Raw genomic sequence first — 56,818 nt, forward strand, 5'->3', positions numbered from 1 at the left:
GGACGCTCCTGGACGGGCCGGCACCACCACGTCACCCTGGTCACCGCCGCCCATGCATTCCTCACCGAACAGCGACTGGCCCCAAAAGCCGATACGGCGGACTCACCCTCTACCAGACCCTCGACGCCATCCAGGACCTGCTGAACTGCTGGACCGGCACCTGCACCACCTGCCACCAGCCCCTCCCCGCAGGAACACGCTCGACACCAAGATCCAGACGCACCTAACGGAGTCCTACGAGTACATCGCCCAGGAACCCCTGATCAAGATCGAGAGGATCGGCGACAGCGAGCCCGAGCCCCTCTCCAGCTCCACCGACCAGCCGCTCTCGGGCGTGCGCGCCCTGGGCATGGGCCACATCATCGCCGGCGCCGGAGTCGGCCGGGACCTCGCCCAGCACGGCGCCGACGTGCTGAACATCTGGCGCCCCGACGAGCTGGAACACGACGCCACGTACAACAGCGCCAACGTCGGCGTCCGCTCCGCCACCATCGACCCCTACGGCTCCGAGGGGCAGGCGAGAATCCGTGGGCTGCTGCGCGACGCCGACATCTTCTACGCCAACCGCCGCCCCGGTTACCTGGAGAAGATCGGCCTGAGCGCCGAGCAGGCCGCGGCCCTCCGGCCCGGCATCATCCACCTCAGCCTCTCACTCGCCGGTGAGACCGGCCCATGGGCACGCAGCGTCGGCTTCGACCAGACCGCGGGCGCGCTCAGCGGCATCATGCTGATGGAGGGCGAGGACGGTGTCGCGGCCGGGCCGACCAGCACACCGGCCCTGCCGTACATCAGCGTCGTCAACGACTACGTCCTCTCCTGGCTGGCCACCACCGGCGCCGTCACGGCCCTGATGCGCCGCGCCACCGACGGCGGCAGCTACCGCGTCACCCTCAACCTCACCCGCGTCGCCGCGTGGATCCTCAGCCTGGGCGTCTTCGACCGCGACTACGCCCACGAGACCGCCCTCGCCCCCGACCCCGACTCTCCGCACGCCTACCTGGACCCGGACACCTTCGCCGCCGAGACGCCCTGCGGCCACTACCAGGGCGTCACCGATCAGGTGATCATGTCCAGGACCCCCGGCCGCTTCCGCGACGTCCTGGTGCCCCGTGGCAGCAGCGCCCCCGTCTGGCTCCCCCGCCACAGCTGAGCGCCACCGGCAAGGGCCGGCCCGCTGAACGAGCGTGCGCCGACAGACCGCACCGAACGCCTTCGGCATCCCAGGCCCCCGGTCCGCTTCCGCGCCGGGGGGTCTTCGGCGTCACGGCAGCAGGCGCCGCTCCTTGGCCACCATCGGCGATCGGTCAACAGCCGGAACTCTGGTCCTGTCGGAGTTCCACCAGCATGAGGGCGGCCGAAACGCTCGTCGGGTCGTGGTCGAGGGGGCGCGGCAGCATGGTGCGGGCCTTGGCGAGGCGCCGGTCGATGGTGTTGCGGTGGGCGAACAACCGGTCGGCGGTTCTGGAGACGCTGTACCCCTCGGCGACGTACGTGCGCACCGTGCCCCGCAGGACCGGGTCCGCGGCCGCCAGATCGCCGAGCGTGCGGGCCACGAACTCCTCGGCCTGGCTCAGGTCGGCCGTGAGCAGGTCGACGAGGTGCACGTCCTCGTAGCGGACGACCTGCCGCGGTGATCCGACCCGGGCGAGAAGGCGCTGTGCCGCGGCGGCGTCCAGGTGGCTCTGCCGGAAACCCGGGAGGCCCGATCCGGGGCGGCCGAGCGTCGCGCGTACGCCGGGGGTCTTCTCCAGGACGTGCAGGACATCGGCCGTCGGCGGCACCTCGTCCACGGGCAGCCAGAGCCAGAGCGCGGACGTGCTCGGCGGCAGGGTCAGGCGTCGGGTCGCACCGCACGTCCACATGACGCTCTCGGCGGCTCGCTCCAGCTCATGCGCATCGGCCGGCGAATCGACCCACAGGATCGCCGCGACATGATGCCCCGCCAGCGGATAACCGAGCTGCTCCTCCGCACGGGCGCGGTTGATGCGTGCGCCCTGGAGCAGCAACCGGACCGTCGTGTGCCGCTGTGCCTGGGCGCCGAAGTCCGTTTCCGCGCGGATTTCGTCGGCGTAGGTTCCGACCGCGGCGATGGAGTCGTCGATGTAGGTCGTCAGCGAGTTGGCGGACACCTCTATCAGCTCGCGCAGTTCCTCGCGGTCGTCGGTCGCGGCGAAGCACTGGTCGACCCAGAGCCCCCACCCGACCCGCTGGGCGGCACGCCAGGAGCCGAGTTCGTTCAAGTCCATGCCGCGCAGCACCAGGTCCCTGGCGATGATCAGCATCTCGCGGTCCCTGGCCGGGGCCACCCGGCGACCGGGTTCCTGCATGTTGGACACCAGCCAATGCGTCATGTTGGCCTTGCAGAGGCGCCGGTCCGCCTCCGACAGCACAGGATCGTCGACGTACGCGCGCTGCCGCGCCTCGCGCTGCGATGCCCGCCACACCTGGTCGACGATCTCGTCCGGCACCGGAAGCCGGCTCTCGGCGACTTGTCGGATCAGCTCGCACACCCGCTCGGACGGGTTGGGCCACAGCATCTTCATGCACCGCGATCGTAGGCGTGGAAGGGAATGGGGCACAGTGCCCGGACCCAACCGGGTGCCGCAAGGTGCGAAATACACCACGTCCCCCTCGAACCCGCGCTGACGTGCCCTGGCCGGACGACGGTCCCAGCCATCAAGGTCAAGCAGAAGGAACCGTCCCGACCGGTCGGTCTGTGTTCCCCCGGTGGCGCCGTGACCCGTCGCCGTCGGTATGCGCGTCGCATCGCACCAGGTGGCCGCGCCGGCGTGCAGGACGCCGGCGACATGGGCCCGAGATGCGCGCGCCCCGCCGACCGGAAGTGACGAGCGACTTGGCAGCCATCGAGAGGAACGGGTTCATGGGCAGCACGAAGAAGTACGACGTTCTGGTCATCGGCTGCGGGCTGATGGGCTCCGCACTCGCGCGCACCCTCGCCGGACGGGGCTATTCCGTAGCCGCGTGGAACCGCTCGCCGGAACGGGCGCTCGCGCTCGCCGAGTCCGGCGTCTCGCCCGTGGATTCACCCGTCGAAGCGGTGCCCGCGGCGAGAATCTGCATCGCCTGCACCAACACCTACGAGAGCACGCGCTCGGCGCTCCAGCCGGTCACCGACTGGACCACCACCACGTTGGTCAACCTCGGCAGCGGGTCGGCCGACGAGGCCGAGGACATGGCGCGCTGGGCGGGCGAGCGAGGCGCCGCCTACCTCGACGGGTTCATCGGCTCCTACCCCAAGGACATCGGCTCCCCCCACGGAATGATCGCCGTGTCCGGCCCGGCCGCGCTCTGGGAGGAGCACCAGGACGTCTTCATGACCCTCGGGGGCGCCTCGCAGCACCTCTCCGACGAGGTGCGCGGCGCCGGAGTGCTGGAGGGGAGCATGGTCGGCACGTTCTACATCGCGGCCCTGAGCGCCTACGTCGAGGCGGCGACCTACGCGATCGACCAGGGCCTGACCCCGAGGGCGTTGGCCTCGACGACGGCGCAGGTGATCTCCCTGCTGGAGGCGATGGCGCCGGAGACGGCGGAGGCGATCGCACACGACTCCCACGAGACCGACCAGGCGACGCTGAAGACCTTCGCCGAGGGCGCCCGGGCCACGCTGACCGCCATGCGTGCCGCGGGCTACAGCGCCCGAGTGATCGGGGCGGTCGTCGAGAACCTCGAACTCGCCGAGCGGGCCGGGTTCGCCGGACTCGCGTTCTCCGCGCAGAGCAAGATCCTCACCGACACCCGGCAGGAGGCCAAGTGATGGCACGCCGAAGGCAGTTCCTTCCCAGGCGGTCGGTGACGCGCTTACGCACAGCGGCGGCGCCGCGGTGCACGGTGCACCACAGCCGTCCGCACCGGGAGCGGCCCTGCCGTGGCCGCGACGGAGTCCTGCCGCGCACCTCGGGACCCGCCCTCACACGCCGCCACCACCGGGCTCTGCCCGAGGCGACGGCTCTCATCTCGCACGGGAGTGAATCACGATGGCAAGAGCGAACGAGGCCGTGCTCAGCGCCGGAACGGGTGTCGCAGCTCCGTCCTCGGGCAAGCGGGTCGCACTGATCAGCGTCTCCGCGCTGCTGTGCACGGTGACCATCGCCGTCAACTTCATGCTGGGGCCTCTTCTGCCCCTGATGCAGAGGCAGTACTCCATCGACGTCTCGGCCGTGACCTGGGTCCTCACCGCGATGCTCCTGGGCAGCGGCGCCGGCTTCGTACTCATCCCGCGCCTGCAGGACATCGTCGACGACCGCACGATGCTCCTTCGGTCCGGCGCCGTTCTCACCGCGGGCGCGTTGATCCCCGCCGTCGTCGGCACATACCCGGCACTGCTCGTCGGTTCGGCCATGCTCGGCTTCGGCAGCGCGGCGCAGATGCTCCCGGTCGGCTTCCTCCGCCGCCACCTCTCCGGCGCCTCGGTGGCCACCGCGGTCAGCATCCTGATCATGGCCACCGGAACCGGGGTCGTCGTCGGCATGGTGGGCGGCGGACTGACGGTGAAGTACCTGTCGTTGTCGACGTTCTTCTACCTCCTGGCAGCGGCGTTCGCGGCAACCACGGCGGCGCTTGTGGCGGTGGTTCCGCGCTCGCACCCCGCCTCCTCCGCGCGGATCGGCGTGTGGGGCACGGCGTGGATGATCGCCTGGGTGACGCTGGTGCTGCTCGCGATGGCACAGATCAGCGACTGGGGCAACGTGTGCTATCTGCTGCTCACCGTCGGAGTCGTCGCCGGTGTCGCCTGGGTCCTGGCGCAGCGCCGGTCGGCCGCCCCGGTCTTCGACCTCGCGCTGCTGAAGCGGCCGTACGCCACGACGGCTTGCGTGGCGTCCTTCCTGTTCGGCGCCGTTGACGCGGCCTTCGTCCTGCTGGTCAGCTACTACACGCAGACCCCGTCCGAGGTCGGCTACGGCTTCGGCACCGACGCGCTCGGGACGAGCCTGCTCATGCTGCCGTTCGCGCTGACCATGTTCATCAGCGGCAAGGCGGCGGAACACGTGGTGCAGCAGGGACGCCCCGGCGCCGTACTGGCCGCGGGCGCGGCACTGTGCGGCCTCGGACTCGTGTGGCTCGCGTTCGCCCACGACCACACGTGGCAGTACCTCGTCGGCTCGGCCCTCGTCGGTCTCGGCAGCCGCGCCGGCTACAGCGGCTCGTTCGCGGTTCCGCAGCTGGTGGTGGACGAGGACCAGGCCGGGATGGCCGCCGGTATCCCGGCCACGACGATGATGATCGGCTCCGCTTTCGGCGCCGCCGTCACCACGACCGTCTTGTCCCTCGCGTACCTCCCCGAGGTCCCCGGCGTGCCGCAGTCCCACCTCTACACCGTGGGATACCTGATCGCAGCCGCCTTCCCGGCCGGCATCCTCGCCGCGACGGCGCTGTCCTCCACCCGCCACCCCGGCGCGTTCAAAGCCCTGATGAAGCAGGGCGCGTAGGTCCTCCCGACCACCGCACCGGCTCTGGCCGGCCCCGGTCTCACCCGCTGGACGGCAAGGCGAGCGACCCGCCCCGGGGAGGGGCGCTTTCACCCGAGGATCGGAGAACACACGATGAATCGACGAGGCAGGACGGCGGGCTTCGTTCTCGGTCTGGCGGCACTCGGCGTGGCCGGGCCCTCCGTCGCCGCCGCGACGGGCGGAGAGAGCCGTGCGGCCACCGCAACCGAGGCGCGCCCGGCCTGCACAGGCCCCCTCGACGTGCTCCTGACCAACGACGACGGCTGGTCGGCACCAGGCATCCAGGCGGTCTACAGAGCACTCAAGGCCGACGGCCACCGAGTGACGATGGTCGCCCCGCTGAAGAACCAGTCCGGCATGGGCGCCCGGATCGCGTACGACGGGGTGCTGGAGGTGTCCCGGCCGGTGGCACGGGACGACCGCATCCTCGCCGTCGACGGCACCCCTGCCGACGCGGTGGCGTTCGCACTCCACACGCTCCCCGCCGACCGGTACCCGGATGTCGTGGTGTCCGGCGCCAACTACGGGCAGAACACTTCCCGCGTGACCAACCACTCGGGAACGGTCGGCGCGGCCACCACCGCCATGGACCGCGGTGTCCCCTCGATCGCCGTCAGCTCCGAGTCTCCTTGGGACTACGCCGAGGACGCCACGCACCCGCCGGACTTCGAGGGCACATCGGCCTTCGTGGTCAAGCTCCTGCGCACCCTGCAGGAGTCGTCCGAGGACTGCCGGCGGCTCCTGCCCGAGGGCCTGGGCCTCAACGTCAACTACCCCTTCGACGGCCTCAAGGAGGCCAGGGCGGCGAAGTTCGACACCATCGACCCCTTCCCGACCACGTACACGCTCCGAAAGGACGGGGACTACGACATCTCCGCCGTCAACGCCGACTCGGACCGGAGCGACGTCGACCACCGCCTCCTGAGGGACGGCTACGCGACCATCACCCCGCTCGACGGCGATCTCTCGGCCGCACGCACCGGTCGGAGCCTCTCCTTCGTCTCGAAGTTGGTGAAAGACATGAACTGACCCGGCATGCCTGTCCTCCCGCCCGACCACGGCGCGGGCGCTCGCCCCCGGAAGTCTTCGGGGACGAGCGCCCGCGGTCGTCCTGCTCCGCTCTGCCCGACCGCCCTCGGGTCCGAGCAACGCTCCGCTCACCCGGCGCCGGTTCCGCACCTGTCGCCACGTCGTGGCGGTGCGGAGCGCGGTACCCGCCCCGGCCGTCCGGCCGCAGAGCCCGCCGGTGAACCCCGGGGCAGACCCCTGCCAAAAGTCGCACAGATGACTTAGTCTCACGACCACGCCTTATGGGCAAGGTCATGCCACGGTCCCCGCACAAGGAGCACTCCTGTGACTACTCCTCCCGGCAAGCTCTCGGCATCGTCTCCCGCCGCGGGCGGCAGCCCGGCCGGGCGAGGGCCCGTGAAGACCGGAGCGGACTCCCCACCCGGTTGGCGCGGGCTCCTCGACGCCGAATCGCTCAGGGCAGCCGACTTTCTGGCCGAGGTGCTTCCCCGGCCGTTGCACACCCTCGGGGTCGAGGGGGTGCGGAGGTTCACGGCCCCCCAGCCGCCGCCCCGGCTCACCCGGGTCGCATCCGTGGTCGACGAGCACGCGACCTGGACCGACCCGGCCGGGGTGAACCACTCGGTGCCGGTCCGGACGTATCGGCCGCACACGTCCCGCACGGAAAACGCCGGGCTGCCCTGCCTGCTCTACCTCCACGGCGGAGGCTTCACGGTCGGCAGCCTGGACGGAGTCGACGAGGTGTGCCGCCTCTTCAGCCTGCACGCCGAGTGCGTCGTGGTCTCCGTCGACTACCGACTGGCCCCCGAGCACCCGTTCCCCGCCGCCGTCGACGACACCAGGGCAGCTCATGCCTGGCTCGTCGAGAACGCGGCGGCGCTCGGCATCGACGGGCACCGCATCGCGGTCGGCGGCGATTCGGCCGGCGGCGGTCTGGCGGCGGCGCTCTGCCTGGACCTGCGCAGTCGCGGCCTGCCCCAGCCGGTACTCCAGATCCTCGCCTATCCGGCGGTGGACGACTCCTACGAACGCCCCTCCTGGACCGAGTTCGCAGACGCCCCCTTGCTGGGGACCGCCGACGCGCAATGGTTCCGGTGTCAGTACGTGGGCGACGGGGACGTTGCCCCCGACCCGCTCCTGACACCCCTCCGGGCAGCGACCCTGGCCGGTCTCGCCCCCGCCCTCGTCGTCACCGCGGAAGTGGACCCGTTGCGCGACGACGCGGAGGCGTACGCACGGCGGCTGGAGGAAGAAGGCGTCCCCGTACTGTGCCGCCGCTACCCAGGGGTGTTCCACGGGTTCTTCACCGAGGTCGGCACCTTCACCAAGGCCACCGACGCGGTCGTGGACGCGGCTGCCGGCCTCCGCGGCGTCTTCACGGGAGGAGTTCTCCCGAAGTGAGCGATCCCTCCCCGGGCTCGCACCGGTCCTCCGCCGCTGCGGACGCTTCCGCTCACACCTTCCCGGTCACCCGACTCGGCTGCGTCGGGGCCGACTCGGGTGACCGCGCCGTCCCGGCCGGAGACGTCGGGACCCGGCAGGGCCGAAACCGAAGCGGGGCTTCAATGGCCGGACATGCCGCCGTCGACGGCGAGCGTGCTTCCGGTGATGTACGACGAGGCCGGTGACGCCAGGAAGAGGACCGCCGCGTCCAGTTCGTGCTGCCGGCCCAGCCTGCCCAGAGGGCTGCGTTCCGTGATGAAGCCCTTCAGCAGGTCCTCGGGCACGGCGGCTGTCATCTCGCTGGCGAAGTAGCCGGGCGCCACGGCGTTGACCCGGATGCCCAGACGGCCCGCCCACTGCGCGGACAGGTCCCGGGTCAGGCCCATCAGTCCGGCTTTGCTGGCCGAGTACGCGGCTTGCGGGGCATAGGACGTGATGAAGCCCAGGGTGCTGGCGACGTTGACGATGCTGGAGCCGGGCTTCATGACCCTCGCACAGGCCTGGGCCGACCAGTAGGCGCCGTTGAGATTGAGGTCGATGACCTTGCGGAAGTCCTCCGGGCGCTCGCGCAACGCGGGGACGGCCGTGCCGACGCCCGCGTTGTTGACCAGTACGTCGATCCTGCCGAACTCGTCGAGGCCGGCCCCGACCATCACCTCGCACTGCTCGGGGTCGGTGACGTCGGTGGCGACGGTGACCGCACGCCTTCCTGTCGCCCGTACCTGTTCGGCGACGGCCTCCAGCTTGTCGGTGCGGCGCGCGGCGAGCACCAGGTCGGCGCCCGCCTGGGCCAGCGCGACGGCGAAGCCCGCGCCGAGTCCGGAGCTGGCGCCGGTGATGACGGCCGCTCTGCCGTCCAGGCGGAACAGGTCGAGGACGGGAGTGGTCACGGGTTCCTCCTGAGTACGTGCTGTCCGGCCGCGGCCAGGGGCGCGGGCTCGTCGCCCACGGTCTCGGGCCTGGAGCCGGGGGACAGGTCTTGGCGGTGGCGGGCGTGGACGCCTTCGGCGATCACCGCGATCCTGAAGCAGCCGAGGACGATGGAGCGGCCGAGGCCGCCCAGGCCGCGACCCTTCGCGGCGGCGTAACCCTCGGCCGGGTCGGCGGGGACGGGCGGGCGTGGGCCGGTCGAGGCGGCCCGGCCCGCGAGCACCGGCGCGAAGGCCGGGTCGGCGTGGACCGGGCGCGGGCCGAGGCCGGCGAGCGGATCGCCGCGGAAGCCGGGGACGTTCTCGGCGAAGAACCGTGGGAGCGCCCCCAGGGCCAGTCCGCCGAGGGTGCTCACCGGCCGGCCGTCCGCTCGTGGCGCCGTACCGTACGGCGGGCGATGGCCCAGCGATGCGTCTCCGACGGACCGTCATAGATCCGGAACGGGCGGACCTCACGCAGAAACCGCCCGAGCAGCACGTCTCCGGAGACTCCGAGCGAACCGCAGATCTGCAGCGAGCGGTCCACCACGCGGTGAATGGCCTCGGCGCAGAAGGTCTTGGCGATCGCCGTGGACTGCGCCGCCGAGCGGCCCTCGTCGAGCTCCCAGCACGCCTGGGTGATCAGCCCTCGCGAGGCGGCGATGTCGATCTCGTTGTCCGCGATCATCTGCTGGACCATGCCGAGATCGGCCAGCCGCGACCCGAACAGCCGCCGGTCCGCAGCGCGCGCCACAGCGATGTCCTGCGCGCGGCGAGCGATGCCGAGCCAGCGCATGCAATGCGTCATACGGGCCGGCCCGAGCCGTACCTGGGCGTAGGTGAACCCCTCGTCCACGGCGCCGAGCACCGCGTCGTCGGGCACGAAGCAGTCGTCGAAGACCAGCTCGATGTGGCCGCCGAACAGGCTCTCGTCGAGGGTCTCGATGTGCCGGACGGTCTTCATGCCCGGGTTGTCGGCGTCGACCAGGAACATCGTCGCGCCGCCCCGGTCCCCCGCCTCGCCGCTGGTGCGTGCCATGACGATGGCGAACCCGGCGCCGTCGGCCCCGGTGATGAACCACTTGTGGCCGTGGATCCGCCAGCCGCCCGGAACCCGCTCGGCTCGGGTCGACAGCGCGCTGGGGTCGGAACCCGCACCGGGCGCCGGCTCGGTCATGGCGAAGCACGAGCGGACCGCTCCGGTGGCGAGCGGGCGCAGATAACGCTCCTTCTGCTCCGGGGTCGCGATGGCCTCCAGCATGTGCATGTTGCCTTCGTCCGGCGCCGCGATGTTCAACGCCAACGGTCCGAGCAGCGAGTAGCCGGCCTCCTCGAAGACCGGCGCGCGCCCGCGCATGTCAAGGCCGTGGCCGCCGGATTCCGGGGCCACGTGAGGGGCGAAGACGCCTGCCTCCTTGGCCGCGGTCTGCAGCTGCGTCCGCACCGCATCCGAGCGGACGACACCGCGGTGCTCCTCCTCGACAGGAATCACCACCTCGCTGACGAACCGCGCCGTGCGGTGCGCCAGGTCCGCCACGCCGGGCTCGGGGGCAAGGTCGATGGCCATGCGTCCTCCAGTTGGCTAATGCTTGTTAGCCGACTCTAGGTGCAACTCAACCCCCCGGCAAGAGTCATCTGCTACTCTTCGTTAGCCATCTTTGGCGAGGGGTCGAAACAGTCGAGACAACAGAAGGCGGGCCCGTGTCCCGGACCGACGACATCCGTGCCGCCGCGCTGGAGCTGTTCACCGGCCGCGGATACGAATCCACGACCATGGCCGACATCGGCGCGGCCGTCGGCATCCGCGGCCCCAGCCTGTACAAGCACGTCGCGTCCAAGCAGGACGTGCTCGCACAGATCATGACCGGCACCATGCAGGCCCTGCTCGACCTGCACCACGAGGCCGTCGCCACGACCACCGACCCCACCGAGCGCCTGCGCAGAGCCACCGAGGCCCATGTGCGCTACCACGCCCGTCACCGTCTCGAGGCCTTCGTCGGCAACCGCGAGATCCGCAGCCTCGAAGAGCCGCACCTCAGCGAAGTCCTGGCCATGCGCGCCCGGTACGAGGCAGGCTTCCGCGCCCTGATCGACTCCGGTGTGGCCGCCGGCCGCTTCCGGGTGACCTCGGCCCGCCTGGCCTCGTACGCGGTCCTCGACCTCGGCATGGGCGTCGCCGTCTGGTTCCGCGAGGACGGCGAGATCACGGAGGATGCCGTGGTGTGGGAGTACGGCGAGTTCGCCCTGCGCCTTGTCGGCGCCAAGGGCTGAGGCGGGCCGGGACCTCCTCGCGGACGGCGGCGTCCCAAGACCGTCACCCGCCGAGCGCGAAGCGGGCCCCGGGGCCGTGTGCGGCGGTTCAGCCGCGCGCGCCCCCTCCCAGCTGACCCAGGACCTTCTCGAGGGCGTCGGCGGTGGCCTCGATGTCCCGCTGGCTGTGGGCGGTGCTGAGGAAGATCTTGCCGGAGGGCATGAACATCACGCCGCCTGCGAGCATCCCCTCCAGAATCCGCGGCCAGAGACCGCCGGCCCCGTGGAGGCTGGTGGTATCGCCGGCCTGGTCGAACTGCAGCAGGGAACCGACTCGCTTGAGGCGGGCGGCTTGAGGGGCGGAAGCCAGCAGGTCACCGATCACGAGCTCGAACCGGGCGGAGACGCTCTCCAGCGTGTGGTAGACGGCGGGGTCCGCGAGCACGCCCATGGTCGCCTGGACGGCGGCCAGCGCGATGGGATTTCCGTTGAACGTGCCGGCATGCACCACCCCGTCCGTGACCTGGTCGATCAGGTCCGCTCGACCGACGACGGCGCTCTGGGTGAAGCCGCCGGCCATGGCCTTGCCGAAGACGGACAGGTCGGGCCGCACCCCGAAGAACTCGGCCGCGCCGCCACGGGCGATCCGGAAGCCGGCGATCACCTCGTCGTAGATGAGCACCACGCCCTGCTGGTCACAGCGGGAACGCAAGGTCTGCAGGAAGTCCTGCGCGGGTGATTCGACACCGGCGTTGCTCATGATCGGGTCGATGAGCACCGCGGCGATGTCCCGTTCGACGGCCTCCGCGAGAATCCGGTCGATCATCTCCACGTCGTTGAACCGCGCCACCACCAGGTCGTCGAGCACGCTCGGACTCTGGCCCCTGCTGGCCGGCGCGACTGTCCCGCTCACGTCGGTGTCGCTCAAGCCCGCGTACACCGTGTCGTGCCAGCCGTGGTAGCTCTTGGCGAACTTCACGACCCGCCGGCGCCCCGTGGCCGCCCGCGCCAGGCGCAGCGCGACCTGGACCGCCTCGGTCCCGGTGTTGCTCCAGAGCAGGCGTTCGCCGTGCGGCACCGCCTCCAGCACGGCCTCGGCCGCCGCGTACTCGAGGACGTGGCCGGTGCCGACGACCTGCATGCGCGTGGCCACCTCGTGCACGGCGTCCACCACGCGGGGGTGGCCGTGTCCCAGGACGAGGGGGCCCCAGGCCATGACGTAGTCGATGTAGCGATCGCCGTCCAGGTCCCAGACATGGGCTCCCAGCGATCTGCTCACGAAGAGGGGGTGCGGTCGCATCGCCGCGCGCAGGCCCGAGCCCACGCCTCCTCCCACGCTGCGCCGGGCTCGCTCGAAGGCGATACGCGATGTCTCCAGGCCCATCCGACGTTCTTCCCTTCTCGGTTTCTCGGTCACCGGGAACGGCCGCCGAGGAGGGCAGCCGGTGCTCCGGCGGGTGTTCGGCGCCCGGTGCCGTCACCGGGCGATGCATGACGGGCTCCGAGGACGTTCTCGAACCCACCGGGCACTACGTCTTCGGTCAGGGACAAGGGCCTGACGTCGCCGGCGTCCCGCAGAGGGCCGGTGCAGGACCTTCTGCGGGACGCCACACCCTCAGGGCGTCGGTGACGGGGCCGCGTGGACTGATCGGCCGGCTCTCAGAGCTTGAGGTAGTCGCCCAGGTCGGCGTAGTCGACCTGCCACAGGCCGGGCGAGCCCGTGGGGTACTGGGAACGGAAGCCGAGCACACGCTGGACGCGCGGCGACAGCTGCCTGGCGATCTCCATGTCGACCAGGAACGGGTAGGCCTCCTCGCCGGTGAGATAGCCCGCGTTGAACGTGAAGGCCACAGCCCGCCGGTACTGGTCGTCGGTCTGGTTCGCCCCGCCGCCGTGCGCGGTCTTGCCGCTGATGAACAGGGCGTCTCCGGCGTTCATGACGGCGGGGATGGTCTGTTCCGGAGTGCCCCGGTCCTCGAAGTCGCTCCAGTGGTTGCTTCCGGGGATGACGCGGGTGGCGCCGTTCTCCTCGGTGAAGTCGGTCAGGGCGACCAGGAAGTTGATGGTGACCTCCGGGCCCTTGGGGCCCATGCCGATGAACGGGAACCAGTTCTCCAGGTCACGGTGGAGCATCTGCGCCTTGTTGCCGGGGCCGATCTCGATGACCTGTGCGGTGGTCATCCAGTACGTGCCCGACTCCTCGAGGAAGACCCGGTCGCTGATCTCGTGGACCAGGGGGTGGTCGATGATCTCGTTGCGGAACGTGGGGCTGTGCGTGACCAGGTTCGTGAGCCGCTTGGTGTTGCTGCCGTGGAACTCGGCCACGAGTTCGTTCTCGTGGGTCGAGCCCGGGCGAAGCGCCTGCAGGGGCGGGTCGATCTCGGCGTTGAAGCGGTCGATCTGGTCCCGCGTCAGGAGGCCCTTGATGATGACGCCGCCGTCGCGGGCCACGATCTTCAGGATCTCCTCGGCCGGCGTGTCGACCGCCACCGACGTCAGGGCCTGGTCCTTCTTCTGTGCTGTCATGTGAATCCTCTCCCTCAACTCGAACCCCGGTTGCCCGACCGTGCGGTCAACCGCGGGCGTTCCGGCTCTCCCGCCGGCTGTACATCGGGTGCGCATCGACTGCGCACCGACTGCACGACCGGTCAGGCCAGTTCGATCCAGGTCGTCTTCAAGGTCGTGAACTTCTCCAGGCCGTGGAGGCTCCGGTCCGCCCCGTGGCCGGAGAGTTTCCGGCCGCCGAACGGCACCGAGCTGTCGCCTTCCTCGTAGCAGTTGACCCAGACCAGGCCGGCCTGGATCTCCCGTGACAGCCGGTGGGCCCGGGCGAGGTCGCCGGTCCAGATCGCGGATCCGAGCCCGAAGTCGGAGTTGTTGGCGATCGCGACGGCCTCCGCGTCGTCACGGAACGTCGTGACCGCCAGGACGGGGCCGAAGATCTCGTGCTGGGCGAGGCGGCTGTCCTGGTCCACGTCCACGAAGACCACCGGATCCACGTACAGGCCGTCGGTCCTCTTCCGGCCCGACCCGAGGACGGGCCGGGCCCCCTCGGCGATGCCCTTGCGCACCTCGTCCAGGACGTCGTCACGGTGCCGCTCGTACGCCAGCGGCCCCATCGTGGTCTGCGGGTCCAGCGGGTCGCCGATCCTGTGCCGGCCGAGATGGTCCACGACCCTGGCGACCAGGTCGTCGTGGATGTCCTCGTGGACGAGCAGCCGCGAACCGGCCGTGCACATCTGCCCGCTGTTGAAGGAAACCGCCCAGGCGGCCATCCGCGCCGCCTCGTCGAGGTCCGGTGCGTCGGGGAACACGAGGTTGGGGGACTTGCCTCCCAGTTCCAGCCAGACCGGTTTCGCGTTGGACTGCCCGGCGTAGGTCAGCAGTTGCTTCCCGACCTCGGTGGAGCCGGTGAAGGTGACCGTGGCGACGTCGTCGTGCAGGGTCAGCGCCGAGCCGACCGTCGCACCGCTGCCCGTGAGCACCTGGAGCACGCCGGCGGGCAGGCCCGCCTCGGCGGAGAGCTCCGCCGCGCGCAGGAGCGAGAGGGGCGTCTGTGTGGCGGGCTTGACGACGACGCTGTTCCCCGAGACCAGGGCGGCGGGGATCTTGAACATCGACAGCGTCATCGGGAAGTTCCACGGCGTGATCGCGCCGACCACTCCCAGCGGCTCCCGCGTCACCAGGGCGACGGAGTTGTTGCGGCCCCGCGGGGACTCGTCCATCAGCTTGTCCGCGAGTTCGCCGTACCAGCGGACCGTGTTGATGGCGGTGCGCAGTTCGACGGACCAGGCCACCGTGACCGGCTTGCCCATCTCCAGGGCGACCAGCAGGGCCAGTTCGTCGCGGTGCTGGTCGAGCAGGTCGGCCCAGCGGATCAGCACGGCTCCGCGTTCGCGTGGCTCGAGGCCCGCCCAGACCCGGGACGAGAACGCCTCCTTGGCGCCTTGGACGGCCCGGTCCACGTCGTCGCCGTCCGCGCTGGGGACCTCCGCGAAGGGCAGTCCGTCGCGTGGGCTGATGACCTCGGCCGTCCGGCCCGTCCGCGATGCGGTCCATTCGCCGTCGACCCACATGCCGCGGGGCAGGCTCAGCCGGCTCTTGAGCGCGAGCCAGTCGTCCAGCGACCGCGCGGTGCCCGTCCGTTCCGTGTTCACCACGTCGCGCCTCCCTTCAGTGCGGGGCTGGGGGCGCTCGTCGCCGATACGGCGACGAGCCAGTCGAAGAGGGGGTCCGACGAGGCCATCCACTCGGGGTGCCACTGCACCCCCACCACCGGGCTGTCGTCGAGCTTGATGGCCTCGACGACGCCGTCCTCGGTGGTGCCCATGACGCTGAGTCCTCGGCCCAGGCGGTCGACGGCCTGGTGGTGCCAGGAGTTGACGACGCGCTGGGGCCCGTAGAGCGTGTGGGCGAGGGTTCCCGGCGTGAAGCTGACGGTGTGCTCGGCCTCGCCGTCGTCCGGTGCGTGGTTCTGGGAAGCGTGGACGATCCGGCCCTCTTCCAGGTGTTCGACGAGGGTGCCGCCGAGCACGACGTTGAGCAGCTGGTGGCCTCGGCAGACGCCGAGGATCGGCACGTTCGCCCGGAGCGCGGCCGTGATCAGGGCCGCCTCGTACTCGTCTCGTGCGAGGTCCGGCACATCGTGGTCCCACCGCGGGTCGGCCGTGGGGTCGACCCGGGCGCTGCCTCCCCATCGGGAGGGGTGGACGTCCTGCCCGCCGGTGACGACGAGTCCGTCGAGGCGTTCGACGACGGCTTCGGCCTCGGCCCGGAAGGGCAGGTTGACCGGGATCCCTCCCGCGGCGGCCACGTTGTCGCCGAACGCGCTGAAGTGCGAGTCGATGAACTGGTGCTGGAAGCGACGGGACGTCCGTTTCACCATGCCCAGGCTCAGCCGGCGGCCCGTTATTCCGATCAGCGGCTTCATGGTCACACCTCTCCGACCCGGGCGACGACGCGAATCTCCTGTCCGGACGCCAAGGCCTTGAATCCGTCGTTGATGGTGGCCAGGTCGCACCGGGCGGTGACGAGGTCGTCGAGCTGGAGCAGACCCACGCGGTTGAAGTGCGCGTACAGCGGGATGTCGACCTTGAAGTGGTTGGAGCCCATGAACGAGCCCTGGATGCGCTTCTCCTCCAGGAACAGCTCCGCCCCTCGGATCTGTACCGGCTGCGAGTCGGGGATCATGCCCATCACGGTGGCGGTGCCGCCCGGCCGGAGCATGGCGAACGCCTGCCCGGCCGTGGCGCCCGAGCCGACCGCCTCGAACGCGTGGTGCACGCCGGTGCCGGTGAGCTCCCGTACCGCCGCGACCGGGTCGGCTTCCCTCGCGTCGATGACGTGGGTCGCGCCGAACCGGACGGCCCGGTCCAGCTTGCCGGGCACGACGTCGATCCCGATGATCTGCGCCGCGCCGGCCAGTCGCGCGGCCTGGACGGCGGCGAAGCCGATCCCGCCGAGGCCGATCACGGCGACGGTCTGCCCGGTGTGCACCGAGGCGCTGTGCAGGACGGCGCCCATGCCCGTGGTGACGGCGCAGCCGAGCACGCTCGCCGTCTCCGGGCGGATGTCGTCCGGGACGGCGACCAGGGCGTTCTTGTGGACGAGGGCCATCTCCGCGAAGGCGCCGATGCCGGCGGTCGGCCGCACCGGCCGGCCGTCGGGCTTGGTCAACCGCGGCCGGGACCGCTCCTGCTGGAGCCGTGCGCGGTTCACGCACAGGGTCTGTCGCCCGGTCACGCAGTACGCGCAGGTGCCGCAGTGCACGGACAGGCACGTCACCACCGTGTCCCCGGAGGCGAACTCCGTGACGCCCCGTCCGACGGCCACGACCCGGCCGACCGCCTCGTGGCCGAGGACGATCGGCGGCTGCGACTCGAAGGTCCCGTCGATCTCGTGCAGGTCCGAGTGGCACAGACCGGCGTACGCCACCTTCACCAGGACCTCGTCCGGTCCGGGATCGTCGATCACGAGCTCCTCGATCTCGAGGGGGCCCGGCGCCGTGTTCAGGACGGCGGCTGCGATCCGGGTGCTCATGCCAGCTCGAAGTATCGGTTGCGCTCCCAGGGCGTGATCCCGCAGTCCGGGTCGCCCCCGCCCATGGTGTGGAAGGACATCCACTCCCAACGGCGCGTGCCGAGCCAGTAGTCGATGAACTCCTGGCCGAGCGCCTCGGGGAGGATCTTGTCGGCCTCCAGTGCGGCGGTGGCCTGGCTGATGCTCGCCGGGATCGTCTCCCCGTCGGGGAGGAACCAGGCCATGCCGGTGAAGGGGGCGGGCGGTTCGAGTTCGTTGCGGACCCCGAAGAGGCCGGCGCCGAGGACGGCCGCGCTGACCAGGTACATGTTGGCGTCCGAACCGGGCACGCGGTACTCGACCCGGGACTGCTTCGGGTGGCCCACGACGGCGCGCACCGCGGTCGTCTTGTTGCCGACTCCCCACGTGACGGTCGTGGGCGGTCCCTCGGCGGGGACGAGCCGGCGATAGGAGGTGATGAAGGGAAGGGCGATCGACGTCGTGCCCGCCATCGCCGGCATCAGGCCGCCGATGAACCGGCGCATCACCGCGGAGGCGCCGTCGGGACTGTAGAAGGCGTTGCCGTCCTGTGTCCCCAGGGAGATGTTCAGGTGCGACGCCTGGCCCCAGGCGTCCGACCACTTGGCCATGAACGTCACGGTCCGCCCGAGCTCGTGGGCCACCTCGCGCATCACCTGCCGGCACCGGGCCCACCGGTCCGCGACCGCGACGACGTCGCCCAGCGCGACGTTGATCTCGACCTGGCCCGCGGCGGCCTCATCGTTCCAGGCCTCCCAGCCGATGCCGATGTCCCGCAGCCGCTCCTCCACCCGCTCCAGGTACGCGCGCCATTCCGCGTCCTTGGCGAGCACATAGGCGCTGCCGCTGGTGCCGCCGAGCGGGGTGAGGTTCTCGTAGCCCTTGGCGCGGGCTTCGCGTATCGGCTCCTCGAAGACGGTCGCCTCGATCTCGACGGCGGTGTCGACCGTGAAACCGAGTTCCCGGGCGTCGGCCGCGACGCGGCGCAGCAGGTTGCGTGGACAGCAGGAGACCGGGGTGCCGTCCTGGGTCCAGAAGTCGCCGATGACGGCCGCCTTGCCCGGCTTCCACACGCAGATCGTGCCGAGATCGGGGCGAAGGAAGATGTCCTCCATTTCGCCGCGCCAGGAAGGAAAGGCCATTCCGACCGCCGGGACACTGTCCAGATCGTTGCCGAACACGACGTCCGCAAAGGCGAATCCCTGCTCGACGCCGTTCAGGAATTTCTCCCGCGACAGGGTCTTTCCGACGAATACGCCGTCGAGGTTGGTCGCCTGGATCTCGACCGAAGTGATGTGGTGTTCACTCAGCCAGCGGTCGAGCTCGTCCCTGGTTGTTTCAGCCACCGAATCTCACCTTCCAGTGCGCGCCGCACATCGCCGACAGTTGCCCCACCCCGCCGACGACCGTGACGCCGAGCGCGAGGCCGAACGCAAAGGAATCACCGCGACCGCTGAACACCGTCGACAGCGCCTCTGCTGGACCGTGCACCTCGTACGCCCCCGCGTCCTTGCCGAAGCGGACCTCCTGCCCCTCTGTCTGGCAGACCACCCGCAGTCCCTCGGGGAACCCCTCCGAGCCCTGGTTCGCCGCCCAGAAGGACGACGCGGCGTCACGCCACGCGGGGAGCGGCGGGTTCAGAAGCTGCTCGACCGCCGAGGCGAGCGGGCCGGGGGTGGCAGCGAGCGCGTACTCGGAGAAGGGCACGAGGGGGATCGCTTCGAGTCCCTCGTCCACGCCGTGGCGCACGTGCACGCCGCCGTCCGCGAAGGCCAGGGTCGCGGCCTGGGAGTCGAGCCCCGATCGCAGGGCCACGGTGCCGGTCAGGCCCGAAAGCAGATCACGGAGTTCGGGAATGTCCGCACTCTCGCGCAGGACCCTCGCCAGCGAGAGGACGAGCGGAGTCGGATCCGCCTCGGTCTCTATTCTCACAGCGCCACTCATGGGCACTCACCTCAATCATTCACGGCCGGACACGAGGGCCGGCGACGTTCACGAAATTACGCCCACATGACTGGCTCAACTGACTTAGTCATCTGACTTGAAGGTAGTGCTGGTAAAGCGCGGGTGTCAACCACATGGCTGCATGGAAAACGGGCCTTCCGCGGCGCTATGAGAAGCGCAGAACACCGTCCTCGAAAGGGGCGCTCAGGAGGTTCTTCAATTGCTCGTGGACCTGGGGATTGACCCACGGCTCGCGGTCGCCCTGGGCCGGCATCTCGTCCATGTGGCGCACGAGGTAGCCCGAGGAGACGTCCTTGAGCCAGGGCTCCCTCTTCATGCCCCTGTCCTCGTCGCGCAGAACGGGCGTCACGACCGTGGCACCCAGTTCGTCCATCCTGCTGAGCAACGAGCTCCAGAACTGGTTGACCAGCTCGAGGCGGAGCGTCCAGGAGGAGTTGAGGTAGCCGAAGGCCATCAGGAGGTTCGGGACCCCGCTGAACGCGACCCCCTTGTACGTGAAGGTCTTCGAGAAGTCGACCGGCTCGCCGTCGATGCTGAACCGGATCTTCCCCAGGGTGACGAGTTGCAGGCCGGTCGCGGTCACGATCACGTCGGCCGGCACCTCCTCGCCGGAGGTCATGCGCAGGCCGTCCTCGGTGAAGGTCTCGATGTGCCCCGTCACCACCTCGGCCCTGCCGTCCCGGATGGCGTGGAAGAGGTCCCCGTTGGGCACCAGGCACAGGCGCTGGTCCCAGGGCTCATAGGCCGGGGTGAAGTGCTTCTCCCGGCAGTCGCGGCCGACGATCTGCTCGATGTCGTCGAAGAGGGGCTTCTTGAAGGCCTCGGGGTCCATGCGGGCGAACTGGTACCTCGCCTGCTGGTCCTGGAGGTTGCGCAGCCGGATCCGCTGGAACGCCTCCTGGCTCCCCACGTCCGCGCGCAGCCGGTTGGCCTGCTCGTCGACATCGGAGTCGATGGCCACGTAGGAAGGCGACCGCTGCACCATCGTGACCTTCGACGCGGTCTGCGCGAGGGCCGGAACGAGGGTGATCGCGGTGGCGCCGGAACCGATGACGCTGACGCGCTTTCCGGTGCAGTCCAGTTCGGCCGGCCACTCCTGCGGATGGACGATCAGTCCGCGGAACGTCTCCTGATTCGGGAACTGCGGCACATGGCCACGGTCGTGATCGTAGTAGCCCGCGGCCATGTAGAGGAAGGAGCAGGAAACGGACGTACGGCCGGCGGGGTCCGCGACCTCCAGGGTCCAGGAGCGGTCGTCATGCGACCAGTCGGCGCCGAGGACCCGGTGTTCGAGGCGGATGTGCGGTCTCAGACCGTATTCGTCGGCGGCCTCGTTCAGGTAGTCGAGGATGGCCTCGCCGGAGGCGATCGACTTCTCGGCGGTCCACGGCTTGAAGCCGTACCCCAACGTGAACATGTCGCTGTCGGACCGGATCCCGGGGTACCGGAACAGGTCCCACGTGCCCCCGATGTCGGCGCGCGCCTCGAGCATCACGAACGACCGTCCGGGATGCTTCGCCTTCAGCTCGACCGCCGCCGCGATACCTGAGAGGCCGGCTCCGACGATCACTACGTCGACGTGCTCGATGGTGCGGTCCATACGTCACTTCCAACCTTGATCACACGATGCGTTTCAGCACGTCGGGCCAGCTCCGCAGCACATGGCCGGGCACCCCGGCCGCCCTTCGACAGGGCATTGCGACGGCCTCGCAAAGTTGAGTAGAGTCACATGACTAGATCTGTTGTCCAAATCATTCGCTCACATTTGGGCCAGCGTCAACCCCAGCCGCGTCGATCTCTTCCTCCTCTTCCTCCGCGGCCGGGAAGGTCCAGCTGCTGCGCACCTCTTGTCGCCGACACGGTGACCTCCCAGCCAAGGAGCAAGGAATGCTGAGCACGATGCAGGACGGGCCGCTGTCACTCGCCAAACTGCTGCGCCACGCGGCCTCCGTGCACGCCGGCGCCACTGTCACGACCTGGACGGGTTCGGCGGCGCGTCACCGTACGTTCGGTGAACTCGGCGCACGCGCCGCGCGGTTGGCGAACGCTCTGCGCGGCCTGGGGGTCAGCGCCTCCGACCGGGTGGCCACGTTCATGTGGAACAACACCGAACACATGGAGGCCTACGCGACGGTCCCCGCCATGGGTGCGGTCCTTCACGCCCTGAACATCCGCCTCTCCCCGGAACAGCTCGTGTTCGTCGCCAACCACGCCGAGGACCGTGTGGTGTTCGTGGACGGGTCGCTCACGTCCGCTTTCGAGGACCTGCTTCCCCGGCTCCGCACCGTGCGCCACGTGATCGTCGTGAACGGTGACGCGGCCGGCCTCCGTGCGCCCCGCGGGGTCGAGGTGCACGGCTACGAGGCGCTCCTCGCGGCGCAGCCCGACGTGTATGACTTCCCGGTCCTGGACGAGCGCTCAGCCGCGGCGATGTGCTACACCTCGGGCACGACCGGGGACCCCAAGGGCGTGGTGTACTCCCACCGTTCGCTCTTCCTGCACGCGATGCACCTGACCACTCCGGCCGCGATGGGGCTGTCGACACGCGACAGGTGCCTGGCGATCGTGCCGATGTTCCATGTCAACGCGTGGAGTCTGCCGTTCGCGTCCATGCTCTCCGGGGCGTCGCTCCTCATGCCCGACCGCTTTCTGCAGCCCGAGCCGCTGCTCGCCATGATGGAGGCGGAGCGGCCGACCCACGCCGCCGCCGTGCCGGCCATCTGGACGGGGCTCGCCGCCCGGCTCGCCGCCCATCCACAGGACATCACCCACCTTCGCGAGGTCTTCGTGGGCGGCTCGGCCATGCCGCCCGCGCTGATGAAGACCTTCGAGGAGGAGCACCGTGTCAAGGTCGTCCACGCCTGGGGGATGACCGAGACGTCGTCCGTGGGCACGGTCGCCCACCCGCCCGCCGACGCGACGGGGGAAGACCTGTGGCGCTACAGGATGAGCCAGGGCAGATTCGCGCCGCTGGTGGAGTTCCGCCTCAAGGGCGACGACGGCGCTCCCGTGCCCCACGACGGCGAGTCGCTCGGAGAGCTGGAGGTGAGGGGCCCCTGGATCACAGGGTCCTACTACAGCCCGAGCGATGAACCGGTCGAAGCCGGATCGTTCGACGACGGATGGCTGCGCACCGGTGACGTCGGCCGGATCAGCCCCGACGGGTTCCTCACCCTCGTCGACCGCGCGAAGGACGTGATCAAGTCCGGCGGCGAATGGATCTCCTCCATCGACATGGAGAACGACATCATGGCGCACCCTTCCGTCGCCGAGGCGGCCGTGTTCGGCGTCCCCGACGAGCGCTGGGACGAACGCCCCTGTGCCGCCGTCGTGTGGAGACCGGGCGAGTCGGCCGATGTCGCGGCCCTGAGAGAACATCTGGCCGGGAACTGGGCCAAGTGGCAGCTCCCGGAACGCTGGGCCGTCGTCGCGGAGATCCCCAGGACCAGCGTGGGGAAGATCGACAAGAAGGTCCTCCGCCGGCAGTACGCCGACGGCCGGCTCTCCTTCGTACCGCTGGACTAGGGCGGCGATCGCCCGGCGGTCGCGCTCTCGACGGTGGTGTTTCCGCGGCCGCTCCCGTGTCCGGAAACGCCGCGCCGTCAGACGGTGTTGCGCTCGCTTTCGTCCAGGAATGCCTTGAGCATCGCGCAGGCGGTCGCCGTGTCCCGCAGCGCGCGTTCCTTGTCCCCGTTCGTGAGCATCTGCAGCGAGAGGCCGTCGACGACGGCCATCCCGACCCTCATCACGGAGTGCAGCTCGTCGTCCGGGAGTGAGGTGTCGGCCCTGCGCAGGTCGGACTCGGACGACTTGAAGAAGCCCTCGTAGAAGCTGACGGAAAGCTCGGGGTCGTAGCGCTCGGCCCACAAGGTGACCTCGATCATGGCCCGCGCGCGGAGGGGGTTCTCCACGGTCCACTGCATGGCCGACGTCATGCGCCGCTCCATGATCCGCCCCAGGCTCGCGTCCTCGCCCTCGGGCGGATCGGCCTCGATGGGCATCTCTCCGGAGAGCTGGGTGAAGACGGCGAGCAGGAGGTTTTCCTTGTTCTGGAAGCAGTAGTGGAGGGAGGCGAGGGGCGCCTTCGCCTCTTCGGCGATCTTCCGTGTGGTGGCCCTGTCGGCGCCCTCGCGAGCGATCACGCGCACAGCCGCCTCGATCAGCTGTTCCCGCCGCGTATCAGCTGACACGTACGCCATCCAGCCCTCCCGGAATTGACTCAGTCATCTGTACTACTTGAACGCTATCACGGCCCTCCTGCCACCGGTTGGGGCGAAAGTGCGAGGTCAGAGCCTCCGGCGGTGATCACGTCCGACGCAGGGACACGCGCTCGGGAAACAGGTACGCGAGCATCGCGAGGACGCACACGTCCGTGACCGTCGTCGCGTCGGAAAAAGAGCGTGGTGGTGCCCACGGCGATGACCGCGCTCGCCGCCGGCCGGCGGCGTCCCGAGCGCCACCTGTCCTGACATCGCGGGGCGGTTGCCCGGCTCACTGCGGCGCGGCCCGTTCCGTGCGGCCGAACGCCAGCTCCATGACGCGCTGCCAGGTGACGGGCGGCGGGATGTCCGCCACCCCCGGGCGGTCGCGCGGCACGAGGACGCGCAGCGCGCCCGGCCGCAGGGTGCAGATCACCGGGGTGGGCATGCGCAGCGCCTCCCCGTCCACCGCGACGGGGATCTCTTCGGCGTCGGCGGCGGTCACCTCGACCCGCGTGGCGCTCAGCACGGTGAGGGCGGGTGACTGCGAGCCCCGGACGGCGAGGCCGGCGGCCTCCGCCGCGTCCTCCACACGGATCCCGAGCACTCCCAGCCGGTTCTCGTCGAGCCGGGGCCGGCGGCCGGCGCCGCTGAGTCCGTCGGGTGAGGTGTACGGGTTGTTGCTGACGAGCAGGGCCTGCTGCGACGAGAGCGGTGTGCCGTCGATGCGCGTGTCGAGCCGTCGCACGCCGTCCCCGAGCAGCAGGTCCGGCATGGCGTCGAACGCGGTGCCCGTCTTGTCGTCCCGGTATTCGGGCCGCTGTACGACGTCGGCGTAGACGCCGAAGGACACGGTGTTGACGAAGGGGCGGCCGGACACGTCCCCGAGGTCGATCCGCAGCTCCTCGCCGTCGGTCAGCGCGTCGAGACAGCGCGAGGGGTCGGATCGGTCGAGCCCGAGGTCCATGGCGAAGTGGTTGCGGGTGCCCGCGCAGACCACGAGGAAGGGCAGACCGTGCTCGGCGGCGACCCCCGCGACCAGAGCCTGGGTGCCGTCGCCGCCCGCGACGCCCAGCAGGTCCGCGCCGTCGGCCACGGCCTGCCGGGCGAGTGCCGCCACGTCGGCCGGGGCCGACGGGTCGAGCAGGATCACCTGCGCGCCCAGTTCCCGGGCGCGCTCGACCAGGCCGAAGCGGCCGACCTTGCCTCCGCCCGACTTCGGGTTCATGATCAGAACAGGCCGCCGGGGCCGTACCGCGGGCACCGCCGGCATCGCACGCTCCGGGCTCGACCTCCGCAACGCCGCCCGCGCGCACGCCAGCGTCACGGCCCAGCACAGGATCAGGACCAGCGCGGTCAGCCAGAGTCCGTCGTACGCGAAGAGCACCAGGACGGCTGCGGGCGCCCCGGCCGCCAGGAGCGCGCCGGCCAGTCGCACGACCCCACGGTGCGCGACGAACCACCACAGGCCCACGGCACAGACGGCGACCCCCAGGAACCCGGCCGCAAGCACCACCAGACCGGCTTCCCCCACGGCCAGGACGAGCACGACCAGCGATCCGATCGCCGCGAGCACGGCCAGACGCGCGCACAGCCGCGCGGCCCCGCCACCGTCGGAGTCCGTCCCACGCGTCCCGCCCATGGCTTCCTCTCCCTGCCCGCCCGACCACGAGCCAGGCCCCGGCCGGTCCGTACAGCCTGCCCGCCCACGCGTGGGAGGGCATCCGGGCAGTGCCACGAGGCTGATACGACCTGGAGCGACGGCCCACAAGGACAGCGGCCCTGCCTGCGGCGGCCTTTCCTCCGGACCCGGCCGCCTGCCACCGGCGTGTGCACCGTGCACCGTCCGCCGGGAAAGCAGGTGCCGGGTGTCCTTCTCATCGCGGCCGTGGCCGGCGACAGTGAGGTACGAGGTGACCGCCACAGGCAAAGTCCAGTCGCACTGAGCACGGTGTCGTGGACGTGTCGTCCCAGCGGCCTCGGTCCGGCCGTAGGAGGGTCGGGGCCACGACCTCTCAGGGCGGAGAGGGAGACACAGAAGACGGAATCCTCTGCTCGCCCTCTTCACACGTCCGGCCGAGGGGACGCCTGTCCCGGTTGATCCGCTGAACGGAAACGGGAACCGGAACGAGGACGTGGGGTGTGCTGCCGAGCACGCCTCGAGGCGAAGCATGAGGCAGGACAGAAACCCCCTCGAAAGGAGATCAGGACAGTATGAGGACCGACGGTACGAAATACACCAACTTCACCGGCTGGATCGACCGGCCGGACGACGTGCGGCCCGCACTGGACGGCGACCTCACCTGTGACATCGCCGTCATCGGCGGCGGCATGGGTGGCATGGCGGCTGCGCTGCGCCTCGCGGAGCGCGACCAGGACGTGGTCCTGCTGGAGGCCGAGTTCTGCGGCTACGGCTCAGCCTCGCGCAACGGCGGTCAGATCGCCGGGGCGCCGGGCGGCGACCTGCGGATGCTCAGCCTCCAGTCCCCGAAGAAGATGCCGATCATGACCAAACTGGCGGAGCACGCGGGCCGCTATGTGGAAGACCTCATGAAGACGCACGACATCGACTGCGACTACGTGGCGAACGGCCTGGTGTGGGGTGCGGTCTCCCCCGTCATGATGCTCAGGGTGCGCACTCAGGCCGCGATCCTGCGCGCCTTCGGTGGGAACGGGACTGTGGGCAGCCGAGAGGAACTCGGCCTGCCCGTCGGCTTCGTGGGCGGTATGCGGGAGTCCATCGGCGGGATGCTGAACCCGGGCAAGCTCGCTCGCGGTGTACGTCGCGCGCTGCTCGCCTCCTCGGCCCAGGTCTTCGAGCAGACACGGGTGAGCGATGTCCGGCGGACAGGCGGCACCGTCGAGCTCACGACACCGCACGGCACCGTGCGGGCCAACAAGGTGGTGCTCGCCACCAGCGTCTACGGCGGCGAGTGGGACATCACGCCCAAGAACCTCGCGACGCCGCTGTACGTCATCGAGATCGAGTCGGAACCCATCGCGCCGGAGCGGCTCGCCGAGCTGGACTGGACCAGTCGGTCCGGCATCATCACCCAGCACCAGTTGATGACCCACTACCGGCTCACCGAGCGCAACACCATCGTCTGCGGGGTCCGCCAGCCGCAGCGAGGCCAGACCTACCCGCTCCCGGACCGGGTGCCGGACCCCCGTGTCGTGCAGGACATGGGGAAGGACCTGGCCAACCGGTTCCCGTCCCTGTCCGACGTGGCCATCGAGCGCGCCTGGGGCGGTTGGATCGGCATCAGCCCGGACTGGCTGTCGATCGCCGGGCAGGTGGGCGACAACGTCTTCTACTCGATGGCCTGCAACGGCCACGGCCTCTGCCAGGTGCCGTACGTGGCCCATCAACTCGCCGACTACATCGTCGACGGTGAGATGTCGGAGGACCTCGCCGGGATCTGGTCGGACGCCTCGAAGTACCCGCCGTCGATGTCGCTGCTGATGCAGCCGTTCGTCCTCCGAGCCGTCTGGGGGCTGGACCGGTTCAACGACATGTTCAACGGCAGCAAGACGCTGGCGCGACGGACGCTCCGTGGTCGCAGGCGGCGGGGACTTTTGAAGGCCGGTTCGGGTGGCGCCTGATCCGTGACGGCACGGCGCCCGCAACGACAGGACCCCGCCGAGTCCCACGAAGCAGCCGTCGCCCTCGCAACCCTCCCGATGTGGTCGTCACATGCGACGACGGGACCTGAGGCGCCGTCCGGGCGCGGACGCGGTCCTGTTCCCCTCCCCCGTGCGCTTCCGGTCTCTTCCCCGGGTCAGAAGCCCGGCCACGGTCGCATGGTGTGAGCTCAGCTCGGAGTGCTCGTCACGATGTCAGGCGCGATGTCCAGCACCAGGAGCGCCGCCGCCACATGGGTCGGATTGTCCTCCACCTTGACGGACGAGAGCTCGTTGGCGCGTGAGACCCGTCGTTCGACGGTGTTGCGGTGCGCGTAGAGGCCGGCGGCCGCCCGGGTGGTGCTGAACCCGCACTGCACATAGGTGAGCAGTGCCTGCCGCAGCGTCGTGTCGGCTTCGGCCAACGGCCCGAGGGTGTTGATGACGAACCGACGTGCGCCGGCCCGGTCCTTCGTGAGCGCGTCGATCAGCTCGACGTCGCCGTAGGCGGTGAACCGCCGGTCGGACCCGAGCCGGATCACCAGCGCCTGCGCCGCGAGGGCGTCCTGATGGCTGGACCGGAATCCGTCGAGTCCGCGTCCCGGTCTTCCCACCGCCGCGCGGACCTCGTCGGTCGTCGCGAGGGCCTTCTCCACATGGTGAAGGTCCGGAACGGCCTCTCCCGAGAGCCAGATCCACCGCGACGTGGCGCTGGCGCGCGCCACCAGGGCGCTCCGGTCGCCGGCTGAGGAGCGCAGGGCGGCGATCGCCTCCTCCAGGGCGCCGGCCCGGTGAGGGCTGTCGGTCCACAGGACGAGACCCATGTGCCATCGCCCCATCCGGTAGCGCAGGCGCCCTTCGGCGAAGTCCTCCGCCATCGGTGCCCCGCCGGCGATCAGCTGGATCATCGCGATCCCCTCGGCATCCGTGTTCCCCATCGCCGCGGAGAGCCCGGCCTGCCGCAGGGCCGCGACGGAGTCGAGGGCGTACTGCACCAGCGACTGCGCCGACACGTCCAGGACCCCCACGAGAAGACCGGGGTCGGCGCAGGTCGCCACGCACTCCTCCAGCCATCGCCGCCAGCCGATCCCCAGGGCCACGCGCCAGGCGCCGGCGAAGTCGGGCGCGATGCCCCGGGAGACGAGATCGTTGATGTACTCCGTGGTCCTCGGGCCGACGTAGGGCTCCACCCGCCGCCCCGGATGCTGGACGTTGGCCGTCAGCCATTGGACGAGGTCGGAGCGGTTGAGTTCGCGGTCCTCCTCGACCAGCGAGGCGTCCGCGAGGAGGGCGGGATCGTTCTGGGCGACGAGAGAGGGCCTCGCGAGGGCGTCGACCATCGCGTCCATGTCCGTCAGCAGGCGCTGGCACAGTGACCTGATCGCCTCCGCGACCTCGCGGGAGGGCGGGGGCCATAGTTCTTCCATGTCTTCAGTGTCCCTCTGCTCTCGGGGAGCCGACGCTCCTTAACATGCGGAGTCACAGACAGATGAACGGCCCGCCGACGGCAGCGCGGTTCCGGGTGAGAAGTTCCGGGAGCTGTTCAGCACCACTGACCGGCGGAAGATTTACCACCCCCTCGGCGGCGCCACAAGGGGTTCGGCGCCGAAGCCCCGCCGATGGGGCGCGCAGGCCGCCCGTGACGCGAATGCCTCAGCCTCGTGTCACGGAGGGGCTCGTCCGGACCGGCCTCTGCTCACCTCCGCGCCGAGGTGTTCGGTGTCGCCGAACACCAGAAGGCAAGCCTGTGTCACCCGGCTTCACCGCCGCGACGGCTGCGGCACAGCCGGCCGTCGCACGCGGGCCGCTCAGACGCACTGCTCCTCGGAGCCGAGCGCGGCCTCGACCGGGGTGGCCGGGGATGTCCGCCGACACCGTACGGGCACGGCGGCGCGAGCGGCTTGTGCACCGTGCACCGGTCTCGGGCGAAGCAGGTGCCCGCTGTCGTTTCGCCCGCGGTCACGGCTGGCGACAGTGAGTCGACCGCCACAGGAACAGCGAGGAAACGCCATGACGACTGAGGTGTTGGACGCCGTCGAGGAGTTCGACGTGGTGATCGTCGGAGCAGGGATCTCCGGGATCGGCGCGGCCACCTATTTCAGCCGAGAGCTGCCCGACAAGTCGCTCGTCGTACTGGAGGCGCGCGACGACATCGGGGGCACTTGGGACCTGTTCCGCTATCCCGGCATCCGCTCGGACTCCGACCTCCACACGTTCGGTTACGAGTTCAAACCGTGGCGCCACGAAGCCGCGATCGCCGACGCTCCCCTCATCAAGGAGTACCTCCAGGAGACGGTCGGGGAGAACGGCCTGGAGCACCTCATCAGGCTCCGCCACCGGGTCGTCCGGTCGGAATGGTCGTCGTCGGACTCGAGGTGGACCCTCACCGTCCGGACGACGGACCCCGCCACGGGAGAGGCCCGGACCAAGACGGTCCGCGCGGGATGGGTCTTCGCCGCCACCGGCTACTACCGGTACGACGAGGGATTCTCCCCGGAGTTCCCGGGGCGGGACGACTTCGAGGGCCGCGTCGTCCATCCGCAGCACTGGCCGGAGGATCTCGACCACAGCGGCAAGAAGGTCGTCGTCATCGGCAGCGGCGCGACCGCGATCACGCTGGTGCCGGCCCTGACCACCGGGGCGGGCGCCGCCCGGCACGTGACGATGCTGCAGCGCACCCCCACCTACATCATGGCGCTCCCCCGCGTCGACAAGGTCGCCCTGGCGCTCACGAAGCTGCTCGGGGAGAAGCGCGGGTACGCCGTGACGCGGTTCAAGAACATCTGGACCGAACACGCCATCGTGAAGGGTCTGCGGACCTTCCCCAAGGCCGGGCGCGCGCTGATCCGGCGCGAGAACATCAAGCGCCTCCCCAAGGGGTTCGACGTCGACAAGCACTTCAACCCGCCGTACGACCCGTGGGACCAGCGGCTGTGCGTGGCGCCGAACGGCGACTTCTTCGACGCGATCAGGGAAGGAAGGGCCTCCGTCGTCACCGACGCCGTGGCGCGGTTCAGCGAGCGCGGCATCGTCCTGGCGTCGGGCGAGGAGCTGGAAGCCGACATCATCGTCACCGCGACGGGGCTGAACCTGCGGCTCTTCGACGGCATGCCCATCGTCGTCGACGGACGCCAGGTCGACATCGCGGACGCGCTCTGCTACCGCGGCATGCTGCTGAGCGGCATCCCGAACTGGGCGATGGCGATCGGCTACACCACCTCGTCGTGGACGCTCAAGGTGAGCCTGATGTGCCGTTACTTCATCGACCTGGTCCGGCACATGGACGCCCGCGGCTACGACACGGTGGTTCCGGTCGCGCCGCCGGGGACGCGGCGCAGGCCCGTCATGGACCTTCAGGCCGGGTACGCCAAGCGCGGCGAGAGGTTCCTGCCCAAGCAGGGCCCCGAGAAGCCCTGGCGGATGGCGATGTCCTACCCCGAGGACGCCAAGGCCCTGCGCGGCCCGGTGGCCGACGACAACCTCCGGTTCGGCACCCGTGAGGCGGCCGTGCCGACGCCCGGCGGGAGGCGAGCCACCCGTGCCTGAGACGAGTGCCGTCGAGAGCGCCGACCAGTACGCGACGCTGCCGTCCGGGATGACGATCTGCTTCCGGGACTTCGGTGACAAGGCCGACCCCGCGATGCTGCTCGTCGCGGGGCTGGGCGAAGACCTCACCTTCTGGACCGACTCGTTCGTCGGCTCCCTCGTCGCCCGCGGCTTCCGGGTCGTCGCGATCGACAACCGTGACGTCGGCCGGTCGACGTTCGTCACCGCACCCCCGCCCGCACTGTGGCGTCAGATCACCGCGCGCCCGCGCGGCGACGCGTACACGCTGGCCGACATGGCCCAGGACGCCGTCGGCGTGCTCGACCATCTCGGGATCTCACGGGTTCACCTCGTGGGGCGGTCGATGGGCGGGATGATCGCGCAGACGATCGCGGCCACCGCGCCCGACCGGGTCCTGTCCCTGACCTCCCTCTACTCCACCACCGGGGCGCGCAAGGTCGGGCAGCCGGCTCTGTCGACGCTGCGTCTCCTCGCCGCCCCGCCGGCCAGGACCAGAACCGAGGCGGTCCGGGCCCACCTGCGGCTCACCCGGCACATCGCCGGAGTGGGCTATCCCGTCGACGACGCCGCCGAGGCGGCCCTGGCGGCCCGTGGATGGGACCGCAGCGCCGGTGATCCGGCAGCCGGCACGGCCCGCCAGATCCAGGCGATCCAGCGCTCCGGAGACCGGACGGCGCAGCTGAGCGCCATCACGGCCCCGACGCTGGTCATCCACGGCGACCGGGACCTGCTGGTGCATCCGAGCGGCGGCGTCGCGACCGTACGGGCGATCCGCTCGGCCCAGCACGTGGTCATTCCCGGCATGGGTCATCACCTTCCCGAGGCCCTCGTCGCCCCTGTCACGATTCGCATCTCGCAGCACGCGAACCGCGTGGGCGAAGGAAGAAACCATGTCCGGAACTCGTGAACCCCGCGGCAGGAGCACCACGGTCGACGTCGTGACCACCGGCGGCACCAGGAACGGCACGGTTCTGACGGGCCGGCGCGGGGCCGAGAGCGTCGTCACCCTCCTGTCCCGTGATGTCCGCGAGGGGGCGTCGCGATGAAGGAAGCGCTGTTCCTGCCGGCCGACCTGTGGATGATCTTCGCCGGCTACTTCTACGGCTGGAGGTTCATCCGCCGGTACGGCAACTACCTCCTGGGCCTCGAGTGGATGGTCGTCGCGACGTCGGGCAGCAACTTCCTGCTCTGGTCGCTGCTCGGAGCCAAGAGCGACAGCGTCCTGTACGACCTGGCGTACTTCTTCGACGCGTTCTCCAGGTCGGTCGGCATCACGCTCATTCTCGTCCTGGGCCTGATGAAGGTCACCCATCGCTACAAGCCGAGCGTCGGCGTCGATGTCGGCGCGTTCGGAGTCGCGATCGTGGCCGGCCTGTTCCTCCGGCAGTTCCACGGCGCGGATCTCCACACCGGCGGCATCGCGTTCTGGGTCGCCGTGTTCTACGTCGTCGTCAATCTCCTCACGGCGGTCTTCCTCGGGTACTTCGCCAAGCGGCTCTGGAACGCGGGCGCGAGGTGGCCGGCGGTCTGGACGGGACTGGTCACGGCCGCAGGGACCACCGTCGCGATCACGTACGACTTCTTCCCCCTGCCGTTCGACGACGCGAACCGCACGATCTTCTACACCGCCGCGCTGGCGACCTGGGGCACCCAGGGATTCGTCTACTTCCGCGCCTACCGCGCGCTGCACGACCACAACGCGGCCTCGGACGCGAACCCGGCCCGCGCGACCGGGGCCCCCGTATGAACCCCGGAAACGAAGAAGGAGTCAGCATGGCGAAGAGGCACGTGTACGCGGTGGTGGACCCCGCCAACGGCAAGCTGGTCAAGGAGTACCCCACCGCGACGGACGAGGCCGTCGACGCGGCACTCGACGCGGCGGCCGGCGCCTACGCGCGCTGGTCGAGGCAGACCTCCGTGGAACAGCGCGCCCAGCTGTTGCACGCCGTCGCCACCCTGCACAGCGAGCGCAGCCAGCAGCTCGCCGAGATCATCCACCGGGAGATGGGCAAGCCGGTGGACGAGGCCGTCGGGGAGGTCGAGTTCAGCGCCTCGATCTACCGGTACTACGCCGAAAACGCGGAGAAGTTCCTTACCGACGAACCGATCGAGCTCCTGGAGGGAGAGGGCGCCGCTTTCATCCGTCGCCAGCCGGTCGGCGTGCTGCTGGGGATCATGCCCTGGAACTATCCGTACTACCAGGTGGCCCGATTCGCCGCGCCCAATCTCGCGCTGGGCAACACCATCGTGCTCAAGCACGCGTCGCAGTGTCCGGAGTCGTCCGCGGCTCTCCAGCAGCTGTTCACGGACGCGGGCTTCCCCCAGGGCTGTTACGTCAACGTCCGCGCCACCGGCGAGCAGATCGGTCGCGCCATCGCGGACCCCCGCGTGCAGGGCGTCTCCTTCACCGGTTCGGAGCGGGCCGGCGCGGAGGTCGCCGAGAAGGCCGGGCACAGCCTCAAGAAGGTGGTGCTCGAACTGGGCGGCTCGGACCCCTTCATCGTGCTGTCGACCGACGACCTCGACGCCACGGTCCAGGCGGCGGTCGAGGCGCGGTTCGAGAACGCCGGTCAGGCGTGCAACGCCGGGAAGCGCTTCATCGTCGCCGATGACGTCTACGACGCCTTCCTCGACAAGTTCACCGAGAAGGTACTCGCGCTGACCGACGGACTGGCGCCGCTCTCCTCGGTCGCCGCCGCCGAGTACGTCGAGGAGCAGGTCGGGCGAGCCGTCGACGAGGGGGCGACCTTCGTCTCCGCACGGCAGCGCGAGGGGGCGTACTTCCCGCCCGGCGTGCTGACGGGCCTCTCCCCGGCGTCGCCGTCGGCCGCCGAGGAGCTCTTCGGTCCCGTCGCGACCGTCTACCGCGTCGCCTCCGAGGACGAGGCCGTCGAGCTGGCGAACGGCACCCCGTACGGGCTGGGTTCCTACGTGTTCACGACGGACGCCGAGCAGGCGCTGCGCGTCGCCGACCGGATCGAGGCAGGCATGGTCTTCATCAACGGCGTCGGCCTCGAAGGCGCGGAACTTCCCTTCGGCGGGGTCAAGCGGTCCGGTTTCGGCCGCGAACTGGGCCGGGCGGGAATCGACGAGTTCGCCAACAAGAAGCTCATCCGCACCGCTCGGACGTGATCACCCCGGAGCACGGAAGGAAACCTTTCATGACGATCGAATTCGACGCCGCCGTCTTCAGGACACCGAACGAACCGCTGACCATCGAGAGAGTGACGATCCCCTCGACGCCTCCGCCCGGCGAGGTGCTCGTGCGGCTCCAGGCGAGCGGGGTGTGCCACAGCGACCTCCACGTCCTCCTGGGCGAATGGGAGGTTCCTTCGCCGATGATTCTGGGCCATGAGGGAGCCGGGATCGTCGAGAGTGTCGGGGAAGGCGTCACGACGCTGAAGGAGGGCGATCACGTCGTGCTGTCCTGGACGCCCTCGTGTCGCCGCTGCCGCTACTGCATCAGCGGCAGGCCCGTCCTCTGCGACATGGTGAGCGAGCACTCGGCGAACCACCTGTCGTTCGACGGCCGGCCCCGAATCACGTCCGCCGGCGGGGACGACATCCTCAGCTTCGCGGGCCTCGGAACGTTCGGCCAGTACACCCTCGTGCCCGAATCGGGCGCGATCGCCATCCGGGACGACGCCCCGTTCCCGCAGTCGGCTCTGATCGGATGCGCCGTCACGACCGGTGTCGGCGCGGCCGTCAACACCGCCAAGGTGCGGCCGAGCGACACCGTGCTGGTCCTCGGCTGCGGCGGCGTCGGCCTGAACGCGATTCAGGGTGCCCGGCTCGCCGGCGCACGGAAGATCATCGCCGCGGACATCTCCGACGAGAAGCTGGAGCAGGCGCGCCTCTTCGGTGCGACCGACCTGATCAACAACGGCCGCGAGGATTTCGCGGACCGGGTGCGACAGCTCACCGACGGACGCGGTGTGGAGATCGCCATCGAGGCCATCGGGCTGCCCCGCACCATCGAGGCGGCCTACGAGGTCCTGGCCCGGGGCGGCACGGCGGTGGTCGCCGGGCAGGTGGCGGACGGCATGCGGGTATCCATCGATCCCTTCGTCATGTCCGATCAGGAACTCTCGCTCATCGGCTCGAACTACGGCTCCAGCAAGCCGGCTTCCGACTTCCCGCTGCTGATCGACCACTACATGAACGACCGCATCGATCTCGACTCCCTGGTGACGAGCGTGATCGGTCTGCAGGACGTCAACGAGGCGTTCGACCAGATGAAGCGCGGCATCGGCATCCGCTCGGTGATCACGTACTGAAAGGCAGGGCGATCTCATGGCCCTGGAATCATCACGCTCGGCCTTCGAGCGAGCCCGCCGCAGCGTCGGCGGGGGTGTGGGGTCGGGCCTGCGCGCCGCGATGCCTCCCCATCCGCTCTTCGTGCGCGAGGCGCGGGGCGCGTGCGTCCGGGACCTGGACGGCGACCGGTACATCGACTACGTGATGGCCTGGGGCCCCCTCGTCCTCGGTCACGGTGACCCCCGCGTGGTGTCCGCGGTGTCCGAGGTCGCGCAGAAGATGCAGGTCGTCGGCACGGGCCACCCGCTCGAGTACCTCGCGGCGGAAGCGGTCCTCGAGGCCGTGCCGCACGGCGAGCGACTGCTGTGGAGCAACACGGGGACCGAAGCGGTGCAGGTGGCGCTGCGCCTCGCGCGAGCCGCCACGGGGCGGCGCCGCGTCCTCAAGTTCGCCAAGAGCTACCACGGCTGGCACGACACCGTGTACGCCGGGATGTCCGAGGACGACTGCGATCGCCCCGCCACCCCCGGTGGGGCGGGGCGGCCGAGAGGTACGCGTGCTGCCCGACCTGTCCGTCTTCGGGAAGGCGATGGCCGGCGGCTTCACCCAGAGCACAGTCGTCGGCAGAGCGGAGCTGGTCGACCAGGCCCCACGGCCGAGTACTGCGCGACCTCGGCCTCCACTCCGTTCTCCTCGTGCCCTTGCACGCCCGCGGGGACACCCTTGGCCTGGTGCAGTTCGTACGCCATCGCACCTCGGTCCCCTTCGACGACGGCGATCTCCTGCTGGCGCAGGAGATCGTCTCCAGGGCGGCGGTGTCCATCGACAACGCCCGCCGATACACCCATGAGAGTTCCACCGCGCTCACCCTCCAGCGGACCCTGCTGCCGCGGCACACGGTGAAAGAGCCGGCCGTCGAAACGGCTTCGCGTTACCTGCCCGCCGGGTCCCGCGCCGGTGTGGGCGGCGACTGGTACGACGTCATCCCCTTGTCCGGGGGCCGCGTCGCGCTGGTCGTCGGCGACGTGGTCGGTCACGGCCTGCGCGCCGCCGCCACCATGGGCCGGCTCCGTACAGCCGTCCGCGCCTTCGCCGACATCGACCTCATGCCCGATGAACTCCTCACCCATCTGGACGACGTGGTCATCCGCATGCAGCGCGAGGAGTCGCCGGCCGAGGGCGAGACCAGCGCCACCTGCCTGTACGCGATCTACGACCCCGTCTCCCGCCGGTGCTCCCTCGCCAGTGCCGGCCATGTCCCACCGACCGTGGTGACCCCCTCGACGGTCGGCGAGGCCACCGGGACCTCCAGGGTGGTCGGGTTGCCGGAGGTACCGATCGGACCGCCCCTCGGCCTGGGCGGGCTCCCTTTCGAGACGACCGAGTTCGAGCTGCCGGAGAACAGCCTGCTGGTCCTGCACACCGATGGGCTGATCGCCGGCCGCACGCGTGACATGGACCTCGGACTCGCCGCGCTGCACGATGTCCTCACCTCGGCGCCGGACTCGCTGGAGGAGATCTGCGACCGGCTGCCGGCCGCACTGCTGCCCGGCCGCCCCGCCGATGACGTCGCCCTGCTCGTCGCCCGGACCCACACCCTCGACCCGGACCACGTCGCCACGATGGACCTCCTGTCCGATCCGGCAGCCGTGTCCGGGGCCCGCCGCTTCGCCTCCGACGTCCTGGCGTCCTGGGAGCTGGAAGATCTTTCCTTCACCACGGAGCTGGTCGTCAGCGAACTGGTGACGAACGCGATCCGCTACGGCAAGAGCCCCATCCAGCTACGACTGATCCTTCGGTCGACGCTCACCTGCGAGGTCTCCGACGCCAGCAGCACCGCCCCGCATCTGCGCCGTGCCCGGACCTTCGACGAAGGCGGCCGCGGCCTGCTCCTCGTGGCCCAGTGCACCGAACGCCGGGGCACGCGACACGGTCGCGAGGGAAAGGTCATCTGGGCCGAGCAGGTCCTCCCCACGGACAGCGCGACGGCCGTCGAAGGAACATAACGCCTGGTACGGGCCGACTTGATCGATCGACTAAGTCGATATAGTGGACGCATGGCTCATGTTTCCGCCGCTGAGCGCCGCCCTCAGCTGATCAAGGCGGCCATCGACCTCATGACCCGGGAGGGCGTCGCCGCGGGGAGCACCCGCGCCATCGCCGCGGAACTGGGTGTCGCACAGGCCACCGTCCACTACACCTTCGGGACGAAGGAGGACCTGTACCGCGCGGTCATGGACCAGATCACCGACGAGTTGGTCGCGCAGGTGCAGCGGGCGGCGCCGGAGGAAGCGGGCTTCGAGGAGACCTTCAGCGCCCTGGCGGGCGCCCTGTGGGGCACCGTGCGCGAGCCGTCGTCACACCACCAGCTGCTCAGCGAGCTGACCATGTTCGCCCTGCGCGTGCCCGGTCTCAACGAGGCCCGGCAGAGCCACTACCGGCGGGTCGTAGAGGTGACCTCGCAGGTGATCACGGAGACGGCGGAGAGGACGGGGCAGGAACTGGCCGAGTCCCCGGAGACGGTGGCACGGTTCTTCCTCTCCGGCTTCGACGGACTCACCATGCAGGTCCTCCTGTGCCTGCCGGACGAGGCCACCGAGCGGACGGGCCTCAGGGCGCTCGTGGCCGCGACCGTGGCCCTGGCCAGGGGGGACCTCGGCCTCCCGGACGTACCGATGGCCTGACACGATGCGAAAACGCCCGTGGGCGCACCTTTCCGGGTGCGCCCACGGGCATGTCGCCTGCTCGCGAGAATCAGCCGGCCCAGACATCCTCGACGTAGCGTCCGGACTCGACGAGCGCGGCGAGCCATGCCACGGCCCGCTCATCACTCGCACCGGTCCGCTCGCGGTAGATCGCCATGAACGCTTCCCGTACGGCGGGCGCCATGCGACGGCCGTCGCCGCAGATGTAGACGCGCCCACCGGCCTCCAGGACCGCCCACACCTCCTCGCTCTCGCGGGCGATGCGCTCCTGGACGAAGCGGGCGCCGTTCTCGGGCGCATGCATGAACGTGGGGCGCATGCTGACGGCGCCGGCCGCCTCCGCCGCCGCGAACTCCTCCCGGTGCAGGAAGTCCACGTCGGGGTGGTCGCAGCCGAAGTAGCAGAGCAGGGTGCCGGTCGAGCCGGTGTGGTGGCGATCGAGGACCGCGCCACGGAAGGGCGCGAGGCCGGTGCCCGCGCTGACCAGGATCACCGGCACGGAGGTGTCCTCGGGGAGGCGGAAGGACTCGCTGCACGGCAGGACCCGGGCCTGGATCACGTCACCCGCGTTCACGGTCTGCAGGAAGTGCGAGGCGATGCCCCGGAAAGTGCCCTCCCCCGACCTGTGGGGCGCGGCGAGCAGCGACACCATCAGGTCGACCTCGCCAGGCTGGGCCGCAGCGGACGACGAGATGGAGTAGTGCCGGGGACGCAGGACCGGCAGCAGCTCCAGGAAGCGCTCGAAGGGCAGCTCGCACGCGCGGTAGCGCTCCAGGAGGTCCAGGACGCTGAGCCCAGCGACGGTCACCTGCTCCCTGAAGGTCTCGGGATCGGCGGTGGCGAAGGCGGTGAGCGGCTGCTTCTCGGGCGGGCAGGAGGTGTGCTCGGCGAGCACGGCGACCTGCTCCTGGGTGGCCGCGTCCTGGAGCTCGACGAAGTCGGTGAGCAGGCGGCGCAGGGTCAGCGGCCGGTCGACGGGCAGGGCGCCCCGGCTCCGGCGGCGGGCGCGCAGCCGGACGGTGCGGTCCAGGACGAGGCCGAAGCGGTCGGCGACGCGCTGGACGAGAGCCTCGGGGTTGCTGGGCAGGACGGCCAGGTGGTCGGCGGTGCGGTAGGTGACGCCTTCGGGCAGCCGGAGCCGCAGGAACCGCTTGGAGCGGCCCAGTTCGTGGTCGGTGTCGACGAGTTCGTACGCTTCGAGGACCTCCATCGGCTGGACGCCGTGGCGCTCGGCGAGACCGCCGAGGACCGACTCCGAGGCGTCCTCCAGCTCGTACAGCCCTTCCCCTTCCGCTTCCGCCTCGGGTGCGGGGCCGGCCGCTTCACCGGCGACCGCCTCGCCGTACTCCTCCAGGAGTGCCTTCCACAGGTCCTCCGTCCACTGGTCGACCGCTCCGCCGAAGTCACCGGAGGCGTCGGCGCTGCCGCGCTCCAGCAGGGGGACGGCACCGGCGGCGGCCAGGCGCTCGTCGATCAGGGTGGGGATCCGCTGGTAGGTGGCCGCCCAGTTGCGGTCGCCGACACCGAGTACGGCGTACCTCAGCCCGGTGAGCGAGCCGGGGGCGAGGTTCTCCAGCGAGGCGACGAACTCGGCGGCGTCGTCGGTGGGGCGGCCGTTGTAGGAAGCGGCGACGATGACGACGGGGCCCTCGTTCCCGGCCAGCCTCTCCGTGTACGCGTCGAGGGAGGCGACGGACGGGGTGAAGCCGTGCTCCTCGCCGTCCGCGCCGAGGTCGCGGGCGATGCCGGCACAGGTGCCGAGGTTGGAGCCGTGCAGCAGGGTCAGCGCGGTGCCGCTCGCCCGGCGCGCCACGGCCGCGGTCCGGCCCGCGACGGAGTCCGCCGCCGTCGCGGCGGGCAAGCGCCGTTCGTCGCTGGTGCGGCGGGCGAGCCGCAGGCTGAACCCGTCGGGCTTGATGGTCAGCGTCGACTTGATCTTCAGCTGGTAGTCGGTGTGGTCGATCAGGCGGTAGCGGTGCACCAGCAGGCCGAGCAGCAGGGTGGCCTCGTGCAGCGCGAACTGACGGCCGATGCAGGCCCGTTCGCCGTTGCCGAACGGCTTGAAGGCGTGGACCGAGCGGGCCGCCTCCCGCTCGGGAGCGAAGCGCTCGGGATCGAACAGCTCGACGTTCTCCCCCCAGGCGGCGTCGCGGTGAAGAGCCGAAGTGATCACCATCAGCGACTCCCCCTTGCGTACGGGGTACTTGCCGCCGATGACGGTGTCCTCGATCGGCTCGACGGCGTACGCGGGCGCCGTCGGCCACAGCCGCAGGCTCTCGTTGAGCACCTGGCGGATGTAGGTGAGCTTGCCGATGTCACCGTACTGGGGGTCCGGGGATTCGGTGTCACCCCACAGAGAGTCCACCTCGGCCTGGGCCCGCGCGAGCACCTCCGGATGCTTGGTCAGGTAATACAGGGCGAAGGAGAGCGCGCCGCTGGTGGTCTCGTGGCCGGCGATCAGGAACGTGATCACCTGGTGCCGTATGTTGACGTCGTCCAGGGGCTCGCCCGTGACGGGGTCCTTCGTGTTCAGCATCAGCCCCATCAGGTCGTCCGTGCTGGTGTCGCCGGAGGCGCGGCGCTCCCTGATCACGTCGTCGACGAGGTCCGTCATCAGGTCGATGTCCGCGCGGAACTGCTCGACCTTCTTCCTCTTGAACAGCTCGGAGCCCGGGATGGACTCGCCCTTCTCCTGGGCGAAGACGAGGGCCCGGGCCATCGCCTCGACGAAGGGGTGCAGGTCGTCGCGGCGGAAGGACCGGAAGTCGTAGCCGAAGCCGCACAGGCCGATCGTGTCGAAGGTCAGCCGGGTCATCTCGTCGGGCACGTCCACCGACTGCACGTCGGCCAGCCGGTCCCACTTGTCGATCAGCGAGCGGGCGACCTTGAGCATGGGGTCGTGGTAGCTGCGCATCGCGCCGAGGGAGAACGCGGGCATCAGGATGTCGTGGGCCTTGCGCCAGTTCGGTTCGTGGTTGTAGGCGGTGAACAGACCGTCCCCGGCCAGTGCCCGGACCTCGACCAGGTCGGCATGGACGTGCTTGCGGAAGCGGGTCTCGTCCGACAGTTCGGTCACGAGGTCCAGACCGCCGACCATGACGGTCTCCCTCCCGAAGAGCCGCAGCCGGTACACGGGCCCGAATTCCCTGAACTCCTTCAGCAGGTAGGCCAGGAAGTCCGCGCCCGCCGGAACGTTGAACGCGTGGCCTACGAGGGGCAGCGGGGGGCGCTCGGGGATCGCCCGCGCCGCACCTACGGACACCTGAGTCATGAGCGTGCCTTTCGTTGCATTCCAGCAGTCACCCACCAACTTACATGCGACTTTGTCGAGTGAACATGTCGGGCGACTGTATTGAGCGACACAGTCATGTGGAGGAACTCGACACCTTCCTCGAACGTCCAGCGGAAGTGGCTTGACAGGCGACCTCATCACTAGACACGGTTGAGCGACATGGTCACTCGACCATGTCGAGCGCATGAGCTGCGTGCGCGCTTCTCACCGAGCACATCGAGGTTTCCGCATGAACACCATGCTGGCCGGACGGCTGCGCCTGGACACCCTCACCTTCGCCGTCGAAGAGGTCCCGATCCCGGTTCCCGGTCCGGGCGAGGTCCTCGTCGAGGTGCGGGCGGCCGGCGTCTGCCTGTCCGACATCCATCTGATCGACGGCAGCCTGAGCCCCTTCTACCCCGTCAGCGCCGTCAAGGACTCCGGCACCATCACCCCCGGCCACGAGGTGGCCGGCGTCGTCCACACCGTCGGCCCCGACGTGAAGGGCGACTGGACCCCCGGCCGGCGGGTCGTGCTCCAGGCCGGACAGGCGTGCGGCGACTGCGCCGACTGCCTGCGCCACATGCCCTGCCGCCGGCCCCTGACCCGAGGAGTGGACTACGACGGGGGTTGGGCGCAGTACGCCCTCGCCCGAGAGGACACCCTGCTCCCCATCCCGGACCACCTGCCGTTCGACCAGGCCGCGATCATCCCGGACGCCGTCTCCACCCCGTACGCCGCGATCGTGGACACCGGCGCGGTCCGCCCCGCGCAGGCCGTCGGCATCTGGGGAGCCGGGGGCCTCGGCGCCCACGGCATCCGGCTCGCCCGCCTGGTCGGCGCCGCCCCCGTCATCGCCGTCGACCCGCTGCCCTCCGCCCGTGAGCGCGCCCTCCTCTTCGGCGCCGACCACGCGCTCGATCCCATGGCCGGAGACTTCGCCGAGGCGGTGCGCGAGGCCACGGCAGGCCGCGGCATCGACGTCGCCTTCGACTTCGCCGGCGTCGGAGCGGCCCGCGCCCAGGCCACCACAGTGCTCGGCCCGAACGGCGTCCTGGTACTCGCCGGCCTCACCCCGGAGCCGGTCACCGTCGCCGACAGCATCGACTTCTGCTTCAACGCCCGACAGATCCGCGGACACTACGGCTCCGAGCCGGAGCACGTGGAACAGCTCGTCGGACTGGCCGCCGCCGGACGGATCGACCTCGGCCCCTCCGTCAGCGCCCACGTCCCCCTGGCCGAAGCCGCGAACGCCGTCGCCCGACTGGAGAAGAAGATCGGAGACCCGATCCGCCTCGTGCTCACCCCCTGAGCGGTGAGGGTGGTGGCCGGCTCACCCCGCACGGCGCGGACGATCCGGCCCCCGCCGTCACCGGCCCAGATCCCCAGGATGTCCCGGTGACCTTCGACCGTGACGGCCATGACCGCGTAGACCGGCCGGTTCGCGACCTGGCCGTCCCTGATCTTGACGTTGATCGCATCGACGAACAAACCAGGATAAACGCGGTCGAGGGGACGGCTCTGCCATTCGGTCATGCCGTCCATGACTTTGTCGGTGATCGTGGGGATCGTCTGCTTCGACACCTCGGCGCCGTAGACCTCGGCCAGGTGGGCGGCGACCTCGCCGTGGGTGAGGCCCTTGGCCGACAGCGACAGGACCATCTCGTCGACCCCGGTCAGGCGCCGCTGCCGCTTCTTCACGATCTGCGGCTCGAACGTCCCCGTGAGGTCCCGGGGTACCTTGATTTCGACCGGGCCGACATCGGTCAGCACCGTCTTCGAGCGGGTGCCGTTGCCGCTGTTCCGGCCGGCCGCCTCGTACTTGTCGTAGCCGAGGTGATCGGTGATCTCGCCCTCCAGGGCGGACTCGAGCACCCGCTTGGTCAGCTGCTGCTGCAGCAGCCTGCCCTCGCCGGTCAACTGCAGGCCCTCGCTCCGGGCCCGGTCCACCAGCATCGCGATCAGCTGGTCATCCGCAACCTGCGGAGCTTGAACCGTCTCAGCGGCCCCGGCCTGCTCCAACTCCACGCTCTGATCCGTCCCTTGGCTTCTCCTCCTTGCTGGGCGGATCAGCCGTTAGTTTTACAGTCCCCCTAAAGAGCTCGGAACCACCGACGCGTTCGTCCCGATCCCCCATCTCCTGGGCACCATCACGCCTCAGAAAGAATCGTCCACGGAATGACACATCTCTGACGACGGGTGCCCTGGACCAGCGACCACGTGGCGCGGGCGACGCGTTTGTATCAAGATCCCCTGACGTGGCCGAAGCTACGAGAGTTTCTTACGCATCAATGTGCACATCGTTTCGTAGCGGCGCAGCGATCCATCCGGGGTTTGCTCGTCCCACGAGTCAGGCTGACGGTCGTATGCGACATAGCCCAGTCGTTCGTACAGTGCCCGAGCCCGGGGGTTGTTCTCCTCCACGCCGAGTTCGGCCTGCCGCAGGCCGCGGTTCCTGATCCGAAGCTCCGCGGCTTCGACGAGGAAGGTGCCGATCCCGCACGACTGCAATGCCGGATGGACAGCCAGCTGCCACAGAGTGCCGACGCCCTCCTTGACTCGGTAGTCGACGCCCCCCCCTTCGCAACGGGAATGTCCGTTGCTGAGCAGACCGCAAGATAGTCGACCTCGCCGAGCCGGGCACGCTCCAACTGCGTCGCAACGCTGGCCAAGTGGATTTCGGACCCCGACCACCCGCACGACGCGAGGTCCGCATGAACGAAATCGCGTGCTGACAGCTTCACCACAACGTTGGTCATCCTCACCGCCTCCGACCAGCCAGCATCCATTCCCGTCGCACGAGACGCAACGCCATTTCCCATCCGTGTTCCTGGCAGTCCACGACCCCGGCTCACTGGCATACGCCTCCGCGGCTACTGAAAGACGCATCACGCATCCCTGATAACTCACCAGAAAGGTCACAGCCCTGTCTCGAGTCGCAATAACTTGCCCGTTCCACGGCAACGCCCAGTGGGGGGCATATCCGGGACACCAGCCCGGACGAATGGGCGGACGTCGTCGCGTTCGACGCTGCCATCCGCCAGGGCAGTGCCCGCGCCAACGCGTCGGGCAGCCGGCTGGATGGCGTCCCGCTGTGTGGTGTAGGTGATCTCCGCGGTTGAGTGCGCGGGTTCTGCTCCCTCGGGCGCACCGTCTGCCGGTGTCTGCTCCCTGCTCGACCGGCAGGCCACCGTGCAACTGTCCGGAGTGAACGGGCCGTTCGACTCCAGGGGGTGCACGGTGGCCTTGTCCCGGCATGACCTGCTTCGCCTGCTCGAGTCACTGCGTTCGGCCGATGGCCTTGAACTCGTCCGCGAGGCCGCCGAAAGGCTGCTGCAGGAACTGATCGAGGCCGAGGCCACCACGAAGACCGGCGCCGAGTGGGGCGAACACACCGGCACCCGCACCACCTGGCGCAACGGGCACCGGGAGAAAACGGTGACCACGCAGGCCGGCGACCTGGAGCTCGCCATCCCGAAACTGCGGGCCGGAAGCTTCTTCCCCAGCCTCCTCGAGCGCCGGCGGCGCATCGGCCAGGCCCTCCACGCGGTCATCATGGAGGCATACGTCCACGGCGTCTCCCCCCGCTCCGTCGACGACCTGGTCAAGGCGCTCGGCTCGGACACCGGGATATCCCAAGAGCGAGGTCTCCCGGATCTGCGCGGACCTCGACAAACAGCTGGACGCCTTCCGCACCCGCCCGCTGGACCACATCCGCTTCCCCTGCCTGTTCCTCGACGCCACCTATGTCAAGGCCCGTGTCGACCACCGCATCGTCTCGCAGGCGGTCGTCATCGCCACCGGCGTCACCCAGGACGGTGGCCGCGAGGTCGTCGGGGTCATGGCCGGCGACAGCGAGACCGAAGTGTTCCGGGCCCAGTTCCTGCGTCACCTGCGCGAACGCGGCCTCAGTGGCGTCCGCCCGGTCATCTCCGACAGCCACAGCGGCCTGGTCAAAGCGATCCGCAAGGTCATGCTCGGCGCTGCCTGGCAGCGCTGCCGGGTCCACTTCGTCCGCAACGGCTTCGCCGTGATCCCGAAAGGGTCGGCGGAGATGGCCGCCGCCACGATCCGCACGGTCTTCGCCCAGCCCACCGCGGACGCGGTCCGCAGCCAGCTCGACACCGTCGCCGACATGCTCGGCCGACAGTTCCCCAAGGTCACAGAGATGCTGCTGGAGGCGAAGGAGGACCTGACCGCGTTCGCGGACTTCCCCCACCAGCACTGGAAGAAGATCCGGTCCACGAACCCGCTCGAGCGGCTGAACCGGCAGATCAAACGCCGCACCGATGTCGTCCAGGTCTTCCCCAACCCGGCCGCCGTCCTCCGCCCGGCCACCGCGGTCCTCGCCGAACTCCACGACGAATGGATCGCCTTCCCCCGCCGCTACCTCTCCAACGAGAGCATGGACGCCCTCTATCCCGACGACACGATCGTCCTGCCCGCCACGTCAGACGACCGATCGCCTACACCACGACAAGGGACATGACCCCATTTCCGCGCCAGCGAACCCGTCAAATTCCCCACAGGTACCTTTTGCGCTGGTCGGCGATGCACTCCCTCTGTACCACCAGCAGACCAAGAACCTGCCGTGAGCGCCCCGATACGGCACCTCCCCTCCAGGAGGCAACATCACGAGCCTCACCGCTACAGCAGTCACACCTCTTGTAGAACCTCCACAAGACGACATACCGAGTAGCAAGTCCGTGCGCCAGAGCATGCGACGGTCGCCCGCCGGTTCGGAATCCGTCCGATGATCACCCAGCCTGCAATGACAACGCCACCACGGCAGAGGTAAGCCACGAACTCCGCCGACACCTGATGACGCGTCAGTAGAGTTGGCAAAGGGTTAGCAAGTGTCCTGCCACAGCCACCCACAGATGGACACACCCTCGACGGGTACGGCACAGCGCATCGGGCTTACAGCACACCCAGCCGCCCAGCGCCCGCGAGGAGTCCGTGAAGGACGACGCAGGGCCGCCGGCCGACCGGCGGCAACCGGCCCGTCAGCCATTTCCGCAGGTCAGCGAAGCCTTCCGCGCGGCTTCAGCGGCACCGCCGGTAGCTCGGGGGCGGGGAGCGGGGAGCCGTCGTACCCCTTCACCTCACCGAACCGTGTCCCTTCCATCCAGTCCCGGCGGGCCTGTTCGATCTCCTCCTGCGACCGTCCGATCCAGTTCCAGAACATGAGCAGCTCCTCCTCGAACGGCTCACCGCCCAGGAGCATCAGGCCCGCGTCCGACTCGGCGCGCAGGGGCAGTTCGCGGCGGCCGCAGCCGAGGTAGAGCATCGAGCCCGGCACCAGGGGGACGCCGTCGACGTGGGTCTCTCCGGACATGGACAGGACCGCGTACTCGAAGTCCGGCTCCAGCGGCAGGCGTACGTCCGCGCCCCGGGTGAGGGTCAGGTCGGCGCCGACGATGGGGGTGTACGTCGTCCCCGGCGAGGTCGCGCCATCGAGTTCGCCGAGGAGCACGGTGGCGGTCAGGCCCGGGGCCGTGGCGTGCGGCAGGTCGCCGTGGAACTCGAAGTGCGGGTCGGTGTGGCGGTGGGCGTCCGGGAGGGCCACCCACAGCTGTGCGCCGTGCAGGTAGCGGGCGTGCGAGCGCGGGCTCTCCTCGGAGTGACTGATCGCGCGGCCGGACGTCATCAGGCCCAGCTGGCGCGGGCGGATGGTCTGGAGGCTGCCGGTGGAATCGCGGTGCAGGACCTCGCCCTCGTGGAGCCAGCTGACCGTCTGCAGGCCCATGTGCGGATGCGGCGGCACCTGCATGCCGGGCTCGTCGGCGATGTCGTCGGGACCGTAGTGATCGACGAAGCACCAGGCACCGACCATGCGCCTGCCCAGGTTGGGCAGCAGCCTGCGGACCTCGGTGGACTCGCCGAGCTTGACCCGGCGAGGGCTGAGGAGTTCACGCACGGGCTCCGCCACCACGAAGCCGCGGCCGCCGCACACGGAGGGAACCGCCTCGCGATCAAGATTGCTCATGCCGCCCAACCTAGCCCCGCACGGGCCGCCGCGTCATTCCGTCGCCGTCCTTCCCCCGTGCCCGACCGGAGTGTAGTGGAATTTTCAACCAATGGGTGCGGTTGCAAGGTGTCGAAGGAGGTCACGAGTGGACACGACGTACTACGACCACGGAACGCCGGCGGAGCGCTGGGAGCGCGCGCGGATGTTCTTCGACGCCAAGGACTACGCCGCCGCCGCGCGCGTTCTGGGCGGGCTGGTCGAGGAGGTGCCCGAGCAGACCGGGCCGCGGCTGCTGCTGGCGCGCGCCTACTACCACTCGGCCCAGCTGCGGCGCGCGGAGGCCGAGTTGCGGGTGATCGTCGAGCGCGATCCGGTGGAGCACTACGCCCGGCTGATGCTGGGCCGCACCCTCGAGCGGCAGGGGCGTCAGGAGGAGGCCGACTCGCACCTGCGGATCGCCTCCGCCTTCGCGGGCGACTTCCCGGAGGACGACTGAGGAGGGTGTCCGAGCGGTGTCCCGTGCCGGTGGTGCCCGGCTCCCGTACGGGAGCCGGGCATCGTCGCGCGCCCGGGGCCCGGCGGCGCGTGGGTGCCGTGCGCCGTGCGCCGTGGCATGCTGGCGCGATGGGAGCCCTGAGTGAGCACACGCCTCTTGCCGAGCGGGTCGAGGAACTGCTCGCCGTCGACGGCCCGTTGCCGATCGTCGCGGCCGGTGATCCGGTGCTGCGGCGGGTCGCCGAGCCCTTCGACGGACAGTTGGAGCCCGCGCTGCTGACGCGGTTCGTGGAGGCGTTGCGCGTCACCATGCACGCGGCGCCGGGGGTCGGCCTGGCCGCGCCACAGGTCGGGGTGGGGCTGAGGATCGCGGTGATCGAGGATCCGGCGCCGGTTCCGGACGGGGTGCGCGCGGCGCGCGGGCGGGTGCCGCAGCCGTTCCGGGTACTGGTCAATCCGCGCTACGAGCCCGTCGGCGTGGACCGGGCCGCGTTCTACGAGGGCTGTCTGAGCGTGCCGGGCTGGCAGGCGGTGGTGGCCCGGCACGCCGCGGTGCGGCTGGTCGCGCGGGACGAGCACGGGCGTGCGGTGGACGAGGTCTTCCGGGGGTGGCCGGCCCGGATCGTGCAGCACGAGACGGACCATCTCGACGGCACCCTGTACCTGGACCGGGCTGAACTCCGGTCCCTGGCGTCCGGCGAGGCGATGGCCCGGCTGTGGGCCCAGCCGACGCCGGAACGGGCCGCGGCCGCCCTGGGGTTCGACCTCCCCTGACGTCACGTCAGGTATCGGCTTCCGGTCCCGGGCGCGTTCGGGGAGGACGTGGCCCGTTCGCCCCGAACGCCTCGTCCGGGACGGTCAGTTGTCCCGGTACGCCTCCAGCAGTCGCAGCCACACCTCGCTGATCGTCGGGTAGGACGGCACCGCGTGCCACAGCCGGCTGACCGGGACCCGCCCGGCGACGGCGATCGTCGCGGAGTGGATCAGCTCGCCGACGCCTGGGCCGACGAAGGTGACCCCGCGGACGATCTCGTCCTCCAGGTCGACGACCATGCGGGCGCGGCCCGTGTAGCCGTCGCGGTACAGACTCGCGCCGGCCACGGTCGACAGGTCGACGTCGACGGCGCGGACGCGGTGGCCGGCCTGTTCCGCCTCGGCCAGGGAGAGGCCGACGGCGGCCACCTCCGGGTCGGTGAAGACCACCTGGGGTACGGCGTCGTGGTCGGCGGTCGCGGCGTGCGCGCCCCACGGGCCGGACTCCAGGACCGGTACGCCGGATGCGCGGGCGGCGATGGCGGCGCCCGCGATCCGGGCCTGGTACTTGCCCTGGTGGGTGAGGAGCGCGCGGTGGTTGACGTCGCCGACGGCGTACAGCCAGTCGTGGCCGTCGACGCGGAGGCTGTCGTCGACCGGGAGCCAGGAGCCGGGCCGGAGGCCGACGGTCTCCAGGCCGATGTCGTCGGTGCGCGGGGCGCGGCCGGTGGCGAAGAGGATCTCGTCGGCCTCGATGCGGTCGCCGGTGCCGGTGACGGCGACGACGGTGCCGTTCTCGCGGGTGACGGACTCGACGGAGGTGCCGGTGCGGAGGTCGGCGCCGGCCTCGGTGAGCGCCTCGGCGACCAGTTCGCCGGCGAACGGCTCCATGCGGGCGAGGAGGCCCTTGCCGCGGACGAGGAGGGTGACCCGGGAGCCGAGGGCCTGCCAGGCCGTGGCCATCTCGACGGCGACGACTCCGCCGCCGACCACGATCAGCCGTCCCGGCACGCTGCGGGCGCTGGTGGCCTCGCGGCTGGTCCAGGGGCGTACGTCGTCGAGGCCCGGCAGGTCCGGCAGGGCGGCCCGGCTGCCGGTGCAGACGGCGACGGCGTGCCGGGCGGTCAGGACGCGGCGGGTGCCGTCGGTACCGGTCACCTCCACCGTGCGCGGTCCGGCGAGGCGCCCCTGTCCGCGGTACAGGTCGGCGCCGATGCTCTCGACCCACCGGACCTGGCCGTCGTCCTTCCAGTGCGAGGTGTACTCGTCGCGGTGGGCGAGGACCGCGGCGGCGTCGAGCGGGCCCTGCACCGCCTGGCTCAGTCCAGGGGTGCGGCGGGCGTCCGCGCGGGCGATGACCGGGCGCAGCAGGGCCTTGCTGGGCATGCACGCCCAGTAGGAGCACTCGCCGCCGACCAGTTCGCTCTCCACGATCGCGGTGGACAGTCCCGCCGCCCGGGTGCGGTCGGCGACGTTCTCCCCCACGGGGCCCGCGCCGATCACCACGACGTCGTACGCGTTGGTTTCCGATTCCGTCATGGGGCCAGTCTGGTGGGTGGTGTGCGGCGTGGCCACACGGGTACGCGCGCGGAATAGCCGCCCCCTCGGCCGTGTTTGTGCCGACGGCTCGTCGCCGACACCAGAAAGCAGGGATCACGTCATGAGCAGCACCGTGGAGCTCACCAAGGAGAACTTCGACCAGACGGTCACGGACAACGAGTTCGTCCTGATCGACTTCTGGGCGTCCTGGTGCGGGCCGTGCCGTCAGTTCGCCCCGGTCTACGAGAAAGCCGCGCAGGAGAACCCCGACCTGGTGTTCGGCAAGGTGGACACCGAGGCGCAGCCGGAGCTCGCGCAGGCCTTCCAGATCCAGTCGATCCCGACGCTGATGATCGTCCGGGACCAGGTGGCCGTGTTCGCGCAGCCGGGCGCACTGCCGGAGGCCGCGCTGACGGACGTCATCGGGCAGGCCCGCAACCTGGACATGGACGAGGTCCGCAAGGCGATCGCCCAGCAGCAGGCCCAGCAGGGTCAGGCCGGGCAGGGCGGTCAGGGCGGTCAGGCCGAGCAGTAGGGAGCGGGCGGATCAGCTCGACCGCGCGGTCCACCACCCTCGCGCCGAGCACGGTGTGCAGCTCGGGCGCGGCGCCGGGGTCGTGGACCGCGCGGTCGACCAGCTCGGCCAGGTCGCGGCCCGAGGGCAGTTCGAGGTGGACGGTGCTGAGGCGGGGCCGGAGCAGGCGGCCGAGCATGAGGTCGTCGGCGCCGATCACGGCCGCGTCCCGGGGGATGTCCAGGCCCGCGTCCTGCAGGGCCCGCATCAGCAGCATCGCGTACTCGTCGTTGTACGCGAACACCGCGTCGAGGCCGAGGGAGGGCCGGCGGGCGGCCAGCCGGGCGGCGTCCCGCTCGTCGTAGGCGAGCGGGAGTTCGGTCACGGTGGCGCCGGTGCCCTCGGTGGCGCGGCGCACCCCGCGCAGGCGGGGGGGCCGAGAAGACCTCCAGGCCGTCTTCCGCGGGGACGACGACGCCGATCCGGCGGCGTCCGCGGTCGTAGAGGTGGCGTCCGGCGCAGTGGCCGACGGCCTCGTGGTCCATGAGCAGGGCGTGCGCGCCCTCGACGGCCTCGGGGGCGAGGGTGACGACGGCGCGGGCGCCGGAGCGTCTGAGCAGGTCCACGCCGCGCGGGCCCAGTCCCGAGCCGGGCACCAGGACGGCGACCGGGCGCAGTTCGGCCCAGGCGCGGGCGGCGGCGTCGTGCGGGCCGGCGGTGCCGTACTGCACGACGGTGTAGTCGAGCCGGGCCAGCGCCCGCTGGAGTTCGGCGAGGAACCGGCTGTAGAGCGGGCCGACGGGGAAGGCCGGGGCGGGCATCAGGACCGTGCGGCTGTGTCCGGCACGCAGGGAACGGGCCGCCGCGTGAGGGACGTAGGCGAGTTCCCGGGCGGCCTCGTGGACGCGGCGGCGGGTGGCGTCGCTGATCCGGACGGCGCCGGTGTCGTTCAGGACGTGGGAGACGGTCGCGCGCGAGACGCCGGCCAGGCGGGCCACATCGGCACTGGTGGGGGCGGAGCGCGGTGTCAGGGACGCGGGGGCGGGCGTTTTCGGTATCTGCACCATGACGTACGGCATCCTGGCAGAGCCCGGGGGACCGCCCACGGCGGGGGACCGTCGTCCGGACCGGACGACATCGCGGCCGGGAAGGGCGGGGCGACGGTCCGGAGGGGACATGGCCACGGCCCGCGGTGAACGGGGCGTCAGCCCGGAGCGGACGTCCCCACGGCCCACGACGAACACGACGACAGTCCCGGTCGGACCGCAGGGCGGCCCGCGGTCCGCGACGAACACGACGACAGCCCCGGCCGGACCGCAGGGCGGCCCGCGGTCCGCGGTGGACGGGGCCGGGATCCCGTCCGGACGGTGGAGGGGGCTCAGTCCGTCGGCTCGCTGCGGGTCACCCGCGCCACCAGGTCCAGCCAGCCCGCCTCCAGCCGTGCCACGGGCACCCCGCACTGTGCGGTGAGGTGGTGGATCAGGGCGGGGTCGAGGTAGGCCATCAGCGTGTGGGAGAGCAGTTCGCTGTCCGCGTCCGGGACGGCCTGGCGCAGCAGCAGGGCCACGTGGCCACGCAGGAAGCGGCGCGGGGCGGCGGTGTAGCGGCGTTCCGCGTTCGGCTCGGCGGCCAGTTGCAGGGCCAGCTCGTCGGCGCCGCGGTGCAGCATCGCGCAGCCGAAGGCCCGCAGCCGTTCCACGGCCGGCGCACCGGGCCCCAGGGGCGGCGGTCCGCCGAGGAGGGCGGCCTGGAACTTCTTCTCGGAGTGGTCGAGCAGCGCCATCAGCAGGCCCGTGCGGTCGCCGAACCGCCGGAAGACCGTGCCCTTGCCCACCGAGGCCGCCGCGGCCACCGCCTCCATGGTGAGGCCCGCCGCACCGTGCTCGGCCACCAGCCGCGCGGCGGCCTCCAGCAGCCGGGCCCGGTTGCGGGCGGCGTCGGCGCGCAGGCAGGGGTTGTCCTCGTCGGTTCCCGTGCCGAGCTGGAGCAACTCGGGCAGGTCGTCGGTCTCCTGGGGGTCGGGGAAGGGGGGCAGGGCGGCGGACATGAAAACAGCGTAAAGCATCGGGAACAAAACTGGACCGCGGTCCGCTTAGGATGTTAGAAATTAAACGGACCTCGGTCCGGATCGCTCCGGCGGTGTTTCGGGCACCGGCCGTTCATGTCGCACCAGCAGTGGGAGTACTCATGTCTGTCCGCATCCTCGCCCTCGTCGGCAGCCTTCGCGCCGGTTCGCACAACCGTCAGCTCGCCGAGGCGGCCGTCAGGTTCGCCCCCGAGGGCGCCGAGGTGGAGATCTACGAAGGTCTGGCCGAGGTCCCGTTCTACAACGAGGACATCGACGTCGAGGGCAGCGTCCCGGCCGCCGCGGTCAAGCTGCGCGAGGCCGCCCAGGCCGCCGACGCCTTCCTGTTCTTCTCGCCGGAGTACAACGGCACCATGCCGGCCGTGCTGAAGAACGCCATCGACTGGCTGTCGCGCCCCTTCGGCGCCGGCGCCTTCAACGGCAAGCCCGCCGCCGTGGTCGGCACCGCCTTCGGCCAGTACGGCGGCGTGTGGGCCCAGGACGACACCCGCAAGGCCGTGGGCATCGCCGGCGGCAAGGTGATCGAGGACATCAAGCTGTCCATCCCGGGCTCGGTCACCCGCTTCGCGGAGACCCACCCGGCCGACGACGCCGAGGTCGCCGCGCAGCTGACCGAGGTCGTCGCCCGCCTGCACGGTCACGCGGACGACGCCGCCGCCTGACCGTCCCCGCGACGACGCACAGGCCCGGAGCCCGCCGGCTCCGGGCCTGACGTGTGTCCGGCCACCGCGCTCGGGTCCGACGGGCCGCCGAAGGGCCGCGGGCCGACCGGCGAAGACACAGGTGAGGGCGCTTGTGCCGGTTCCGGTCGCCGTTGACATCACCGGTCGGGGGCCGTAGAAATCAGCGCACGAGGTCCGCCGGGAACACCCCCGCGGGCGCCCGGTCCGGCGGCAGGAGACATGAGCGTGCAGCGGCTTCCCCTGACCGGGGTCACGGTGGTCAGCCTCGAACAGGCCGTCGCGGCGCCCTACGCCACCCGGCAGCTCGCCGACCTCGGCGCCCGGGTGATCAAGGTGGAACGGCCGGGCGACGGCGACTTCGCCCGCCGCTACGACACGACCGTGCACGGCCACTCCAGCTACTTCGTGTGGCTGAACCGGTCCAAGGAGTCGCTCACCCTCGACCTCAAGGACCCGAGGGGCCGCGAGGTCCTGCACCGGCTCCTCGCCGACGCCGACGTCTTCGTGCAGAACCTCGCGCCGGGCGCCGCCGGGCGCCTGGGCCTGGACGCCGCGGCCCTCGCGGAGCGCTTCCCGCGGCTGATCCCGTGCACGGTCTCCGGCTACGGCACCAGCGGCCCGTGGGCCGACCGCAAGGCCTACGACCTGCTGGTCCAGTGCCAGACCGGACTGGTCTCGCTCACCGGGACCGCCGAGGAGACCGCGCGCGTCGGCATCTCCGTCGCCGACATCGCCGCCGGGATGTACGCGTACAGCGGCATCCTCACCGCCCTGTACACCCGCGCCACCACCGGCCGGGCCCACCCGGTGGAGGTCTCCCTGTTCGAGGCGCTGGCGGAGTGGATGGGCCAGCCCGCCTACTACACCGAGTACGGCGGCAGCCAGCCCCCGCGCCTGGGCACCCGGCACGCCACCATCGCGCCCTACGGCGCCTACCGGGCCGCCGACGGCAAGGAGGTGCTGTTCTCCGTCCAGAACGAGCGCGAGTGGGCCGCCCTGTGCGACCGCTTCCTCGGGCGGCCGGAGCTGTCCGGCGACCCCCGGTTCGCCACCGGCTCCGACCGCGTCGCCCACCGGGAGGAACTGGACGCCGTCGTCGCCGCCCGCATCGCCCGCTCGGACAGCGACGCCGTCCTGGAGGACCTGCGGGACATCGGCATCGCCTGCGCCGGGGTCAACGACGTCGCCGCGTTCCTCGACCACCCGGTGCTGGAGGCCCGCGACCGCTGGCGCCGGGTGGCGGTGCCGGGCGGCGCCCCGGTACGGGCGCTGCTGCCGCCGGCCGACCTCGCGGGGCTGCCCGCGCGCATGGACCCCGTGCCGGCGGTCGGCGAGCACACCGACGCGATCCTCACGGAGCTCGGCCGCTCCCCCGCCGACATCGCGGCACTGCGCGCGGACGCCGTGATCTGAGGGATCGGACACACATACCAGGCAGGTCCGGACAGGTCGGGACCAATGAGGTGTTTCCCGAGGGTGGGGCAGGCAACTCGGCACCGCGAGCGGACGACGTCCGTCCGCTCTCCAGGGCCGGCGGGCCGGCCGACTCCGACCTGACGGGAGCCCCCGGATGACCACTGCCCCCTCGCACCCGCGCTCCGCCCGGCCGGGCCCGCGCATCGGCGTGCTCGGCTCGTACGGAGGGTTCAACACCGGCGACGAGGCGATCCTGACCTGCGTCCTGGGCTGTCTGCGCGCCCAGCGGCCCGACGCGCGCCTCGTGGTGCTCAGCCGGAACGCCGAGCACACCCGCGCCCACCATCCGGACGCCGACGAGGTGGTGCCCTGGGAGGGCGTCAGCCGCAACCACGTCCTGGACGTGCTGCCCGGCCTGGACCTGCTGGTGCTCGGGGGCGGCGGCGTCCTCTACAACGGCGAGGCCCGCCGCTATCTGCGCGTCGTGCGTGCCGCGCAGATCCGGGGCGTGCCCACCTTCGCCTACGCCGTGGGCGCGGGGCCGCTGACGGACGCCGAGGACCGGGAGGCGGTGCGCACCGTGCTGGCGGACATGGACGACGTCGTGGTGCGCGACGAGGAGTCCCGGCTCGTCCTGGAGGAGGTCGGTCTGGAACGCGAGGTCACCGTCACCGCCGACCCGGCGCTGCTGCTGGAGCCGGAGCCGTTCACCGAGGCGATGATGCGCGACGAGGGCATCCGCACGGACGCCCGGCTGGTGGGGATGTCGGTGCGGGAACCGGGCCGGGCCGCCGAGAAGCTCGACGAGGGCGACTACCACGCGCTGCTCGCCGACGTCGCGGACTTCCTGGTGCGCCGGCTGGACGCACACGTGGTGTTCCTGCCGATGGAGCGGCACGACGTGCGGCACGCGCACGCCGTGCTGTCCCACATGACCGCTCCGGACAAGGGCCGGATCCTGCACGGCGACTACAGCCCGGGGCAGATCCTCGGCTTCATGCGCCATCTGGACCTGGCCGTCGGCATGCGGCTGCACTTCGTGATCTTCGCGGCGCTCACCGGGGTGCCGGTGCTGCCGCTGCCCTACTCCGGGAAGGTCTTCGACTTCGCGCGCCGGCTCGGCGCACCGGCCCTGGTGGGCGTGGCGCGGGAGCAGGCGGGGCTGCTGCTGGCGGAGGTGGACCGGCTGTGGGACGAGTACCCGCGGCGCCGCGAGGACCTGCGCGGCCGCATGCGGGAGCTGTCCGCGGCGGCCCGGGAGACCTGCGCGCGCTGCGGCACGCTGCTCGACGAGATCGGCGGCCGTCCGAGGGCCGGGACCGAGGCCGCGGGGACCGGACCGTACGCGTCCGAACCGCGCCCGCTGCACGCCTGAGCCGGGGAGAGCGATGCCGATCCTGGAAGAGCCCCGCGAGCACCGCACGGTCACCCTGCCCCCGCGGTCCGCACGGCACGGGGGCCGGTGCGACGTCCTGGTGGTGGGCGGTGGCCCCGCCGGGTTCGCCGCGGCGGTCGGCGCGGCCGACACGGGGGCCGACGTGGTGCTGGTCGAGCGGTACGGGTTCCTCGGCGGCAACGCGACCGTGGCGCTGGTGATGCCGCTGATGTCGTTCCACAACGAGCACAAGCAGGCCGCGTTCACCGAGGCCGGGGACACCTCGCGGCTGCTGCCCACCGACCACGGGGAGGGCGAGCCGGTGGTCGCCGGTGTGCTGTGGCAGCTGCTCGACCGGCTCATGGGGCGCGGCGGCTGTCTTCCGCCGTCCCCGAGGACCGGGTACACGGTCCCCTTCGACCCGGAGCTGTTCAAGCTGGCCCTGCTGGAGATGATGGACGATGCGGGGGTGCGGATGCTGTTCCACTCCTTCGCCTCCGGCGCGCTGCCGCTGGACGACGGATCCGGCTGGCGGGTGGTGTTCGAGACCAAGTCGGGGCCGGTGGTGATCGACGCCGGGGTGGTCGTGGACGCCACGGGGGACGGGGACGTCGCGACCGCCTGCGGGGCGCCGTACGAGCTCGGCCGGCCCGAGGACGGGCTGGTGCAGCCGATGACGCTGATGTTCCGCGTCGCCGACTTCGCGCGGCCCGACTTCGCCGACTACGTGCGCGCGCACCCCGACCAGTGGCGCGGCGTGCACGGCCTGTGGGACCTGGTCGAGGAGGCCAGGGCGGCCGGGGAACTCAGGCTGCCCCGCGAGGACATCCTCTTCTTCGCGACCCCGCACCCGCGCGAGGTCGCCGTCAACAGCACCCGGGTGAACCGCGTCCTCGGCACCAGCGTGTGGGACCTCACCCGCGCCGAGTACACCGCGCGGCGCCAGCTCGCCTCGATCGACCGCTTCCTGCGCACCCGCGTGCCCGGCTTCGAGGAGTCGTACGTGGTGCAGAGCGGCACCCACATCGGCGTACGGGAGAGCCGGCGCGTCCTGGGCGACTACCAGCTGACCGGTCACGACATCCTGGCGGCGCGCACCTTCCGGGACGTCGTCGCCCACGGCGCCTATCCGGTCGACATCCACAATCCGCGCGGCTCCGGCACCGTCCTGAAGCGGGTGCCGCGGGGCAGCTTCTACGACATCCCGTTGCGCTGTCTGGTCCCCCGGGACACCGAGCGGCTGCTG

General features: G+C 70.7%; 42 protein-coding genes and 7 pseudogenes (1 of these 49 cut by a window edge). 27 read left to right on the forward strand and 22 right to left on the reverse strand.

All coding sequences use genetic code 11. The features are described 5' to 3' along the window. Together ACIRFH_RS30120 and ACIRFH_RS30125 are read left to right on the forward strand one after the other, a co-directional pair. Positions 1–144: pseudogene (locus ACIRFH_RS30120) on the forward strand (IS701 family transposase); the annotation flags it as partial. A gap of 205 nt (positions 145–349) precedes the next feature. Continuing rightward, entirely contained in the window at positions 350–1,150 is an 801-nt protein-coding gene (locus ACIRFH_RS30125) for a CoA transferase (protein ID WP_403527586.1), read from the forward strand. A 154-nt stretch (positions 1,151–1,304) separates the two neighbouring features. On the opposite strand, the gene ACIRFH_RS30130 is transcribed toward ACIRFH_RS30125, so the two are convergent. Further along, a complete protein-coding gene (locus ACIRFH_RS30130; RefSeq protein ID WP_403527589.1) occupies positions 1,305–2,543 on the reverse strand; it encodes a PucR family transcriptional regulator in 1,239 nt (412 codons plus the stop codon). A gap of 338 nt (positions 2,544–2,881) precedes the next feature. Here ACIRFH_RS30130 and ACIRFH_RS30135 point away from each other — a divergent pair, with 338 nt between their 5' ends. From ACIRFH_RS30135 to ACIRFH_RS30150, 4 genes are all read left to right on the forward strand, one after another. Next, the gene (locus tag ACIRFH_RS30135) at positions 2,882–3,775 is read left to right on the forward strand and encodes an NAD(P)-binding domain-containing protein (protein ID WP_403527591.1); all 894 of its coding nucleotides are present in this window, start codon (positions 2,882–2,884) and stop codon (positions 3,773–3,775) included. 220 nt (positions 3,776–3,995) lie between these two features. Then, the gene (locus ACIRFH_RS30140; protein ID WP_403527594.1) at positions 3,996–5,447 is read left to right on the forward strand and encodes an MFS transporter; all 1,452 of its coding nucleotides are present in this window, start codon (positions 3,996–3,998) and stop codon (positions 5,445–5,447) included. 114 nt (positions 5,448–5,561) lie between these two features. After that, positions 5,562–6,497 carry a 5'/3'-nucleotidase SurE gene (surE, locus tag ACIRFH_RS30145; RefSeq protein ID WP_403527597.1) on the forward strand — a complete coding sequence of 312 codons (936 nt, stop codon included), beginning with the start codon at positions 5,562–5,564 and terminating at the stop codon, positions 6,495–6,497. A gap of 324 nt (positions 6,498–6,821) precedes the next feature. After that, a complete protein-coding gene (locus tag ACIRFH_RS30150; protein ID WP_403527600.1) occupies positions 6,822–7,898 on the forward strand; it encodes an alpha/beta hydrolase in 1,077 nt (358 codons plus the stop codon). Between the two features lie 161 nt (positions 7,899–8,059). On the opposite strand, the gene ACIRFH_RS30155 is transcribed toward ACIRFH_RS30150, so the two are convergent. Genes ACIRFH_RS30155 through ACIRFH_RS30165 form a run of 3 tightly spaced genes read right to left on the reverse strand, consistent with a single transcriptional unit; the run spans position 8,060 to position 10,415 of the window. Beyond that, positions 8,060–8,830, reverse strand: a complete 771-nt coding sequence (locus tag ACIRFH_RS30155) for an SDR family NAD(P)-dependent oxidoreductase (protein WP_217140063.1) — start codon at positions 8,828–8,830, stop codon at positions 8,060–8,062. After that, on the reverse strand, positions 8,827–9,225 hold the full coding sequence (locus tag ACIRFH_RS30160; RefSeq protein WP_403527603.1) for a hypothetical protein: 399 nt from the start codon (positions 9,223–9,225) through the stop codon (positions 8,827–8,829). Before ACIRFH_RS30160 ends, ACIRFH_RS30155 begins: the two co-directional genes overlap by 4 nt. Then, positions 9,222–10,415, reverse strand: coding sequence for an acyl-CoA dehydrogenase family protein (locus ACIRFH_RS30165; protein WP_217140065.1), 1,194 nt, complete (start codon positions 10,413–10,415; stop codon positions 9,222–9,224). The genes ACIRFH_RS30160 and ACIRFH_RS30165 overlap by 4 nt, the downstream gene beginning before the upstream one ends. A 134-nt stretch (positions 10,416–10,549) precedes the next feature. Here ACIRFH_RS30165 and ACIRFH_RS30170 point away from each other — a divergent pair, with 134 nt between their 5' ends. Further along, positions 10,550–11,119 (forward strand): TetR/AcrR family transcriptional regulator, encoded by a 570-nt coding sequence (locus tag ACIRFH_RS30170; RefSeq protein WP_403527607.1) that lies wholly within the window; start codon positions 10,550–10,552, stop codon positions 11,117–11,119. An 88-nt stretch (positions 11,120–11,207) separates the two neighbouring features. On the opposite strand, the gene ACIRFH_RS30175 is transcribed toward ACIRFH_RS30170, so the two are convergent. The 8 genes from ACIRFH_RS30175 to ACIRFH_RS30210 all read right to left on the reverse strand — a co-directional run bounded on the left by ACIRFH_RS30175 (position 11,208) and on the right by ACIRFH_RS30210 (position 20,720). Then, on the reverse strand, positions 11,208–12,482 hold the full coding sequence (locus ACIRFH_RS30175; RefSeq protein ID WP_403527610.1) for an aspartate aminotransferase family protein: 1,275 nt from the start codon (positions 12,480–12,482) through the stop codon (positions 11,208–11,210). Between the two features lie 275 nt (positions 12,483–12,757). Continuing rightward, on the reverse strand, positions 12,758–13,624 hold the full coding sequence (locus ACIRFH_RS30180) for a phytanoyl-CoA dioxygenase family protein (protein WP_403527612.1): 867 nt from the start codon (positions 13,622–13,624) through the stop codon (positions 12,758–12,760). A 122-nt stretch (positions 13,625–13,746) separates the two neighbouring features. Beyond that, on the reverse strand, positions 13,747–15,174 hold the full coding sequence (locus ACIRFH_RS30185; protein WP_403527707.1) for an aldehyde dehydrogenase family protein: 1,428 nt from the start codon (positions 15,172–15,174) through the stop codon (positions 13,747–13,749). Positions 15,175–15,251: 77 nt separating this feature from the next. Next, positions 15,252–16,028, reverse strand: a complete 777-nt coding sequence (locus ACIRFH_RS30190; RefSeq protein ID WP_403527614.1) for a gamma-glutamyl-gamma-aminobutyrate hydrolase family protein — start codon at positions 16,026–16,028, stop codon at positions 15,252–15,254. Positions 16,029–16,030: 2 nt separating this feature from the next. Then, positions 16,031–17,137 (reverse strand): Zn-dependent alcohol dehydrogenase, encoded by a 1,107-nt coding sequence (locus tag ACIRFH_RS30195; RefSeq protein ID WP_403527617.1) that lies wholly within the window; start codon positions 17,135–17,137, stop codon positions 16,031–16,033. Beyond that, the gene (locus tag ACIRFH_RS30200; protein WP_403527620.1) at positions 17,134–18,501 is read right to left on the reverse strand and encodes a glutamine synthetase family protein; all 1,368 of its coding nucleotides are present in this window, start codon (positions 18,499–18,501) and stop codon (positions 17,134–17,136) included. The genes ACIRFH_RS30195 and ACIRFH_RS30200 overlap by 4 nt, the downstream gene beginning before the upstream one ends. Further along, positions 18,494–19,099 carry a hypothetical protein gene (locus ACIRFH_RS30205; RefSeq protein ID WP_403527623.1) on the reverse strand — a complete coding sequence of 202 codons (606 nt, stop codon included), beginning with the start codon at positions 19,097–19,099 and terminating at the stop codon, positions 18,494–18,496. The genes ACIRFH_RS30200 and ACIRFH_RS30205 overlap by 8 nt, the downstream gene beginning before the upstream one ends. A gap of 166 nt (positions 19,100–19,265) precedes the next feature. Then, positions 19,266–20,720: a flavin-containing monooxygenase gene (locus ACIRFH_RS30210; protein WP_403527626.1), complete on the reverse strand. Its 1,455-nt coding sequence runs from the start codon at positions 20,718–20,720 to the stop codon at positions 19,266–19,268. 287 nt (positions 20,721–21,007) lie between these two features. On the opposite strand from ACIRFH_RS30210, the gene ACIRFH_RS30215 reads away from it, so the two are divergent. Further along, entirely contained in the window at positions 21,008–22,645 is a 1,638-nt protein-coding gene (locus ACIRFH_RS30215) for a long-chain fatty acid--CoA ligase (protein ID WP_403527629.1), read from the forward strand. Positions 22,646–22,722: 77 nt separating this feature from the next. Here ACIRFH_RS30215 and ACIRFH_RS30220 read toward each other — a convergent pair whose 3' ends face one another. Then, positions 22,723–23,319, reverse strand: coding sequence for a TetR/AcrR family transcriptional regulator (locus ACIRFH_RS30220; protein WP_403527632.1), 597 nt, complete (start codon positions 23,317–23,319; stop codon positions 22,723–22,725). Positions 23,320–23,611: 292 nt separating this feature from the next. Beyond that, positions 23,612–24,961: a diacylglycerol/lipid kinase family protein gene (locus ACIRFH_RS30225; RefSeq protein ID WP_403527635.1), complete on the reverse strand. Its 1,350-nt coding sequence runs from the start codon at positions 24,959–24,961 to the stop codon at positions 23,612–23,614. A 572-nt stretch (positions 24,962–25,533) separates the two neighbouring features. Between ACIRFH_RS30225 and ACIRFH_RS30230 the strand changes: the two genes are divergently transcribed. Then, positions 25,534–26,922, forward strand: a complete 1,389-nt coding sequence (locus ACIRFH_RS30230) for an NAD(P)/FAD-dependent oxidoreductase (protein WP_403527638.1) — start codon at positions 25,534–25,536, stop codon at positions 26,920–26,922. Between the two features lie 209 nt (positions 26,923–27,131). On the opposite strand, the gene ACIRFH_RS30235 is transcribed toward ACIRFH_RS30230, so the two are convergent. Beyond that, positions 27,132–28,367 carry a helix-turn-helix domain-containing protein gene (locus ACIRFH_RS30235; RefSeq protein WP_403527641.1) on the reverse strand — a complete coding sequence of 412 codons (1,236 nt, stop codon included), beginning with the start codon at positions 28,365–28,367 and terminating at the stop codon, positions 27,132–27,134. A 583-nt stretch (positions 28,368–28,950) separates the two neighbouring features. Here ACIRFH_RS30235 and ACIRFH_RS30240 point away from each other — a divergent pair. The 9 genes and pseudogenes from ACIRFH_RS30240 to ACIRFH_RS30280 all read left to right on the forward strand — a co-directional run bounded on the left by ACIRFH_RS30240 (position 28,951) and on the right by ACIRFH_RS30280 (position 37,448). Continuing rightward, on the forward strand, positions 28,951–30,486 hold the full coding sequence (locus tag ACIRFH_RS30240) for a flavin-containing monooxygenase (RefSeq protein ID WP_403527644.1): 1,536 nt from the start codon (positions 28,951–28,953) through the stop codon (positions 30,484–30,486). After that, positions 30,479–31,414: an alpha/beta fold hydrolase gene (locus tag ACIRFH_RS30245; RefSeq protein WP_403527647.1), complete on the forward strand. Its 936-nt coding sequence runs from the start codon at positions 30,479–30,481 to the stop codon at positions 31,412–31,414. The genes ACIRFH_RS30240 and ACIRFH_RS30245 overlap by 8 nt, the downstream gene beginning before the upstream one ends. After that, complete coding sequence (locus ACIRFH_RS30250; protein WP_403527649.1) at positions 31,398–31,553, forward strand: hypothetical protein; 156 nt, start codon at positions 31,398–31,400, stop codon at positions 31,551–31,553. Before ACIRFH_RS30245 ends, ACIRFH_RS30250 begins: the two co-directional genes overlap by 17 nt. Continuing rightward, positions 31,550–32,254 carry a transporter gene (locus tag ACIRFH_RS30255; RefSeq protein ID WP_403527652.1) on the forward strand — a complete coding sequence of 235 codons (705 nt, stop codon included), beginning with the start codon at positions 31,550–31,552 and terminating at the stop codon, positions 32,252–32,254. The genes ACIRFH_RS30250 and ACIRFH_RS30255 overlap by 4 nt, the downstream gene beginning before the upstream one ends. Positions 32,255–32,280: 26 nt before the next feature. Beyond that, positions 32,281–33,639 carry an NAD-dependent succinate-semialdehyde dehydrogenase gene (locus ACIRFH_RS30260; RefSeq protein WP_403527655.1) on the forward strand — a complete coding sequence of 453 codons (1,359 nt, stop codon included), beginning with the start codon at positions 32,281–32,283 and terminating at the stop codon, positions 33,637–33,639. A gap of 29 nt (positions 33,640–33,668) precedes the next feature. Further along, positions 33,669–34,784, forward strand: coding sequence for a Zn-dependent alcohol dehydrogenase (locus tag ACIRFH_RS30265; RefSeq protein WP_403527658.1), 1,116 nt, complete (start codon positions 33,669–33,671; stop codon positions 34,782–34,784). Positions 34,785–34,884: 100 nt separating this feature from the next. Then, positions 34,885–35,184: pseudogene (locus ACIRFH_RS30270) on the forward strand (aminotransferase class III-fold pyridoxal phosphate-dependent enzyme); the annotation flags it as partial. A 149-nt stretch (positions 35,185–35,333) separates the two neighbouring features. After that, positions 35,334–36,770 (forward strand): annotated as a pseudogene (locus ACIRFH_RS30275) (SpoIIE family protein phosphatase); the annotation flags it as partial. A gap of 51 nt (positions 36,771–36,821) precedes the next feature. Next, the gene (locus tag ACIRFH_RS30280) at positions 36,822–37,448 is read left to right on the forward strand and encodes a TetR/AcrR family transcriptional regulator (protein WP_403527661.1); all 627 of its coding nucleotides are present in this window, start codon (positions 36,822–36,824) and stop codon (positions 37,446–37,448) included. Between the two features lie 70 nt (positions 37,449–37,518). On the opposite strand, the gene ACIRFH_RS30285 is transcribed toward ACIRFH_RS30280, so the two are convergent. Next, the gene (locus ACIRFH_RS30285; protein ID WP_403527664.1) at positions 37,519–40,740 is read right to left on the reverse strand and encodes a bifunctional cytochrome P450/NADPH--P450 reductase; all 3,222 of its coding nucleotides are present in this window, start codon (positions 40,738–40,740) and stop codon (positions 37,519–37,521) included. 250 nt (positions 40,741–40,990) lie between these two features. On the opposite strand from ACIRFH_RS30285, the gene ACIRFH_RS30290 reads away from it, so the two are divergent. Beyond that, complete coding sequence (locus tag ACIRFH_RS30290) at positions 40,991–42,052, forward strand: zinc-binding dehydrogenase (protein WP_403527667.1); 1,062 nt, start codon at positions 40,991–40,993, stop codon at positions 42,050–42,052. A gap of 50 nt (positions 42,053–42,102) precedes the next feature. On the opposite strand, the pseudogene ACIRFH_RS30295 reads toward ACIRFH_RS30290, so the two are convergent. Next, positions 42,103–42,696: pseudogene (locus tag ACIRFH_RS30295) on the reverse strand (transposase); the annotation flags it as partial. A 312-nt stretch (positions 42,697–43,008) separates the two neighbouring features. After that, positions 43,009–43,499 (reverse strand): annotated as a pseudogene (locus ACIRFH_RS30300) (GNAT family N-acetyltransferase). Between the two features lie 481 nt (positions 43,500–43,980). Here ACIRFH_RS30300 and ACIRFH_RS30305 point away from each other — a divergent pair. Then, positions 43,981–45,229 (forward strand): annotated as a pseudogene (locus ACIRFH_RS30305) (IS256 family transposase). 534 nt (positions 45,230–45,763) lie between these two features. Here ACIRFH_RS30305 and ACIRFH_RS30310 read toward each other — a convergent pair. Continuing rightward, entirely contained in the window at positions 45,764–46,729 is a 966-nt protein-coding gene (locus tag ACIRFH_RS30310; RefSeq protein ID WP_403527669.1) for a pirin family protein, read from the reverse strand. 127 nt (positions 46,730–46,856) lie between these two features. Between ACIRFH_RS30310 and ACIRFH_RS30315 the strand changes: the two genes are divergently transcribed. After that, complete coding sequence (locus ACIRFH_RS30315; protein WP_403527672.1) at positions 46,857–47,207, forward strand: tetratricopeptide repeat protein; 351 nt, start codon at positions 46,857–46,859, stop codon at positions 47,205–47,207. A 128-nt stretch (positions 47,208–47,335) separates the two neighbouring features. Further along, on the forward strand, positions 47,336–47,980 hold the full coding sequence (locus ACIRFH_RS30320; protein ID WP_403527675.1) for a peptide deformylase: 645 nt from the start codon (positions 47,336–47,338) through the stop codon (positions 47,978–47,980). 84 nt (positions 47,981–48,064) lie between these two features. On the opposite strand, the gene ACIRFH_RS30325 is transcribed toward ACIRFH_RS30320, so the two are convergent. Continuing rightward, entirely contained in the window at positions 48,065–49,498 is a 1,434-nt protein-coding gene (locus tag ACIRFH_RS30325) for a dihydrolipoyl dehydrogenase family protein (protein ID WP_403527678.1), read from the reverse strand. 121 nt (positions 49,499–49,619) lie between these two features. Here ACIRFH_RS30325 and trxA point away from each other — a divergent pair, with 121 nt between their 5' ends. Further along, on the forward strand, positions 49,620–50,033 hold the full coding sequence (gene trxA / locus ACIRFH_RS30330) for a thioredoxin (protein ID WP_403527681.1): 414 nt from the start codon (positions 49,620–49,622) through the stop codon (positions 50,031–50,033). A gap of 25 nt (positions 50,034–50,058) precedes the next feature. Here trxA and ACIRFH_RS30335 read toward each other — a convergent pair. Then, positions 50,059–51,079, reverse strand: a pseudogene (locus ACIRFH_RS30335) (LacI family DNA-binding transcriptional regulator); the annotation flags it as partial. 311 nt (positions 51,080–51,390) lie between these two features. After that, complete coding sequence (locus ACIRFH_RS30340; RefSeq protein WP_403527683.1) at positions 51,391–52,059, reverse strand: TetR/AcrR family transcriptional regulator; 669 nt, start codon at positions 52,057–52,059, stop codon at positions 51,391–51,393. Positions 52,060–52,199: 140 nt separating this feature from the next. Between ACIRFH_RS30340 and ACIRFH_RS30345 the strand changes: the two genes are divergently transcribed. The 4 genes from ACIRFH_RS30345 to ACIRFH_RS30360 all read left to right on the forward strand — a co-directional run. Continuing rightward, positions 52,200–52,760: an NADPH-dependent FMN reductase gene (locus ACIRFH_RS30345; RefSeq protein ID WP_403527686.1), complete on the forward strand. Its 561-nt coding sequence runs from the start codon at positions 52,200–52,202 to the stop codon at positions 52,758–52,760. Between the two features lie 240 nt (positions 52,761–53,000). Next, entirely contained in the window at positions 53,001–54,194 is a 1,194-nt protein-coding gene (locus tag ACIRFH_RS30350; RefSeq protein ID WP_403527689.1) for a CaiB/BaiF CoA transferase family protein, read from the forward strand. A 157-nt stretch (positions 54,195–54,351) separates the two neighbouring features. Continuing rightward, positions 54,352–55,572: a polysaccharide pyruvyl transferase family protein gene (locus ACIRFH_RS30355; RefSeq protein ID WP_403527692.1), complete on the forward strand. Its 1,221-nt coding sequence runs from the start codon at positions 54,352–54,354 to the stop codon at positions 55,570–55,572. 13 nt (positions 55,573–55,585) lie between these two features. Continuing rightward, positions 55,586–56,818, forward strand: the 5' portion of a protein-coding gene (locus ACIRFH_RS30360) for an FAD-dependent oxidoreductase (RefSeq protein ID WP_403527695.1). 210 nt of this gene lie beyond the right edge of the window; 1,233 of the gene's 1,443 nt are visible here — the first part of the coding sequence; its start codon is at positions 55,586–55,588; its stop codon lies off the right edge, out of view.

The sequence above is a fragment of the Streptomyces sp. NPDC093586 genome (assembly GCF_044764905.1).
Lineage (GTDB): Bacteria > Actinomycetota > Actinomycetes > Streptomycetales > Streptomycetaceae > Streptomyces.

What these genes read in the sequence shown, in the direction of transcription:
- ACIRFH_RS30350 (WP_403527689.1), top strand. Translation starts at nt 53,001, where the DNA reads ATGAGCGTGCAGCGGCTTCCCCTGACCGGGGTCACGGTGGTCAGCCTC.
- ACIRFH_RS30225 (WP_403527635.1), bottom strand. Translation starts at nt 24,961, where the DNA reads ATGGGCGGGACGCGTGGGACGGACTCCGACGGTGGCGGGGCCGCGCGG.
- ACIRFH_RS30135 (WP_403527591.1), top strand. Translation starts at nt 2,882, where the DNA reads ATGGGCAGCACGAAGAAGTACGACGTTCTGGTCATCGGCTGCGGGCTG.
- ACIRFH_RS30265 (WP_403527658.1), top strand. Translation starts at nt 33,669, where the DNA reads ATGACGATCGAATTCGACGCCGCCGTCTTCAGGACACCGAACGAACCG.
- ACIRFH_RS30165 (WP_217140065.1), bottom strand. Translation starts at nt 10,415, where the DNA reads ATGGCCATCGACCTTGCCCCCGAGCCCGGCGTGGCGGACCTGGCGCAC.
- ACIRFH_RS30190 (WP_403527614.1), bottom strand. Translation starts at nt 16,028, where the DNA reads ATGAAGCCGCTGATCGGAATAACGGGCCGCCGGCTGAGCCTGGGCATG.
- ACIRFH_RS30260 (WP_403527655.1), top strand. Translation starts at nt 32,281, where the DNA reads ATGGCGAAGAGGCACGTGTACGCGGTGGTGGACCCCGCCAACGGCAAG.
- ACIRFH_RS30250 (WP_403527649.1), top strand. Translation starts at nt 31,398, where the DNA reads ATGTCCGGAACTCGTGAACCCCGCGGCAGGAGCACCACGGTCGACGTC.
- ACIRFH_RS30185 (WP_403527707.1), bottom strand. Translation starts at nt 15,174, where the DNA reads ATGTGGGTCGACGGCGAATGGACCGCATCGCGGACGGGCCGGACGGCC.
- ACIRFH_RS30320 (WP_403527675.1), top strand. Translation starts at nt 47,336, where the DNA reads ATGGGAGCCCTGAGTGAGCACACGCCTCTTGCCGAGCGGGTCGAGGAA.
- surE (WP_403527597.1), top strand. Translation starts at nt 5,562, where the DNA reads ATGAATCGACGAGGCAGGACGGCGGGCTTCGTTCTCGGTCTGGCGGCA.
- ACIRFH_RS30215 (WP_403527629.1), top strand. Translation starts at nt 21,008, where the DNA reads ATGCTGAGCACGATGCAGGACGGGCCGCTGTCACTCGCCAAACTGCTG.
- ACIRFH_RS30220 (WP_403527632.1), bottom strand. Translation starts at nt 23,319, where the DNA reads ATGGCGTACGTGTCAGCTGATACGCGGCGGGAACAGCTGATCGAGGCG.
- ACIRFH_RS30280 (WP_403527661.1), top strand. Translation starts at nt 36,822, where the DNA reads ATGGCTCATGTTTCCGCCGCTGAGCGCCGCCCTCAGCTGATCAAGGCG.
- ACIRFH_RS30175 (WP_403527610.1), bottom strand. Translation starts at nt 12,482, where the DNA reads ATGGGCCTGGAGACATCGCGTATCGCCTTCGAGCGAGCCCGGCGCAGC.
- ACIRFH_RS30130 (WP_403527589.1), bottom strand. Translation starts at nt 2,543, where the DNA reads ATGAAGATGCTGTGGCCCAACCCGTCCGAGCGGGTGTGCGAGCTGATC.
- ACIRFH_RS30195 (WP_403527617.1), bottom strand. Translation starts at nt 17,137, where the DNA reads ATGAGCACCCGGATCGCAGCCGCCGTCCTGAACACGGCGCCGGGCCCC.
- ACIRFH_RS30180 (WP_403527612.1), bottom strand. Translation starts at nt 13,624, where the DNA reads ATGACAGCACAGAAGAAGGACCAGGCCCTGACGTCGGTGGCGGTCGAC.
- ACIRFH_RS30310 (WP_403527669.1), bottom strand. Translation starts at nt 46,729, where the DNA reads ATGAGCAATCTTGATCGCGAGGCGGTTCCCTCCGTGTGCGGCGGCCGC.
- ACIRFH_RS30210 (WP_403527626.1), bottom strand. Translation starts at nt 20,720, where the DNA reads ATGGACCGCACCATCGAGCACGTCGACGTAGTGATCGTCGGAGCCGGC.
- ACIRFH_RS30255 (WP_403527652.1), top strand. Translation starts at nt 31,550, where the DNA reads ATGAAGGAAGCGCTGTTCCTGCCGGCCGACCTGTGGATGATCTTCGCC.
- ACIRFH_RS30235 (WP_403527641.1), bottom strand. Translation starts at nt 28,367, where the DNA reads ATGGAAGAACTATGGCCCCCGCCCTCCCGCGAGGTCGCGGAGGCGATC.
- ACIRFH_RS30340 (WP_403527683.1), bottom strand. Translation starts at nt 52,059, where the DNA reads ATGTCCGCCGCCCTGCCCCCCTTCCCCGACCCCCAGGAGACCGACGAC.
- ACIRFH_RS30325 (WP_403527678.1), bottom strand. Translation starts at nt 49,498, where the DNA reads ATGACGGAATCGGAAACCAACGCGTACGACGTCGTGGTGATCGGCGCG.
- ACIRFH_RS30345 (WP_403527686.1), top strand. Translation starts at nt 52,200, where the DNA reads ATGTCTGTCCGCATCCTCGCCCTCGTCGGCAGCCTTCGCGCCGGTTCG.
- ACIRFH_RS30140 (WP_403527594.1), top strand. Translation starts at nt 3,996, where the DNA reads ATGGCAAGAGCGAACGAGGCCGTGCTCAGCGCCGGAACGGGTGTCGCA.
- ACIRFH_RS30355 (WP_403527692.1), top strand. Translation starts at nt 54,352, where the DNA reads ATGACCACTGCCCCCTCGCACCCGCGCTCCGCCCGGCCGGGCCCGCGC.
- ACIRFH_RS30240 (WP_403527644.1), top strand. Translation starts at nt 28,951, where the DNA reads ATGACGACTGAGGTGTTGGACGCCGTCGAGGAGTTCGACGTGGTGATC.
- ACIRFH_RS30230 (WP_403527638.1), top strand. Translation starts at nt 25,534, where the DNA reads ATGAGGACCGACGGTACGAAATACACCAACTTCACCGGCTGGATCGAC.
- ACIRFH_RS30285 (WP_403527664.1), bottom strand. Translation starts at nt 40,740, where the DNA reads ATGACTCAGGTGTCCGTAGGTGCGGCGCGGGCGATCCCCGAGCGCCCC.
- ACIRFH_RS30205 (WP_403527623.1), bottom strand. Translation starts at nt 19,099, where the DNA reads ATGAGTGGCGCTGTGAGAATAGAGACCGAGGCGGATCCGACTCCGCTC.
- ACIRFH_RS30125 (WP_403527586.1), top strand. Translation starts at nt 350, where the DNA reads ATGGGCCACATCATCGCCGGCGCCGGAGTCGGCCGGGACCTCGCCCAG.
- ACIRFH_RS30290 (WP_403527667.1), top strand. Translation starts at nt 40,991, where the DNA reads ATGAACACCATGCTGGCCGGACGGCTGCGCCTGGACACCCTCACCTTC.
- trxA (WP_403527681.1), top strand. Translation starts at nt 49,620, where the DNA reads ATGAGCAGCACCGTGGAGCTCACCAAGGAGAACTTCGACCAGACGGTC.